This is a genomic window from Paramaledivibacter caminithermalis DSM 15212, from assembly GCF_900142245.1.
Lineage (GTDB): Bacteria > Bacillota > Clostridia > Peptostreptococcales > Caminicellaceae > Paramaledivibacter > Paramaledivibacter caminithermalis.
On record NZ_FRAG01000020.1, the window covers coordinates 1 to 57,671 of the forward strand.

Sequence of the window (57,671 nt, forward strand, 5' to 3'; positions counted from 1 at the left end):
AATCTGGAAGAAAGACTACTTTTAGAATGAGTAGTAGTTATCCTTATAAAGACAAATTTCAAATAATTATGAAAAACATTGATAATATTACTTTTGCATAATTTATAAAATCAAATTTGAAAACCTTAAAGCAATAACCAAGGGATTAGTTTGCTCTTTTTTAGGTTACAACATAAGATTTTGAGTTGGTATCTTATTAAAATTATAATCTTTGGTTCTATTGTTAATGAAACCAGAACTTCAGATATAAGATTTTACCTTTTAACATTAATTTTCATCATAATTCATTGAGTTATGAATAATTCAGGTAAATTTTAATATATTTTTTTGTTTGTATAATTTTCTCTTATTTGAACTTTACCATCATAATGACTATAATTTGAAAACCCATGAAACTTTTTACGTCTCATGGGTTGAATCATTCCATTCATTCCTTTAAGCTAACCTTACTCTCCAAGATACGCTTTTTGAACCTCATCATTATTAAGAAGTTCCATACCTTTACCTTCAAGGACTATAGAACCAGTTTCAAGTACATATCCATAATGAGCTACCTCTAAAGCTGCCTTTGCATTTTGTTCTATTAATAATATAGTAACTCCTTCTTTATGAATTTCACTTATTATTTCAAATATTTCCTTTACAATTAATGGTGCTAATCCTAATGATGGTTCATCCATCATTAATAGCTTAGGCTTTGTCATAAGTGCTCTTCCTACTGCAAGCATTTGCTGTTCTCCTCCAGACATTGTTCCTGCCTTTTGCCATATTCTCTCCTTTAATCTTGGAAAAAGTTCATAAACCCACTTCATGTCTTTTTTAACTGCATTTTTATCCTTCCTAATGTAAGCACCTAGAATTAGGTTTTCTTCAACGGTAAGATTTGGAAAAACTCTTCTTCCTTCTGGCACCATGACTAGTCCATCAGAAACAATATCCTTCGTTTTTCTATTTGTAATATCCTTATCATTATATATTATTTTTCCACTAGAGCTTTTTACTAACCCTATTGTACTTCTAAGGGTTGTACTTTTTCCTGCTCCATTAGCACCTATCAAAGTAACTATTTTATTTTCAGGTACGTCTATATTTATTCCCTTTAAAGCATGGATTCCACCATAGTGTACATTTAAGTCTCTAATTTTTAACATTATTCCACCCCTAAATAAGCTTCTATAACCTTAGGATTATTTTGTATCTCAACAGGTGTTCCTTCTGCTATCATTATGCCATAATCAAGTACATAAATTCTTTCACATACTCCCATAACAACTTGCATATGATGTTCGATCATTAATATTGTAAGATTAAACTTATCTCTAATTTTTCTGATAAACTCCATAAGTTCCATAGATTCCTGAGGATTCATACCTGCTGCAGGTTCATCTAATATGAGGAGTTTAGGGTCTGTTGCAAGAGCCCTAGCTATTTCTAATCTTCTTTGCTTTCCGTATGGTAATGAGGAGGATTTTTCATGCATAACTTCCTCAAGCCCTACGTCCTTTAATAGTGAAATAGATTTCTCCTTAATTTTCTTTTCTTTTTTTCTATAGTCTGGAGTTTTTATTACTGCAGAAAATAAATTTGAATCTAATCTCATATGATTTGCAATCAAAACATTATCCAGCACCGAAAGCTCCTTAAATAATCTTATATTTTGAAAGGTTCTGGCAATACCTAGCTTAGTTATTTCATGGGTTTTTATCCCTGTTATATCTTTATCCTCAAAAAATATTCTCCCTTCTGTTGGAACATAAACCCCTGTTATCATATTAAAGCATGTGGTCTTTCCTGCACCATTAGGTCCTATTAATCCTATAATTTCATTTTTATCTATCTTCATATCTAATTTGGAAACAGCTGTAATTCCACCAAATCGCATGGTTATTTTATCTGTCTTTAGAATAGTCACATTTTCACTTCCTTTGATTAAGGTTATTCATTATTTATGACTTTTATTTTTATAATTGGGATATATAGATTTCCCATAGTAAAACTTAATTTATATATACATCAAAATTCACATAGTTTTTTTATTTGTATAAATTAATTACTGGAATATCTATATAAAATAAACTAATAAACCTAAATTTTAAGGTTTTTGAAGGAATAAAAATATAGCAAATCTATTATATTTTTTGTATTTTCTTTTTTCTATTTATTATCCAGTCCCAGTTAAATTCATTTGTACCCATAAGACCTCTTTGATAAAAAAGTATAACTATCATAAGTAATGCTGAAAATACAACCATACGCATTCCTGGTATACCCTTTACAATATATCCGCCTATTTGCATATCTGCATCTAGTATTCTTAGTGCTTCCATAGATATAGTAACAACTATGGCGGAAATTACACTACCTGTAATACTTCCTATACCGCCAAGCACAACTATAAGAACTATATTAAAGGTTAATAAAAACCTAAACATAAGCGGATCTATAGTACCCATTAAATGTCCTAGTAATGCTCCTCCAATGCCTGCAAAAAATGAACCTATAACAAAGGCAATCATCTTATGTTTAAAAAGATTTATTCCCATAGCTTCAGCAGCTATTTCATCCTCTCTTATAGCCTTAAATGCCTTACCATAACTACTATTTATAAGAAGAACCATAAATATAATAGTAAACAGTGCAATTCCCCATGTCCATATTACTATCTCCCAAGATTGTCCTGTTATTCCTATTGTAGGTAAACCCTTGATACCTAGTGGCCCATTTGTAATTCTTTGAGTGTTTGTAAACACAACCCTTATTATCTCACTAAACCCTAATGTAGCAATGGCTAAATAGTCATCCCTGAGTCTAAGTACAGGAGCTCCTATTAAAGCTCCTGCTATTGCAGCCATAATACCACCTATTATTAATGCCGTTGGAAATGGAAGCTGTACATTTTTCAGCCATGGAACTATGGGTTCTAAGAAAAAATTCATTTCCTTTGTTTCAGGAGACATAGTAAGAAGTGCACATGTATAAGCTCCTACTGCCATAAATCCTGCATGCCCTAAAGAAAATAATCCAACAAATCCATTTATAAGATTAAGACTTAGAGCTAATATTACATAAATACCACATAAATTAAAAATTCTCATCTTATATGATCCAAGAGTTATATTCAGTACAAGTAAAAGTAATATAAATCCTATAATCGAAATTAGGGTTAAAATATTATTTTTTTTCATATTCTACACCTTCTCCACTGTATTTTGTCCCATTAAACCAGAAGGTTTAACTAGTAGTATTATTATTAAAAGGACAAATGCAAAGGCATCTCTATATCCTGATAATGCAGGTGAGAGTGCAACTATCATTATTTCACCTAATCCTAATATAAATCCTCCTATAACAGCTCCTCGGATATTACCTATTCCTCCAACTACGGCAGCTATAAAGCATTTAAGTCCTGGCATAAGTCCCATAAGAGGTATTAACTGCGGATACTTCAATCCCCACATTATACCACCAATTGCTGCAAGGGCTGATCCTGTTCCAAATGTAAAGGCTATTATAGAGTTTACATCTATTCCCATAAGCCTAGCTGCTTCATAATCCTTTGAAACCGCTCTCATTGCCATTCCTACCTTTGTATGATTAACTATATAATTTAATAAACATAGTGCTATTGCAGTTATAACAGGAATTATTAACGAAACACTTACAATAGAAACCCCACCAATATTTAATATCTTTGAAAAAATAGGTTCTATTGGAAAGGCTTTTGGACGACCTCCAAATATTACTATAGCTAGATTCTCAATAAGAAAGGATGCACCTATTGCAGATATCATTACCGATATTCTTGGAGAATTTCTAAGGGGTCTGTAGGCACATTTTTCTAAAATAATACCGAATATACAGGTTAGAATAATTGCTATTAGAAATGATGCCCACCATGGAAGCATAAATGATGTCATAGCATAAAAGGCTATATAAGTTCCTAACATAAAAACATCGCCATGGGCAAAATTTATTAGTCTTAAAATTCCATATACCATCGTATAGCCTATGGCTAAAAGTGCATATAAACTGCCAAGAGAAATCCCATTGACTAAATGCTGTAACATAATACTAAAGCTCATATTATTTCCCCCATATCATATTTATACTACAATATTTATTATTTTTGTTTAAATATTCCATTATTAATTAACAACAATGTAGACTCCCCTATGGGAAGTCTACATATTTATTTTTAAAACTAAAATCTATATTTCATAATATTTATTTTTTCACTGGTTCCACAGTTGTAAGATAAGTAAATTTTCCATCCTTAACTGTCTTGATTACTGCCGATTTAATAGCATCACCATTTTCATCAAGAGTAACTACACCAGCTGCTCCTGGAAAATCCTTAGTTTTAGCAAGAGCATCTCTTATAGCTGTAGGATCAGTACTATTAGCCTTCTTGATTGCATCAATAGCTAATAAATATGCATCAAATGCTAAGGCAGTAACTGCTGCAGGCTCTTTATTATACTTTTGCTTATAAGCATCTAAAAATTTTGTAGTATTATCAGTAAGCTTAGCATTAGCATCAAAGAATGTTGAGAATACAACTCCTTCTGCTGCTTCTCCAGCAATTTCTATGAATTCTGGAGTTTCCCATGTATCTCCACCAAGTATTGGAAGATCAAGTCCTAGCTCTTTTGCTTGCTTTGTAACAAGTGCTGATTCAGTAAAGTTACCTGGTGCAAATATAGCCTCTGCTCCTGATTCCTTAATACTTGTTAGCTGAGCAGTAAAGTCTTGGTCTCCTGTATTATAGAAAGCCTTATATACTACTGAATTTTCATCACCTGTTAATTCTTTAAATGTATCTTCAAAGAATTTAGCTAACCCAACTGCGTAATCATTTGTTTTTTCAATAATGAAAGCCACTTTTTTTGCTCCAACTTCATTATACGCATAGTTTGCCATAACATTTCCTTGAAATGGGTCTATAAAGCATACTCTAAAGTAATAATCATTTCCTTTTGTAACCAATGGATTTGTACATGAAGTTCCAATTGCAGCTACTTTTCTATCTGATTTCTTAATAACTTCACCAGCTGAAATTGAAAAACCACTTCCCCAACTACCTATTATAAGGGATACTTTTTCTTGATCTATTAGCTTTGTTGCAGCATTGGCAGCTTCAACCTTATCAGATTTATTATCTACAAAAACCAACTTAACTTTTTTCCCTAAAACCTCAGGATATAATTCATTTGCTAATTCAAGACCTTCTTTCTCTAAAGCCCCACCTGCTGCATTTGCACCTGTTAGAGGTTCAAATACACCAATCTTAATAACATCCTCCTGTTGTGATGCATTAGCTTCGTCTGTAGGCGCATCCGCTTTTTGAACACAGCCAGCCGTAAATACTATAACAAGCATTACTACAACTAAAAAAAGTGATAATTTTCTCATTTTACTAATTCCCCCTCATTAAATTTAAAAATAATTTTTAAAAACAAATACAAACTCCCTTTAAAACGTCCTTGAAAAAATTAAAGCTTTAAATATGTTTTTATACTTTAAAGCTTTAGTTATATAAATATTTTAATTTTATGTAACAATTTTGTCAACAGGAATGTATTTATTTCATATACAAATGTTTTTATTAATAAAACATCTCTATTTTCATTTAGATATTATCATTTCATATAGAATAGGCTTTTTTAAAATTTTTTCTATAGTTTTCATACCATATACAGGTATATTTTCATCATTAATGCAATCAACTACAATTTTGAATTTTCTGTATTTAATAATTATCATATTAAACTCATATTCTACAAACAATAATACTTGTATATTATTGATATTTAATATATTATAAACATTAATATATAGGAATTTAAGTAAAGACTTTAATTTATACATGTCAAAAACACCAAGAAACGTTGCGTATTTATATCTGTATAAATTAAGTTTTTCTATGTAAATCCTATATTATTATTAAATAACTTATATTTTTTGATGGAGGTATAACAATGAAAAGAGTTTTTTCTGGTGTTCAACCAACATCTCAAATCCATATAGGAAATTATATAGGTGCTATCAAAAGGTTTGTTGAGTTGCAAAATGATATGGATTGTTTCTTTTGTATAGTAGATTTACATTCAATTACTATTCCTAAAAATCCTAAAGAATTATATGAGAACTCATTACAGCTTGCAGCACTTTATATGGCCGTTGGTTTAGACCCAACTAAAGTTACTTTATTTCTTCAATCCCATGTTCCTGCTCATTCTGAACTTGCGTGGCTTTTACAATGTAATACATATATTGGGGAATTAAATAGAATGACTCAGTTTAAGGAAAAAAGCCAAGGTAAGGAAATTGTTACTACTGGTTTATATACTTATCCTGTACTTATGGCAGCTGATATATTACTTTATGATACAAATTATGTACCAGTTGGCAATGATCAAAAACAACATCTCGAATTATGCCGAGATATTGCCATAAGATTTAATAAAAAATATGGAGATACTTTTGTAATACCAGAACCTTTAATTGCTAAATTTGGAGCAAGGATAATGTCCCTTGATGATGCTAAAAAAAAGATGAGTAAAAGTAATGAAAATAAACATAGCAAGATAAACCTTCTTGACTCCCCTTCTAAAATCAAAAAAAGCATTATGAAGGCAGTTACAGATAGTGAAAGCGAAGTAAGATATGATGAAGAAAATAAACCTGGAGTTAGTAATCTAATGACTATTTATAATATCCTTGGTGGATTATCTTTAGAAGATATTGAAAATAAATATAAAGGAATGGGTTATGGTGCCTTTAAAAAGGATTTAGTAGAAGTTGTTGTATCTGCTTTAGAACCTATTCAAATAAGATATGAAGAAATCTTAAAATCTGGTGAAGTAGAAAAAGTTCTTAAAGAAGGAGCTGAAAGAGCACAGGAAGTATCTAATAAGGTTCTAGATAGAGTAAAGAGAAAAATGGGCTTTATAATGTTTTAAAAATAATATATTAAAATTGGGATAAAAAATGAAAAAATCTTCCATTTAATTAATCAATGGAAGATTTTTTATAATTCATTTAATTTTTTTAATTCACTTCTAAATTTATTAATAATTCTTTTTTCCATTCTTGAAACTGTCATTTGAGAAACTCCTAAATCTGCTGCCACCTCAACTTGAGTCTTATCATTTAAAAATCTACTGTGAACTATCTTAATTTCGACCTCATTAAGTTTTTTCATGCAATTTTGTAAAAAGTCTCTATTTTCAACAGAAAGAAAGTTTTTATCATCTTCACCTATAATATCTTTAAGCTGAACTTCTTTATCGTCGCTACTATTCTCATAACTTACATCAAGGGATTTAGGTGTATATACATAACCAGCTTCCATAGCTTCTAAAACTTCTTCTTCTGTGACTTTTAAATAATCAGCTATATCCTTTACCTTAGGTACCCTTTGTAAACTTTGTTGAAGTTTTAATTTAACATCATTAACCTTTTTTGATAACTCTTGAATTCTTCTTGGAACCCTTATAGCCCATCCCTTATCTCTAAAATATTTTTTTATTTCTCCTATTATGGTTGGTGTTGCAAAGCTTGAAAACTCAAAACCCCTATCTATATCAAATCTCTCTATAGCATAAATCAATCCTAGGGACGCAACTTGATAAATATCTTCATAATCAATTCCTTTATTCACATATTTTTTTGATAGAATCTCTGGAATATATAGGTATCTATTAGCAAGTTCATTTCTAATTTTTATATCTTTTGTATCTCTATATATACTAAATAGTTCTTTATTATCTAATTCATCTAAAGCTTTTACATTATATTCTTTGGCATTATTTATAGCACTTGCCATATATTATCATCCCCTTAATTATATGCTTTATCTTTTTCATTTAAGAATTTTATCATCCTTATAAAAGTTCCTTTTCCTGGGGAAGATTTAACTTCGACATTATCCATTAAAGATTTAATTATAAATATTCCAAGTCCACTTTCCTTTGGGTTACAAATATCTGGATGGGGATATTTATCTACATTAAAGCCCTTACCTTCATCTTCTATTTCTATAATAAATTTTTCTTCACTTATAATGAATTCTACTTTAAAAATATTACTATCGCATCCATGTAAAACAGCATTATTACAAGCCTCTCCTACTGCAACCTTTATATCCTCTATGTCTTCAATATTAAAACCTATTTTATTTGCTATAACTGATGAAGTCATTCTTACAATACTTACATACTCTGGTTTACTAGGTAACGACATGCATATATTTTCTTTTTTTGAATCTTCGCTCTTATTTGCACATTTAGTAGTCATAGAAATATTTCACCTTCCTAACTATAGATATGAATCTCTAATACTTGATATCATATTTAAAGAAAACCTTAATATTTTCTTTAAGTTTAAAATTAATTACAGGGATAGAACTATTTAAACATTACTTAATGATGAAAATTTTATCTAAACCAGTAATTTTAAAAAGCTTAGATATATTTGGCTTTGGATTAATAATAATGATATCCTTATCAATACTTTTTAATCTTTTTAGTATACCTATTAAAACCCCTAGTCCAGTACTATCTATATAATCTAATTCTTTACAATCTAATTTTATATCAATTTCTTTTTCCTCTAACAATTTTATTAATATCTCTTTTAAACTATTTGCAGTAGAGATATCTATTTCACCTATCAACTTAACTTCCCACAGATTTTTTTCACTATCAAAAGCCTTATTAATATTTAATGACACAAAAAAACCTCCTCATAACACTATTTTAAATTTACCCAATCTATTTCTTTATAAACATTTCCTTTGCTTTTCTTTAAATAATAATAACATAAAATCATATTTTATCAAAATATTTAACTTTAATGATATGGTTATTTAAATAGCTATTTCCATATTAGGTTTATTATAAAAATTTAATTATTTTCATATCTTTTTTACCATTATTTACTGTATAATTTAATTATATTAATTTTCTGAATTATTTTTTATATAGGATTTACATAGTAAAATTTAATTTATACATGTACAAATACGCAGGATTTCTGAGCGTTTTTATGATAAATTAAAGTCTTTAATTAAATTCCTATAGTAACGATTATTTAATAAAGCAACTTTTTTAAAAGGAGGATATATATGTATAAATTTTATAAAAATTGGAAATTGGTATTTTTGTTTACACTCTTAATTCTTTTTTTATTGTACTTCGGAGTAGTTTGCAAAGCTGAATTAGAATTGCCTTCAAATGAATGGAGTAGAGCTTTATCAATATCTAAATTTAAAGTTGAAAAAATACATGATCTTATGTCTAATAATATATTTCCAATACCAATTCCATATAATAATTCTTTCATTACTTTATGGTATGAGGATAATACAATTAAATATTCTATAACTGATATTAACGGAACAGTTGCTTTAAAGAATAAATTAAGCTTATCTGTAAAGCCTGTGAAAAAAATTAGAGGTTTACTTAATGATGATATTATTTCCTTATACATCCTAGAAGATAAAAAATTGAAAAAATATGATTTTAACTTTAAGACTAAACAAATTATATCAAGTAGAACTATTGCACATACTATTAAAGACTTCATTGTACATGAGGATTTACTCATTTATTCTGATTATAATTCTTTAAACTTAATGGATAAAACAAATTATGTAAAGCGTATAAATGATATGGATGTTGATAGGTTCGAAGCAATAAAAGATACAAATGCTCCTTTGTATCATATAGCTTTATATGAGAAAACTAAAACTGGTGAGAATTTCCTTAATTATATAACCTATGATTTAAATAGTAAAAATTTAAGCAAATATAAACTAACATCTATTGCAAGCTCCGTTAAACAATCTTTAGAACGTGTTGATATTGGCATTGTTAATGATGAAATTAATATATTAGCATCTGTAATAGATAATAGATTTGGAAATAGTTCTTTATACAACTTTAAATTTAAGAAAAATAATATTTCAAGTTTGTCTAAAAATATATTAAATATAAAAGCATCAAATCCATTTCCTAAAATATTAAAATCTAAAAAAGATGAACTCACTTTTTTAGCATCGGTAAATATAACTAAGGGTAAGGATACTGAAACTGTTAACATCATTAAATATACTATAAATCAAAATAATAATATTAAAAGCAAAAAATTATTAACTAAAACAAACTCAATATCATTAAATCCTTATTATTTTAATTTACATGACAATGACTATTTAGTATGGACAGATATTAACGGAAAGAATAAGAATATTTTTTTGTCTAGTAACAATAATAATATAATTGCAGCAACAAAAAAAATAAAAATCAGTGAAATATTTGATATTTTCATGTCTACTACTACCAGTTTAATACCTAGTATTTTTATGTCTTTAATATCCATCATGAATATTTTTGTGCCAATTATATTGTTTATTTTCTTAGTTTCAGTTATAAAAATTCAATTGATTGAAAGTTATTCTACTAATATGTTTATTATCATTTTTATTCTGCATTCAATTTTAAAGATAATTTATTCCAATAAATTATTTTTAAATAACCATGATCTTCATATATTCTTACCTATATTCCTAAAAAACCCTTTGTTTTTATATTCTTTATTAATCCTATTGACTTTAATTTCTTTATATTGTCTTAAAATATTCTTGGAAAATAGTAATTATAAAAGACATCTAGTCAAAACATATTGCTTTTTTGCTTTTATAGATCTTTCTATATATACCTTTTTAACCATTCCTTATATATATTCATATCTACTCTTTACATATAAAATAAGTATAAACTAATATCAAAAAATACAAGTGAGGTATACAGGAGTATACCTCACTTTTTCTTTAATCTCATTCTTCTATATCATCAGATACCTTTGCTATAGAAGCTAAACTATCATTTTCCTTAATCCGCATTAATCTAACTCCCCTAGTATTTCTACCAAATCTTGATATACCTTTAACTTCTAATCTTATTACTATGCCTGAAGTATTTATAAGCATCACTTCGTCATTATCGCTAACTACTTTAGCACCTACCAATTTTCCTGTTTTTTCACTTATATTGTAGGTTTTTATACCTTTTCCACCCCTTGATTGAATTCTATATTCTTCTAAAGAGGTTCTCTTTCCATAGCCATTTTCACTAACTACTAATAAATCAGTACCTTCTTCTATTAACCCCATATCTACAACATAATCATTTTTATCAAGGTTTATGGCTTTAACCCCCATTGCACTTCTTCCCATATTTCTGACATCATTTTCATTAAATCTAATTGACATACCCTCTACTGTTACTAGAATTAATTCTCTTTTCCCATCGGTTAATTTAACACTTATAAGCTCATCTTCATCCTTTAAACTTATAGCAATTAATCCTGTTTTTCTTAATGTATCAAACTGTGATAATTCACTTTTCTTTATCATTCCTTTTTTAGTAGCCATAACTAAATAACCATCTTCTGTAAATTCTTTAATAGGAATTACAGCTGTAATTTTTTCATTAGGTTCTAGATACAATATGTTAACTATATTAGTACCCTTTGCCTGTCTTTTTGCCTCAGGTATTTCGTAGGCTTTTATTTTATGAACCTTTCCGTGATTGGTAAAAAATAATATATAGTTATGGGTAGATGTAGTAAATATAGTTTCAACAAAGTCTTCTTCTCTTGTAGAAAGTCCCGATATCCCTTTGCCACCCCTTTTTTGGCTTGTATAGGTTGTAGCAGGAACTCTCTTAATATACCCCATGTGAGTTAAAGTTATAAATACTTCTTCTTCATCTATTAAATCTTCTATATCAATTTCATCTTCCTTAGCAGATATTTTGGTTCTTCTTTTATCATTATATTTTTCTTTTATTTCTATTAATTCTTCTTTTATTATATTCATTAAAAGTCTTTCATTGGCAAGTATTTCCCTAAGTCTAGTTATTGTTTTAATTAATTCTTCATATTCTTCCTCTATTTTTTCCCTTTCAAGACCCGTTAGCTTTTGAAGTCTCATGTCCAATATGGCCTGAGCTTGTATATCCGTAAGGTTAAAGTTCTTCATTAACCCTTCCTTAGCTTCTGCTACATTTTTAGAACTTCTTATTAAGTTTATAATAGCATCTATATTATCTAGTGCTATTTTTAATCCTTCTAAGATATGGGCTCTAGCTTCAGCCTTATTTAAATCAAATTGTGTTCTTCTAGTTACTACTTCTTTTTGATGATCTAAATAGTACCTTAACATTTCATAAAGGTTTAAAACCTTAGGTTGTCCATCTACAAGGGCAATCATGATAATACTAAAGGTAGTTTGCATCTGAGAATGCTTATATAATTTATTTAATACTACATTGGCATTAGTATCCTTTTTAAGTTCTATAACTATTCTAATACCATTTCTATCACTTTCATCTCTAATATCAGTTATTCCTTCTATTTTTTTATTTCTAACAAGATTAGCAATTCCTTCAATCATTTTTGCTTTATTTACTTGATAAGGGATTTCTTTAACTATAATGGCACTTTTTCCTTTGCCTATATCCTCGATTTCAACATTTGACCTTACGGTTACTCTACCCTTGCCTTTTCTATAGGCCTCCTTTATAGCCTCCTTACCCATTATAATAGCACCAGTAGGAAAATCAGGACCTTTTATAGTTTTAATTATATCTTCAATATCAGTATCAGGGTCATCAATCATTTTAACAGCCCCATCTATAATTTCTCCTAAGTTATGTGGTGGTATAGATGTTGCCATACCTACTGCTATACCACTTGAACCATTAACAAGAAGATTAGGATACCTACTAGGAAGTACTGTAGGCTCCTTCAAGGTTTCATCAAAGTTAGGTATATAATCTACAGTCTCTTTATCTATATCTCTAAGCATCTCTACAGAAAGCTTAGTAAGCTTTGCTTCTGTATACCTCATTGCAGCAGCTCCATCACCATCAATAGAACCGAAGTTACCATGTCCATTTACAAGCATATATCTCGTGGAAAAATCTTGAGCAAGTCTTACCATAGCATCATATACTGCAGTATCTCCATGGGGATGATACTTACCTAAAACATCCCCAACAATACGTGCTGACTTTCTATGGGGTTTATCTGGAGATAATCCTAATTCATTCATTGCATATAGAATTCTTCGATGAACAGGTTTAAGTCCATCCCTTACATCAGGAAGGGCTCTTCCTACTATTACACTCATAGCATAATCTATATAGGATTTTTTCATTTCATCAGCTATATCTATATGAATAATATTTTGTTTATTTTCTTCCACTTTCAACCCTCCCTTTATATATCTAAATTACTTACATATTTTGCATTTGCTTCTATAAATTCTCTACGTGGTGCAACCTTATCTCCCATTAATGTTGTAAATATTTCATCAGCTAAAATTGCATCATCTATATTTACTCTGATTATGGTCCTCTTTTCAGGATCCATAGTTGTTTCCCAAAGCTGTTCAGGATTCATCTCTCCAAGTCCCTTATATCTTTGAAGTGATATTCCTTTTCTTCCTATTTTATTTAATAGTTCATTTAATTCCTTATCTGAATAAACATAATATTCAGCTTTTCCTTTTTTTATCTTATAAAGAGGCGGCTGTGCTATATATACATAACCTTCCTCTATAAGTGGTCTCATATATCTAAAAAAGAAGGTTAAAAGTAAAGTTCTGATATGAGCACCATCAACATCTGCATCGGTCATTATAACTACTTTATGATATCTTAATTTACTTATATCAAATTCATCGCCTATACCACATCCAAAGGCCGTTATCATAGCCCTTATTTCATTGTAATTTAATATTTTAGCTAGATTTGCCTTTTCAACATTCATTATCTTACCTCTTAACGGTAATATAGCTTGAATATTCCTGTTCCTTCCTTGCTTTGCAGAACCTCCTGCAGAATCACCCTCTACAAGAAATACTTCACATTTAGCTGGATCCCTTTCTGAACAATCTGCTAGTTTACCTGGAAGTGTTAAATTATCTAAAGCACCTTTTCTCCTTGTAAGCTCTCTAGCTTTTCTAGCCGCTTCTCTAGCCTTGGCTGACCTAATACATTTATCAATAATGATCTTTGCATCTGAAGGATTTTCTTCTAAAAAGGCCCCAATAGTCTCTGAAGATATTGCTTCAGCAATACCCCTTATTTCACTGTTTCCAAGCTTTGTTTTAGTCTGTCCTTCAAATTGAGGCTCTGATAGCTTAACAGAAATTACTGCTGTTATCCCTTCCCTTATATCTTCACCCTGAAGATTACTATCCTTTTCTTTTAAATGACCATTTTTTCTTGCATAATCATTAACAACCCTTGTAAGGGCACTTTTAAAACCACTTAGGTGAGTACCACCCTCATGAGTATTGATGTTGTTTGCAAAGGTAAATATATTTTCTGAGTATCCATTTGTGTATTGAAGGGCTATTTCTACTACAGCCCCATCCTTGTGTCCTTCGTTATACAAAATATTTTTATGGATAGAATCTCTATTTTTATTTAAATGTTTTACAAACTCCTTAATTCCACCTTCATAACAAAACTGTGATATTTTTTCTTTCTCTGGTCTTTTATCTTCTAAAATTATTCTTATTCCTTTATTTAGAAAAGCAAGTTCTCTAAGCCTATGCTCTAGTGTTTTAAATTCAAATACTGTACTCTCAAATATTTCTTTATCAGGCTTAAATATACTCTTTGTTCCTGTTTCATCTGATTCACCTATAACCTCAAGCTTAGTTACAGTTTTACCTCTTTCATATCTTTGTTTATATATTTTTCCATCTCTCTTGACTTCTACTTCAAACCACTCAGATAAAGCATTTACAACGGATGCTCCAACACCATGAAGTCCACCAGAAACCTTATAGCCTCCGCCTCCAAACTTTCCACCAGCATGGAGTACTGTATGAATAACTTCTACTGCTGGTTTATTCATTTTAGGATGAAGATCAACTGGCATTCCTCTACCATCATCGGATACACTAATCGAATTATCTTCGTTTATAATAACTTTAATATTCTTGCAATAACCTGCCAAAGCTTCATCTATACTATTATCAACTATTTCTTCTACTAAATGATGTAGTCCCTTTGGTCCAGTACTGCCTATATACATTCCAGGCCTTTTCCTTACAGGTTCTAACCCTTCGAGGACCTGAATTTGTTCGGCTGTATATTGCCCATTAATTTTTTCAGCCATTTGTTTCCCTCCTGACTATATGTAGGATTTACATAGTAAAACTTAATTCATACATATACAGATACCTAGTGTTTCTAGGCGTTCTGGACGTGTATAAATCAAAGTCTTTACTTAAAATCCCTATAAAGTTAAAAATTTCTTTATTTTTCACGATATTTAATAACATTACCTTTAGATATCTTAAAAATACTTCCTTCCTTAACAAGAGGAGCCATCAGCTCAGGTATTTCTGTAATGGTTATAAAAGTTTGAACATTTTTTAAACTCTTTATTAAGAATTTTTGCCTATTTATATCTAATTCAGACATTACATCATCAAGTAAAAGAATAGGATATTCTCCAATTTCACCTTTGATTATCTCTATTTCAGATAATTTAAGGGATAATGCAGCTGTTCTTTGCTGACCTTGTGACCCAAATATTCTTATATCAGCATCATCAATATAGATACCCAAATCATCTTTATGGGGACCTATAGTTGTAAAACCTCTTTTTATATCATTCTCAATTTTTGCTTGTAACTTTGTCTTAAAGCTTTCATAAATTTCATCATATGTGGCTTTATTATTTACTTTTATATTACTTAAATATTTTACTTCTAAATTTTCTCTGCCCTCTGTAATTTTTCTATGCATCAATCTACTTAGCACATTGAGTCTATTTATAAACTCTATTCGCTTTAAAATAACCTCACAGCCATACTCTATTAGTTTCTCATTCCAAATATCAATAGTATTTAATAGCTTTCTATTATATGATATATTCTTTAAAAGATTATTCCTTTGGAATAAAACTTTATTATATGACATTATATTATAGTAATATTTCTTATTTATATGAGAAATCTCTCTATCTATAAATCTTCTTCTTTCAGATGGACCTCCCTTTATAAGCCTCAAATCCTCTGGTGAAAAAATTACTAAACTTATATTTCCAAGTAATTCTGACAGCTTAGTTAAGCTTATTCCATTAGTTTTTATTTCTTTATTTTTATTATTCCATAATCTTAACTCTATTGAAAACTCACTATATCTCTTTTTACCTTGGATTTTGACATAGGCCATATCATTGCTTGTCTTTATAAGCTCTTTATCCTTATTGGTTCTAAAGGATTTTCCAAAGCCAGTTAGATATATGGATTCAATTATATTTGTTTTTCCTTGAGCATTATTGCCAATGAATATATTTAATTTATCATTAAGCATTATATCTAAGCTACTATAGTTTCTAAAGTTAATTAACTTCAATTTGTTAATAAACACTTGTTGCACCCCAGTTTTAAGACTCAATTATTTTCATTCTTTATTTTAATTTTAATACCATTCACTTCAACAATATCTCTATTTCTTATTTTCTTTCCTCTCTGGGTCACTATTTCTCCGTTAACCTTAACCAATCCTTGTTTTATTAGTATTTTTGCTTCCCCACCCGTTCCTGCTATATTTGCATATTTCAGTAGTTGGTCCATTCTTATATATTCAGTTTCAATAAAAATTTCCTTCAAATCTTTACCTCCTCAATATATATTTCCAATTATTTAAAAGACCTTCTCTTATTTAGATTGTTACCATTTCACCAATATTTATTTTACATCAAATAATAGTTTTTGTAATTAAATATATCACACTATTTATAATTTTGAACTAACAAAATTCAAGTCCTCCTTTATTAAGAGGACTTTTAGTATATTTTGTACTTTCTTATTGCTTTGATAGTCTAACTGGTAAAACTAAATAGATATAATTTTCATTATCTGTAGGTTTTATAACACATGGACTTACGCTTGTAGTAAATTCTAAGAATATCTCTTCACTATCTATGACCTTTAAAGCATCTAATAAATATTTTGAGTTAAAACCTATATCCAAGTCTTCGCCTTCTAATTCAATATTAACTTCTTCATTTACACTTCCTATGTCTACATTGGAACTAACATTCATAATATCATCCTTAATAGAAAATTTTATAGCATTATTTTTTCCTTCTTTAGCAAGTAATGAAGCTCTTTCTATACTATCTAATAGTTCTTTAGTTTTTACCTTAACCTTTGATTTATACTCTTTAGGTATAATTTGATTATAATTTATGAATTCTCCTTCAAGCAATCTAGAAATAATTCTTGTTTTATCAATTGTAAATAATATATGTTTATCTGTAAAGGATATGAAAATATTACCTTCTGTTTCATTACCTAAAATTCTATTTACTTCATTTAAGGTTTTACTTGGAACAACTGCTTTATTACCAATATCAATATTTAAATACGCCTTTCTTAGGGCTAATCTATAGCCATCTATTGCAACCATTAATATATTCCTATTTTTTATTTCTATTAATGAACCTGTTAATATAGGTCTTGTTTCATCTTGAGATGTAGCGAATATTGTTTGTCTAATCATATTTTTAAATAAATCTTGGCTTATTATATAGGTATTTTCTTCTTTTACATATGGTAATTCAGGAAATTCAACAGCTGATTGTCCGACAAGTTTAAAATCTGAATTTTCACATCTGATGAAAACATTATTTTGATCATCAACTTCGATTTCTATGTCAGCATCAGGTAGTTTTCTTATAATATCTCCAAATATCTTTGATGATATTACTATAGAACCTTCTTGTACTATCTTTGTTTCAATATAATTTTCTATGCCTATATCTAAATCATTACCAACAAGTTTAAGCTTATTGTTTTTTGCTTCTAACAAAATTCCCTTCAGTATAGGTAAAGTTGTTTTTGTAGATACAGCTTTTTGTACTATATTTACTGCTGTAGATAATTGTTTTTGAGAACATATTATTTTCATTGTGGAAAACCTCCTTTGTCGAGGAAATATATAAATATTATTAAAGAAGTTAGTAATAGTAGTAGGAGCTGTTAGTTTGTGGAAAAGCCCTTTTAATTAAGATATTTTAATTTATAGAGCTGTTTAAAGAATGTTGATAAAAAAGGTATTAAAATAAAAATATCCACAGAAAAACTTATATCACATTTTATTTAATTTATCAACAAGTTATACAGCTGTTTTGAACAAAAATCTGTTGATTAAATTTTAGAAAAAGAAATGCTTTCTAAATTATTCACCTTGAATTTCCTTTATAATATTATCTATTGTATTTTTAAAATCATTATTTGAATTTATGTCTTTACTTATCTTATCGTAGGCATGAATTACAGTGGTATGATCACGACCGCCAAATTCTTCGCCTATTTTGGGTAGAGATAAATCTGTAAGTTCTCTACATAAATACATAGCTATTTGTCGTGGATAAGTTATAGCCCTTGTCCTTCTTTTAGAGTTTAAATCTTCAACTTTTATGTTATAATGTTTGGCAATAATATCTTTAATATATGATACGTTGATCTGTTTAGGTTTTGAGGATGAAAAAATATCTTTAAGAGCCTCATTTGCTAAGTCAATTGAAACTTCTCTATTAGTTAAGGAAGAATAAGCAGATATTCTTATAAGTGCACCTTCTAGCTCTCTAATATTTGATTTAATCTTTTTAGCTATAAAATGAAGAACTTCATTATCTATGTTTATATTTTCTAATTCTGCTTTTTTACTAAGAATAGCTATTCTTGTCTCAAAATCAGGTGGCTGAATGTCTGTGATTAGACCCCATTCAAATCTAGATCTAAGCCTATCCTCTAGTGTTGGTATTTCCTTTGGAGGCCTATCGCTAGATATAATTAATTGTTTATTAGCTTCATATAGGGCATTAAATGTATGGAAAAATTCCTCCTGAGTTCTTTCTTTACCAGCAATAAATTGAATATCGTCTATTAAAAGAACGTCCATAGTTCTGTATTTGTTCCTAAATTCTTCATTTTTGTCGTCTTTTATAGAATTAATCAACTCATTAGTAAATTTTTCTGATGTAACATAAACTACCTTTGTATTTGGGTTTTGACTCAATATATAATGACCTATTGCGTGCATTAAATGGGTTTTTCCTAGACCAACTCCTCCATATATAAATAACGGATTATATGCTTTAGCGGGAGTTTCAGCTACAGCTAAAGAAGCAGCATGGGCAAACCTATTACTATTTCCAATTACGAAAGTATCAAAAACATATTTAGGATTAAGGTTGGGTGCTTCAAAAAAATTATTTTCCTTTGTATCATTGTTTTGAGTTAAGTTATTAAAGTAGTCACTGCCAGGGATTACAAACTCTATTGTAAAGTCTTGAGAAGTTGCTTGCTTAATTGCGTTAGCTATAAGGGTCATGTATCTGGTTTCTAATATTCCTTTATTAAAATCATTGGGAACTCCTAATATAATGATTTTTCCCTTAATGCCGATAGGTTCTAAAGACCTTAACCATGTATTATAGCTAACCTCAGAAAGCTCAGTTTTAATTATTTTTAAAGTTGCATCCCAGATTTCATGAACATCGAAACTCATGTAAAAATCCTCCTAATTTATTGGAATTAAGCTTTAAGAAAAGTTTATTCAAAGCTTTTCAAGGTTGCCTTGTTAAAAAAAGTGATGAAAATATTGTTTGTTTTTGATTACGCAAATTTCTTAATTGCTTGTAAAATTTAAGTGAGTTAAAAATAAATCCACAAATAATCCACAAAAAATGTTGATAATATAGATATTAATATAAAAATTTTTAATAAATGAACAATTAACATTTATATTAATTATTTTGTGGAAAAAAAATTTTAGAAAATAAAATACTCATATAACTAACAATATAAACAAATTTAAAATTAAGAATTTAACAAGATAAATTAATTAATTTAGAAGGTTTATGTTGATAAAGTTAATGTTATGCACAAGGTTATCCACAAAATGTGAATAAGTCACAATCTTTTATTTGATTATCCACTTATCAACAGTTTATACCTAATAATATCAAATATATAAATTTTGTTCAATGGGAATGATAAAATTATCCACAATAAAAATTTTTTGTTGATTTTTTTTCCACATTAAAGGAATATTTTATAGAATATTTGAATGTTTTTATTAGTAGGTAATAAATATTAAGAATTATAGAATTTTATGATTTAGATGTTAAAATTGGGGAAAAATCATAATATTAGCTTAGTATTCAAAAATATACAAAATTAAAGTTTAGAGTTTAGTGTATGTATAGGATTTATATAGTAAAATTTGATTTGTACATGTACAAATATGTAGAACTTTTTGGCATTTTTAGAATGTATAACATTTATAAATTAAAGTCTTTACTTAAATTCCGATAAGCTCTTTTTATTCATTTATCTGTTTAAATTTAATAAACTCCTTGACATGAACTACTTATAACGATATAATTATTTAGCGGACTTTTAAATTATGAGTATAACTCTTTTATATAAATGTATACGCAGCTTACGTAGCTTTCGAAGGAGGTGTTGAAATTGAAAATGACTTATCAACCTAAAAAGAGGCAAAGAAAAAAGGAACATGGTTTTAGAAAAAGAATGAAAACTAAGTCTGGTAGAAATGTATTAAAAAGACGAAGAAGAAAAGGTAGAAAAAGACTGACTGCTTAAGGCCGCTGATAGTGGTCTTTTTCTGTAATTAAGGAGGTTTATGGAGGAACCTAATGACAGAAATAAAAAGAATAAAAAAAAATGAAGATTTTAAAAGAGTATATAAAAGAGGGAAGTCTATTCCCGATAAATATATTGTTATCTATTTTTTGAAAAGAGATAATAGTGTTACACGGGTTGGATTTACTGCTAGTAAAAAGGTTGGAAAAAGTGTAATAAGAAATAGAGCTAGAAGACTTATGAAGGAAAGCTTTAGAAACAATAATGACAATATAAAAAATGGATATGATATAGTTTTCATTGCTAGAGTGTCTATAAAAGATGCTAGTTACAAGGATGTTGAGAAGTCTATTATAAGAGCTATGAAAAAAGCTAGAATATACAAAAATTAGCAAAGTTTTATTTTTAAGCAATATTTTAAAATAATAGAGAAAAATGTTTTGTTAAGTCTTTTTATGAAGTAAAGTACAATCGAAAGTACATGGAAGCATAATATTTAAGATTTATTTATAGAAGAAAGGTGTTATTGTGAAAAGAGTTTTAATAGCTTTAATAAATGGATACAGAAAGTTTATATCACCTTTAAAAAAACCAAGCTGTAGGTTTTACCCTACATGTTCACAATATGCACTTGAAGCTATTGATAAATATGGAGTTTTAAAAGGGGTAAGATTAAGTTTGATTAGAATATTAAAGTGTCATCCCTTTCATCCAGGAGGACATGACCCTTTGAAATGATATATTTAAATAAGATTGAAAATTAGTATAGGAACGATAGGGGGTAAAGTGTTGATTGCAAAAACGTTAGGTTCATTATTATATTTTATCTATAATATAGTGAATAATTATGCTATAGCTATAGTAGTATTTACAATAATAGTTAAGGTATTGTTACTACCTCTTACCTTGAATCAAATAAAGCAAACAAAGGATATGCAAAAAATTCAACCAGAATTAAAGAAACTGCAGGATAAGTATAAAAATGATAAAGAAACTCTTAACATAAAGATGATGGAGCTTTATAAAGAACATAAGATAAATCCTTTGGGTGGATGTTTACCATTGCTCATACAAATGCCTATTCTTTTTGGTTTGTTTGGAGCCCTTAGAAACCCTGTTGAATACGTTTTCAAAGGGGATGCAGCCCTTGCCAGTGTAGCAACCGATGCTCCGTTTTTATGGTTACAAAATCTAGTTAATCCAGATGTCTTTATGATTGGAAGCGTTACTGTACCAGGAATATTGCCGATTATAGCTGCAGCTACAACTTATTTTTCGATGAATACCATGAACACTGCTAATCAAGCAGAACAACCTCAGGCTATGAAAACTATGAATTTAATTTTACCACTAATGATTTTATGGTGGGGTAAAAGTTTTCCAGCAGGATTGACTCTATACTGGGTTATAAGCAATTTATTCCAGATGGCTCAGCAGCTATTATTACCTAAGGGCGATATGCTTAAGGAGGAGTAAAAATAGTATGAAGTTTGTGGAAAAGACGGATAAGACTATTGCAGAAGCAATAAGTAGTGCATTAAGAGAATTGAATACCACTAGAGATAATGTTGAGGTAGAGGTTTTAGAAGAACCAAGTAAAGGTTTGTTCGGATTATTTGGAAATAAGCTTGCTAAGGTTAGAGTAATTGTAAAAAATGATCCAGTAAAAAAAGCAACTGAATTTTTAGAAAAAGTTTTAGACTCCATGAAAGTTCCTGCAGTTCTTGAAACAGAGCTAGTAAATAACAATCTTTATGTAGAAATAATTGGTAAAGATGTAGGGATATTAATTGGTCGCAGAGGACAAACTCTTGATTCTTTACAATACCTTGTTAGTCTAGTAGTTAACAGCGGAGATGAAGATTATGTGCGTGTAATATTAGATACTGAGAACTATAGGAAAAAAAGAGAACAAACATTGATAAAGCTTGCTAATAAATTAGCCTATAAAGTAAAGAAATATAAGAAAAGTATAACATTAGATCCAATGAATCCATATGAAAGAAGAATTATTCATTCAGCACTTCAAAATAATCCTTACGTAGGAACGAAAAGCCAAGGAGAAGAACCAAATAGAAAAGTTGTTATATTTTTAAAATAAAGATAAAAGACTTTAATGTTTTTATCTATATAGGATTTACATAGTAAAACTTAATTTATACATGTACAAATATGCAATGTTTCTGAGCATTTTGGACATGTATAAATTAAAGTGTTTACTTAAATTTCTATAGACATTTGTCAATTATATCTAAAACCCAGTTTAAATACTGGGTTTTGTTAATGTTTTATGTTAAAATTGGAATAATAAAAATAAATGAGGAACATGCTCTAAAGAATATATTAAGTTTAAGAATTTAGTTTAGAACTTTTTATTAAAAAATATAATATATTCAAAGATTATGAGGTGATTTTATGATAGATGATACTATAGCTGCAATTGCCACAGCACCTGGAGAAGCAGGGATAAGTATAATTAGGATTAGTGGCTCAAAAGCAATAGATATTTTAGATAGTATTTTTAAAACTAAGAAAGAAGCTAGTATAAGAGATTTTTCACAAAGAAGGCTTGTATATGGGCATATAGTAGATAGGGAAAAAAATAAAATTCTAGACGAAGTTTTAGCAGTATATATGAAAGCTCCCTATACCTATACAAAGGAAGATACAGTTGAAATTAATTGCCATGGTGGAATAGTTCCCACAAGGAATATATTGGAGCTTGTTTTAAGAAAAGGTGCAAGAATGGCTGATCCTGGGGAATTTACAAAAAGAGCTTTTTTAAATGGAAGAATAGACTTAGCTCAAGCAGAAGCTGTAATAGACCTTATAAAGGCTAAAACTAATAAGGGATTTGATGTAGCTCTAAGTCAGCTAGAAGGAAGTATATCAAGAAATATTAAAGATATAAGAGATATCATACTTCAAACCTTAGCCCATTTACATGTAAGCATAGACTATACAGAAGAAGATATTGAAGAGATAACCTATCCTCAATTATTATCAAATATGGAAATAGTTAAGGAAAAAATAAAGAGACTTCTTGATACTTCAGAGACTGGTAAAATTATTAGAGAAGGATTGAATACTGTAATTATAGGTAAGCCTAACGTAGGGAAATCATCATTATTAAATGCTCTTTTGAAAGAGTCTAGAGCTATTGTTACAGATATTCCAGGGACAACAAGGGACGTTATAGAGGAAAATCTTAGTATAAGGGGAATACCATTGAAAATTGTTGATACAGCTGGTATTCGAGATACAGATGATATAGTTGAACGTATGGGAGTGGAAAGAAGTAAAGAGTTTTTCAATAAAGCTGATTTAGTTATTTTAGTATTAGATGCTTCTGAGGATTTAACTAAGGAAGATAATGAAATAATTGAGCTTATAAATGATAGAAGAGCAATAGTTCTTCTTAATAAAACAGATCTACCCCAAAGGGTTAAAAAAGAGGATCTTCAAAAATTATTGCCTAATAAGAAAATAATACAAATTTCAATTTTGCAAGAAAAAGGTTTAAATGAAATTGAAGAAGAGATCGTAAAAATGGTATATGGAGGACATATTAAAGAAATGGATATTTCTTTTGTTACTAATGTAAGACATAAAAATTCACTTGAAAGGGCTGCAAAGAGTATAGAAGAAGGCTTAGAAGCTGTAAAGCAGGAGCTTCCATATGATCTAATTGAAGTAGATATTAAGGATTGCTATGATGCTTTAGGTGAAATAACTGGAGATACTGTTGATGATAACATTATTGATAAAATATTTGCTAATTTCTGTTTAGGAAAATAGGAATTTTGAAATTCATGGAGGTTAAATTTATGACTGAAAGATTTGAAGCGGGAAGATATGATGTCATAGTTGTTGGGGCTGGACATGCTGGTTCAGAGGCTGCATTGGCTGCTGCAAGAATGGGAGAAAAAACTTTAATATTATCCATCAACCTTGATTCTATAGCAATGATGCCCTGTAATCCATCTATCGGAGGAACAGGAAAGGGTCATCTTGTAAGAGAAATTGATGCTTTAGGTGGTGAGATGGGGTTAAATATTGATAAAGCCTTTATTCAAAGCAGAATGTTAAATACAGCCAAGGGTCCAGCTGTACACTCTTTAAGAGCTCAAGCAGACAAACATTTATATCATACTGAAATGAAAAAGGTGTTAGAGAATGAACCAAATTTAGATGTAAAACAGGGTGAAGTTATTGAAGTAATAATTGAAGATAATAAAGCAAAAGGTGTGGTTTTAAGGGCTGGAGCTATATATTATAGTAAGGCTGTTATATTAGCTACAGGTACATACTTAGGAGGAAAAATATTTATTGGGCAATCCAGCTTTGAAAGTGGACCTAATGGTTTAGCACCATCATTAAAACTTACAGAGAGTCTAAAAAAAGCCGATATTAAACTTAAAAGGTTTAAAACAGGAACACCAGCAAGAATAGATAAAAAGAGTATTGATTTTAGTAAAATGGAAAAGCAGCCAGGAGATGAAGAAATAGTACCCTTTTCATTTATGAATGATGAACTAAAAAAGGAACAAGTACCTTGTTGGCTTACATATACAAATGGAGAAACCCATAGAATTATATATAAAAATCTTCATAGATCTGCTATGTATAGTGGAAAGATTGAGGGAACAGGACCAAGGTATTGTCCATCCATAGAAGATAAGATTGTTAGATTTGCTGATAAAAATAGACATCAATTATTTATAGAACCAGAAGGATTAAATACGAATGAAATGTATGTACAGGGGATGTCAACAAGCTTGCCTGAAGATGTTCAAATATCTTTTTTAAGTACTATACCTGGACTTGAAGAAGTTAAGATTATGAGACCAGCCTACGCAATAGAATATGATTGTATAGATCCTACTGAATTAAAATTATCCTTAGAATTTAAAGAGATTGAGAACTTATTTTCTGCAGGTCAATTTAATGGTTCATCGGGTTATGAAGAAGCTGCTGCACAGGGACTTATGGCTGGAATAAATGCAGTATTAAAGATTAGAGGGGAAGGACCCTTTATATTAGATAGATCTGAGGCATACATAGGTGTATTAATTGATGATCTCGTTACGAAAGGAACAAATGAACCCTATAGGATGATGACTTCTAGAGCTGAATACAGGTTGATACTTAGACAAGATAACGCTGATCTTAGGTTAACTGAAAAGGGATATAAAATTGGATTGGTAACAAAAGATAGATATGAAAGGTATATCAATAGAAAGTTACAGATTGAAAAAGAAATGGAAAGATTAAAAAAAACATATATCAAACCAAGTGAAGCTAATGTTTTTTTAGAGAAATATAATAGTTCAAAGATTAATAGCAGTATATCTTTATATGATCTTATTAAGAGACCTGAGCTTGATTATGATATTTTAAAGGATATAGATATTAACAGGCCTGATATAAGAAGAGATGTTCAAAAACAATGTAATATACAAATAAAATATGAAGGATATATAAGTAAACAATTAAAACAAATTGATCAATTTAAGAAGCTAGAGAATAAAAAATTACCTACTCATTTAGACTATGGGAAAATAGAAGGTTTAAGATTAGAAGCTAGACAAAAGCTTAATGAAATAAAACCTCTTTCTGTTGGTCAAGCTTCAAGAATATCAGGTGTTTCTCCAGCAGATATTTCGGTACTATTAGTATATTTAGAGCAACAGAGAAGAAGGAAGGGAAGTATGGATGAATAGTAAAGATATATTGAAAAAAGGTGGTAAAGAAATAGATATAGATATAGATGACAGAATGATTGAGAAATTTACTATATATAAGGATTTATTAATTGAATGGAATAAAAAAATAAACTTGACGGGTATAACTGAAGACAATGAGATCATGATAAAGCATTTTTTAGATTCTTTAACATGCTTTATGACTGGTATTATTAAGCATGGATCAAAGATAATTGATGTAGGTACAGGAGCAGGCTTTCCAGGAATTCCTTTAAAAATTTACTATGAGGATTTAAACATTACTTTATTAGATTCCTTAAATAAAAGGATTAAATATCTGGAATCAGTTTGTGATAGTACTAATTTAAAAAATGTTGAATTACTACATGGCAGAGCTGAGGATTATGGGAAAAAAGAAGAATATAGGGAAAAATATGATGTGGCAGTTGCTAGAGCTGTTGCTGATTTAAGCATCTTAAGTGAATATTGCCTTCCATTTGTAAAGGTTAATGGATATTTTATAGCTCAAAAAGGTCCAAAAGCTTATGAAGAAGTTTTAAAATCAGAAAAAGCAGTTAGTATTCTTGGAGGCGAAATAGTTGACACATTTGATGTTAAGTTGCCCTTTACTGAAATTAAACATTCTTTAGTGCTTATAAAAAAAATCAAAAAAACTCCCCCAAAATATCCTAGAAAAGCTGGTATTCCTACTAAAAAGCCAATAATATAGATTTCCAATAGTAAAACTTAATTTATACATATCAAAATACCCAGAGCTTTTGAGGATTTTTGATGTGTCTAAATTAATTGTTTTACTGGAATATCTATAGATAGGAATTGTAACAAAATAAAGTTAAAAGGAAATAACCACTTCAAATTTTAAATTTAGATAAAAAAATAAGAAGGAAGTATAGTATTTATGACGAATATTTAGTTAGGAAGTATTAATATAAGGGGACGTGGATAATGGAAAATGTGAGTTTGAAAAATAAAATTACTTATTTATCTATTGATGATATCAAGCCAAATCCTCATCAGCCAAGAAAAATATTCTCTGATGAAAGTCTAGAGGAACTTTCGTCTTCAATAAAAGCCTATGGTGTTATTCAACCAATTAGTGTAAGAAAGAAGAAAGATGATACATTTGAACTAGTTGCTGGTGAAAGAAGATTAAAGGCTTCAAAATTAGCGGGATTAGATGTGATTCCAGTTATAGTTGTTGATATGAATGATGAGGATTCTGCTGTAATTGCTTTGATAGAAAATCTTCAAAGAGAAGATTTAAATTTTATTGAAGAGGCTCAAGGATATCATAGATTGATAAGTGAGTATGGACTTACCCAGCAGGAATTAGCTGAGAAAGTAGGAAAAAACCAATCTACTATAGCTAATAAGCTGAGGATTTTAAAGTTATCTGATGAAATAAAAAATCTACTAATAGAACATAAATTGACTGAAAGACATGGAAGAGCATTATTAAAATTACCTAATGAAAAAGTTAGAAAAGAGATATTAGAAATAGTAATTAAAAAAGGTATGAATGTTAAGAAGACTGAAAAGTTAATAAAAGATACCCTTGAAGAATTAAATAAACCTGCTGAACCAGAAAAAAGACAATCTATAAAAAGTGCTTTAAATTTCAGGATTTATTTAAATACTCTAAAGAATGCCTATAAAGCAATAAGAGATACGGGTCTAGATGCTGAGTATAAACAGGCTGATAAGGGAGATTATATAGAAGTTGTTGTAAAAATACCTAAGAAGAAATAAGAGGTCGTAGAAAAAACTATGACCTTTTTAAATTTATAAGGTAAATTTCAATAATTATGCTATATAAATCATAAAAAATATATTTATATTATATTTTATCTAATAGAGTAAGTATACCGATGATTATAAAAGCACTACCTGCTGCAAACTGAAGATAGCTAGGTGGTATTAATTTTGTTATATATGTACTGGCTAGAACACCTATTAATGCACTAAGAACAAGGGCTAAGGATGCACCTATAAAAACTCCCCAAATAGATTTTGTTTGTGTGGCTAGTAACATTGTTTGGAGCTGTGTTTTATCTCCTAATTCGGCAATAAAAACTATCCAAAATGAAGTAAATATTATTTTCCACATTAATGTTCCTCCCGAAGTTATAATAAGTATCGATTTATACTCTCCATATTTATATCATATTATTATAAAATCCCATTATGTTAAATTTTATTATAAAAAAATGAATTTAAAGGATTTTAAAGTACAAAATGTAGTAGAGTAAGTCAAGAAAGTTATCTGTGTATTATATTTGAAAATTATTAGTTTTAATTATGCAAATTTCTCAATGAAGAATATGTTTAAATTTTTAATAACACATAATAAATCAATTTATTTTTTTAAAAATATATGAATTTAAAGAAGGAATAGTCTATAAAAGAGAAGAAAATATATTATTAAATACTAAAGGTTATGTAAAAAAGTAGGTTCTGATATTATTTATTTTTTTTATACATAAAATACTAATAAAGTTAACAGTGTTTTAGGTATATTAAGAATTTAATACTTTTATAACCTTAAAGGGGAGTGATTAAAGTGGGAAAAGTAATGGCCTTATTTAATCAAAAAGGTGGAGTAGGTAAAACAACTACCAATGTAAACTTAAGTGCTTGTATTGCAATGAAAGGTAAAAAGGTACTTATAATTGATATAGACCCTCAAGGTAATACTACTAGTGGATTCGGCATAGACAAAAATAGTACGGAATATAATATTTACGATGCATTAATGAATAATGATGATATAAAAAAATGTATTATTAGCACTGGTTTTAAAAATATTGATATTATACCTTCAAATGTGCAATTGGCTGGAGCGGAGATAGAGCTTACTAACATGTCTCAAAGAGAATTTAGATTTAAAAATATGATAAAAAAAATAAGAGATGAATATGACTATATTTTTGTTGATTGTCCTCCTTCTTTGGGACTTTTAACTATTAATTCTTTGACAGGTGTTGATAGTGTTATAATACCTATTCAATGTGAGTATTATGCATTGGAAGGTGTAAGTCAACTAATGAATACAATACAATTAGTAAGAAAAAATTTAAATCCAACACTAGAAATTCAAGGAGTAGTTTTAAGTATGTTTGATGGAAGAACTAATCTTTCCATACAAGTAGTTGAAGAAGTAAAGAAATATTTTAAAGGAAAAGTTTATAGAACAATTATACCTAGAAACGTAAGATTAGCTGAAGCACCTAGCCATGGTATGCCCGTGATAGATTATGACCCGAAATCAAAGGGTGCAGAAGCATACAGTGAACTTGCTGACGAATTTTTAGAATTAGAAGAGGATGTGATTTAATTGGCAAAAGCTAAAAGGGGATTAGGCAAGGGTTTGGATGCTCTTATTCCTCAAAATTTTGGAGATAATATATTAGATAAAGAAAAAAAGTCTAAAGAGAGTATTAGGATAATAAATATAGATGATATAAAGCCGAATATGAATCAACCAAGAAAATATTTTAATAAAGAAAAAATCAAATCCTTAGAAGAATCAATATTAAATCATGGAATAATTCAACCTATCATTGTTAGAAAACTTGAAAATGGATATGAAATTGTTGCTGGTGAGAGAAGATGGCGTGCAGCTAAAAATAGTGATTTAAAAGAGATTCCTTGTATAATAAAGGAATTAGATGATGAAAAATTAATGGAGTTATCATTGATTGAAAACTTACAAAGGGAAGATTTAAATGAAATTGAAGAGGCTTTGGCATATAAAAGGTTGAATGAAGAGTTTGGAATGACTCAAGATAAAATAGGAAAAATAGTAGGAAAAAGTAGACCTTATATTGCAAATATCCTTAGACTTCTTAATTTAGATAATGAAATTAAGGAAATGATAATTGAAGGAAAAATTTCTGGAGGACATGGAAGAGCGCTTTTAAGAATTGAAAATACTAAACTTCAAAGAAAAATCGCTTTTAAAATTATTTCAGAAAATTTAACTGTAAGAGAAACAGAAAAGCTTGTTTCTGGATTAATTAATAAAAATAAAGAAGCCAAGAAAAAGAATAATAAAAAAAGGGATAGCAGTATTATTTATATAGAGGAAAGCTTAAAAGAGATACTTGGTACTAAGGTTAACATCATTAATGGCAAGAAAAAAGGAAAGATTGAAATAGAATATTATAGTGCTGAAGATCTAGAGCGAATCATTGAATTCCTAAAGAAGTAAATGTTTCACATGAAACACTTAATAATGTTTTAAAATATAGTGGGAATTGATTTAAGAGAAGGCATACATTTTTATTAAGAAATTTGTTATGCTAGCTTCTATTGAGAGCATTGAAAGTTAGTATAGATATTCCAGTAAAAAAGTTAATTTGTAAACATCAAAAATCCTCAAAAGCTCTATATGTATAAATTAACCTATTGTGCTAGTTTATATCACTAGAGTTTTAATATTTACTTTTCGCTCATGTAATAAACCTGTTTTTTTATATTGTTTTGAAGGTGAAAACAGGTTTATAAAAATCACTCAAATGAAATATTAAAGCTCTCTAAGGTATTTTATAAACAAAAAATTTAATTAACTAGCACAGGAAGTTAAATTAAGTTTTACTATTGGAAATCTATATAGGAAAGGGTTTTTATATGGAAAAAAAATTCTATCAAGTAGATGCGTTTACTAATATACCCTTTGGAGGAAATCCAGCAGGTGTTGTATTAGATGCTGATGATTTAGATGAAAATCAGATGTTCAATATAGCAAAAGAAATGGCTCTTTCTGAAACAGCATTCGTGAAAAAGGCGAAGGGAAAAGAGTATGATTATGAAATAAGATTTTTCACCCCATGGAAAGAAATAGAGCTATGTGGGCATGCAACTATTGCAGCTTTTTTTGTTCTAGCAAATAAGGGTTTAATAGAATCAAATAGTAGTAAAGTATTAGTAAAACAAAAGACTTTAGCAGGGATATTGCCTATAGAAATTTATTTTAAAGGAAATCAAGTACAAAGAATTATTATGACACAAAAAAAACCAAAACATATTTCTACTGTGGATAACATCCATGAAATAGCAAATATTATGGGAATTAGTAATAGTGACATTGGAATAAAAGGTTTTAAGGTATTACCTATGTCCTATACAACAGGGCTTATTGATATAATACTTCCTGTAAAAAATATAGATATATTAAAAAATATAAATCCCGATTTTGAAAAATTAAAGGAGTATAATAGGAATACTAATACTATTGGAGTACATGCATTTACTATAAAAGATTATGATAAAAGAGTAATTTCATGTAGGAATTTTGCTCCTGCTGTTGGTATAAATGAAGAAGCTGCTACAGGGACATCTAATGGAGCGTTATGTGCTTATTTAATAAACAATGGTATAATAGGAATTGATGAAAGGGTAGATATTGTTTGTGAGCAAGGTTATTTTATGAAAAGACCTAGTCAGATATATGTTGAAGCAATACGAGATGAGAATGATTTAGTCATAAAAGTTGGAGGAAAAGCTGTTATAGTTATGGAAGGAAGGATATTTTTTTAGAAGGAAAAACATTAAATTATATATTAAACAGCATGGTAATAAAGAAAGAAGATATATACGATTAAATTAACCTATTGTGCTAGTTTATATCACTAGAGTTTTAATATTTACTTTTCGCTCATGTAATAAACCTGTTTTTTTATATTGTTTTGAAGGTAAAAAACAGGTTCATACAAATCACTCAAATGAAATATTAAAACTCTCTAAGGTATTTTATAAGCAAAAAATTTAATTAATTAGCACAAGAAGTTAATTTAATAATTTTATAATTTAGAAGGAAGTGGTTTAATGATCTATTTAGATAATGCGGCTACATCTTTTCCAAAACCTAAGGAAGTTTATGAAGCGGTAGATAAATGCCTGAGAGAATATGGTGCTAATCCAGGAAGATCAGGTCATAAATTAGCCTTAAAAGCAGGAAGAATTATATATGAAACTCGTGAATTGATCTGTCAGCTTTTCAATATAGACAATCCAATGCAGATAATTTTCACATATAATGCGACAGATTCTTTAAATCTTGCTATAAAAGGTATACTTAGTAAGGGTGATCATGTTATAACTTCAGGAATGGAGCATAACTCCGTAATAAGACCAATAAAAGCTTTAGAGGAAATAGGTGTAGAGAATACAATTGTAGAATGTGATGATGAAGGTATAATAAAAGTTGATAAACTAAAAAGTGCTATTAAGAAAAATACTAAGCTGATAGCTATAACCCATGCTTCAAATGTTACTGGTTCCTTGATGCCAATAGAAAAAATCAGTAAAATAGCTAAGGAAAATAGTATACTTCTATTAGTTGATGCTGCACAAACAGCAGGAGTATATAATATAGATGTTAAAAAGATGAACATTGATTTATTGGCTTTTCCAGGACATAAAGGACTTATGGGCCCTCAAGGAACAGGAGCTCTTTATATTAGAGAAGGAATTAAGCTTAGACATATGAAAGAAGGAGGAACAGGAAGTAAATCTGAATCTTTATTGCAGCCTGAAATAATTCCTGATAGATATGAAAGCGGTACTCCAAATACTCCAGGTATTGCAGGTTTAGGAGCGGGTATAAAATATATTTTAAATATAGGTATAGATAATATAAGGAAACATGAGGAAGAACTTACTGAATACATGATAAATGGCTTAGAAAAGATTAATGAAGTTATAATATATGGACCAAAGGATATCAAAAGAAAAGCCTCAGTAATTTCAATAAATATTGGAGATTTAGATTCATCTGAAGTGAGTTATATATTGGATCAGGCCTTTAATATTGCAGTGAGATCAGGTTTGCATTGTGCACCACTGGCACATAAAACATTAGGAACATTTGAACAAGGTACAATTCGCTTTAGTATAGGCTATTTTAATACAAAACAAGATATAGATAGAGCTTTAGAGGCTATTAAAAAAATTTGTGAAGAAATGGAATAAGGGAGTAGCATTGTCATGACAAAGGCGCCTGACGACGCATTTTAGCTGCAAGTTATATGTTCCAAGTTGCAAGTACTAGGGTCTTTCTATTAAGTTTTAAAAGAAAGCAATTTGCATCAATATTTTACTGGTGATAGGTTCAATTTTCCTTCTAGACCTCTATTTTAATTTACTTCAACCATGCAAATTTTTTGCAAGAAAAGTTTGAGGTCCTTAGGAATGAAAAAGTTTCATGTGAAACATCTAAAAATTTAATAAACAATCTTAAATATCCATAAATGTAATAAGGAAGAAAGCAAGAATATTTTTTGTTTTAGATAAACCTTGGATATAATTCTAATGATATGAGTAGAAAAGAAAATTAGCTACAAAAAACATCAGAGAAATTAAATGAGGAAATTGTATATGCAAATATTATTCTTAATTTAGTTATATAAATTGCAATAAACCATTTACATTTTGTTTTCTCAAAAGCATTGGCTATTTGAGAAAACAAAATGTAGGTTTATTAATGCATTATATATATTTAGAATAAAATATCTCGATGGTATAGTCTTAGGGGATTTAAAACTATATGTATCAGATAGTTTTTTGCAAAAGGTAATTATGCAATTTGCTCAAATAAGTGAGGGGACCATGAAGAAATATCTGTTTATAGTAAATCCTATTGCTGGCAAGGGTAGGACGCTAGAATTAATTCCTAAAATAAAGGAAAGTTTTGATAGAGATAAAATAGATTACGATATAAGAATAACTCATGCAAGAGGTGAAGGAGAAAAAATAGCTAGAGATGCAGTAGAGAAAGGATATACCCATATAATTTCTGTTGGAGGAGATGGGACTGCCTACGAGGTTATAAATGGTATTGGTAGTTCTAAAGCAATTCTTGGTATATTACCATCTGGAACAGGAAATGATTTTGTAAGGATGATTAAAAAATCTAAAGACTATGATGAAATATTAAAAACCTTAAAGATTTCAAAGACAAAAAAAATAGATATTGGAAAAGCAAATAACAGATATTATTTAAATTGTTCAAGTGTCGGTATTGATGCTGAGATAGTTAAAGAAACAGAAAAAATTAAAAAGTATATTTCTGGACCATCAGCATATTTTTTGGGCGTTTTTAAAACTTTATTAAAATATAAGAATAAAGAAGTGGATATTTTTATAGATGGGAAAAAAATAAGAAGAAATATTGAACTAGTAGCAGTAAGTAATGGTAAATATTATGGAGGAGGCATGAAAATAAACCCTACAGCTGATTTTGAAGATGGGCTTTTGGATATTTGTCTAGTTAATAAAATGAATAAGCTAAAATTTGCATTGCTTTTTTCTACGGTTTTTAAAGGTAAACATATAAAATTTAAAGAGGTTGAAGTTTTTAGAGGAAAAGAAGTAAAGATATTAGGTGATGAGTCATTGTTATTGAACGCTGATGGAGATATAATTGGTACTACTCCTGTTGAGATTAAAGTGGAGAAAGCATGTATAGAATTTATTGTTCCATAAAATAAGCATTAACATAAGACAAATAGGCTCTAAATAGATTTATTTTATAAAAGTTAATGAATAATTAAGGCACCTCTTAGGAAAAATATGTATAGGAGGTGTTTTGTAATGAAGAAAACTATAGCAGTAAATAATATACCGAATGATATCAAAGATAGTCTTATAAAAAGAGGATATAGCATAGTTGATGATTCATATGATGGGTATGTTGATGCTATATTATATAATAGCGATAATGGTTCTTTAAGTTATTTAAACATGTTTGATAATGTTATTGACATGAATAATGGAGCTTTTATAGTAGATGTAAGAAATAAAACTCTAGATGAAATCGAAAATATAATTAAAAATAGAAGCTATACCTCAATATTTTAGACAAGAGCAGCTAACTTAGATTAAACTGCTCTTTTTTTGCATCAATTTCTCTTATAAATTTCCAAAGTCCTAAATATATTGCACTGGAAATTGTTTCTGCCATATTCATTACTAGGCTTAATCTTGTATTTTGAAGAACAATATATTCCATAAAACCTCCTAGATTAACTATACCAGTTATATGCATATCTCCAACTAAAGGAAGATTTTTTTTTACTCCAGCTCCAGGTTTTATGGGTCCATGAGATACGGTTAAATATCCTACTCTATCGACTTTACCAAGACATGCATCAATTGCAATAATAAATGGTTTTTTGTGGGATGAATAGATTTTTTTAATATTTTCTTCTAAGTTTTTAGCATGGACAGGATCATTTAGGGTACCATAAACGTAAACATTCTTGAATCTACTTAGTACTTTTTGCATTTTATATCCAGTTAATGGACCTAAGGAATCTCCTGTGGATCTATCTGTACCTATACAAAGAATTATTATTTCATCATGCTCATTAGTATAAGAATTTTTAAGATGAGATAGAAACATATTGGAAAAATATGAAGTAGCTAATGGACTATTTATGTTTATGGTACTATTTGAGTTATTAGATGTCACATTCAATATAATGCACCTTCCTTAATTTGTATTATGCAAGGAATTAATTTTTTTGGATTATACAATTAACTTATCTACAAAAAGTTTTCCCCTTCATAAAAAAAAAATACGTATAAATTAAAGTCTTTACTTAAAACCCTATAGATATTCAAGTAAAACAGTTAATTTATACATATCAAAAATCCCCGAAAGTTTTGGATATTTTGATATGTATAAATTAAGTTTTACTATGTAAATCTTATATAATTGATGATTTACATAATTTATAGTAATATTAAACAAAGACTATAGGGGGGATATTATTGCCTGTAAAAGATTTATTATTAAAAAATGAAGAGATCAATAAGGCTTGGGAGCTATTTATCATAAAAGGAAAATTAAAAAAAGAAGTTTTAAGAGATTTTGTTGCTGAGTCATGGATAAGAAGCAAAAACTATGGTGTAAATCCATTTACAGAAAAAGTCAAAATAGATTTAGATGAAGAAGAAATAGAGGAAAAATATGAAGAATTTATGCCCTTATTAAAAATAGCTAAACCCTTTATGAATAGTTTGCACAAGATTGTAGGACATTCTGGACTACTCGTTAGATTAACTGATAAAGATGGATATGTTCTTGAATGTATTGGTGATAACTATTTAGTCCCTAAATTTGAGATATTAAATATTAATAAGGGATGCAATGTAAAGGAGGAAGTAATAGGAACAAATGCAATAGGAACTGCTTTGTATACAGGAAAGCCTATACAAATCATTGGGTCAGAACATTTTTGTAAACAATATCATAACTGGAGTTCTTCTGCTTGCCCAATAAGGAATGATAAAGGAGAGATATTGGGAATATTAAGTATGACAGGTCCTTACCAAAAAGTTCATTCACATACGTTAGGAATGGTAGTGGCATCGGCAGAAGCAATAGAAAATCAATTAAAGTTAGATCTTATTAATAAGCAATTAGAGATTGCTAATAAGCATTTTTATGCAATAATGGAATCTATATCTGAGGGGTTAATTTGCATAAACAAGGAAGGAATAATAACAGATACTAATTTATTTGCAAGAAAGCTTCTAGCATTAAATGAAAAAGATTTAATTGGAAAGAATATAGATTTCATATTAAGTGAAGGTTATAGGGATAGAATAGTAAGGGCAATAAGAAGAGGAAGAAAATATGAAGAAGAAGAGATATATTTTAAGCTAAAAAGAAATAAAAAGTTATCGTGTATTGCAACCATAACACCAATAAATGACCCTGAAACAAATAATCTCGAAGGAGTAGTTATAACATTTAAAGAGGCTAAGGTGATTCATAGTTTAGTAAATAAAATAGTTGGAGCTAAAGCGAGATTCAAATTCAGTGATATTCTTGGTAATAGTCATAGCATAAAGGAAGCAGTGAATTTAGCAAAAAAATGTGCAAAGCATGATACTACTGTTTTACTTCAAGGTGAAAGTGGTACGGGAAAAGAATTGTTTGCACAATCTATACACAATGCCAGTTCAAGGAGAAATAAGCCATTTATATTTCTAAATTGTGGAGCTATACCAAGGGAGCTTGTAGCCAGTGAATTATTTGGATATGTTGAAGGAGCATTTACTGGAGCTAAAAGGGGAGGCCATCCAGGAAAATTTGAACTAGCTGATGGAGGAACAATATTTTTAGATGAGATAGGAGATATGCCTTTAGATGCTCAAACTAATCTTTTAAGAGTTCTAGAAACTAGAGAAGTAGTTAGAGTAGGAGGACATGAAGTAATTCCAGTAGATGTTAGAGTAATAGCGGCAACCCATAAAGATTTAGAAAAGGAAGTTGAACTTGGAAATTTTAGGCAAGATCTTTACTATAGATTAAATGTAATGCCTATAAAAATACCTGCACTTAGAGAAAGAAAAGAAGATATACGACTTTTTAGTGAGTATTTTATAAAAAAATATTCTGATAAAATGGGTAAAGACGTAAAAGGTATAAATGAAAGCTTCTTTAGAGGCTTAATGGGCTATAATTGGCCTGGAAATGTGAGAGAATTACAAAATGTTATGCAGCAAATAATAAATATACTAGAAAATGATGAGATCCTTAGTTATAAGAACCTACCTAATTATATGAAAACAAATAATATGACAAAATCTTTAGATTTAGGCAATAAACTTTTTTCTTTAAAAGAGGTTGAAAGAATTACGATTGAGAAAACTATTAAGGAGGTTGGTGGAAATATCGCTTTAGCGTCTAGATATTTAGGCATAAGTAGGAGTTCTTTGTATAGGAAAATATATAAATATGGATTAGAACATGTGCTAAAATAGGACATATGTATCAAATTGATACATATAGAGGCTAGCTGATTTTGGTAAAGTGTATCAAAATAGAACATTTTTATGATAAAGGGGATTGTTATTTAAAAACAATTCCTTATTTTATTTAAAAGAAATAACTGAAATCCAGTAGGATCAAGGAATAAAGCACTTAGAAAAAAGTTGGCATAAAACTTGCATGTATACATGTGTAGAAGTATATAATTTAAATATATATTTAATAGACACAACTTTAAGGCTTAAGTGAATTTCAAATAAATTATTAATTTATCAAAATCATATAAGTATCTAGTTATAAAATTTATCTGAACTTTTGGAGGTAGTTATGAAAAGAGACATTATATCTATTAAAGCATTAGTTTTATATATGATATTTTGGATTATTTTAGCAGAAAAAATAGATTTTCAAGTTTTATTAATAGGTTTGCTAATTAATATAATGATATATTTATTCAACAAAAATGGAGAAAGTAGCTGTCACATAGGAAAACGTTACCAATTAATTAAAAGGTGGAAATTGTTTATTTGTTATATACTTTTGCTTATGAAGGAAATAGTCATAGCAAGTATTGATGTAGCTAGTATAGTTTTAAGTAGGGAGTTAAACATTAGTCCAAGGATTATAAAATTTAAAACAAGGTTAAAAGGAGATTTATTAAAAACAATTTTAGCAAACTCTATAACTTTAACTCCAGGAACATTAACTATAGAAGTTAAAAATGATGAATTTACTGTACATTGTATTACAAAGAATCAAATAACAGGTGTAAAAAATTCTAAGTTTGAAGAATTACTTTTGAAGATAGAGGAGCAGTGATGATGGTAGAAAAACTTCTAATTTTTTCTTCAGTTTTTTTAAGCTTAACTATATTATTATGTACTATTAGAGCAATAAAGGGACCTAATCCAGCTGATAGATTGATTGCAATAAATGTTATAGGTACAAAAACTGTTGTACTCATATCTATTATTTCTTTTATACTTAAGGAATCATATTTTTTGGATGTGGTGCTAGTATATGCTCTTATTAGTTTTATCGCTTCTATTATAATATCAAATAGTATAGAAACCAATAGGAGGGAGAGACAGTGAAAACTATATTTATATGGATTGCTCTATCAGGAGGATTGTTTTTTCTATTGGTTGGAACGATAGGTATATTAAGATTTCCAGATTTATATACTAGGGCCCATAGTGCAGCAAAGTGTGATACATTAGGGGCAGTTCTTTGTTTATTTGCATTGATGCTTTATAATGGATTAAATTTTTCGAGTTTTAAGCTATTATTAATTATAGTTTTTTTATGGATCACGGCACCTACGGCAACGCATTTAATTGCAAAAGCTTATCATAAAGGAAAAATTAGAGAAAATCAAATGGAGTGAGGAAGAAATGAACATATTTAGCATAATTATGCTTATATTTTTAATTGGATGCTCTATAGCAGTATCAGCCACAAAGAACTTACTTGGAGCTGTAATAGTATTTATGGCATACAGTCTTGTTATGGCAATTTTATGGCAGCAGCTTAATGCCCCAGACCTTGCTATAACTGAAGCGGCAGTTGGTGCAGGTATAACGACCCTTTTATTTGTTCTTGCGTTAAGAAGAATTAGGGGTGAGAAATAAATGAAAAAAATAGCTGCAATCACGTTAACTGTAATTATAATAATAATTTTACTTATGGGAGTAAATGAACTTCCTGCATTTGGTAAAGAAGATAATCCAGCAAATAATTATGTTGCTCACAGATATATAGAAAATGTAGTAGAAGATACAGGGGCCTTAAATATAGTTACTGGTATTATTTTAGACTATAGAGCATTTGATACCTTTGGAGAAGCTACTGTATTATTTACAGGTATCATAGCTGCTCTTATTGTACTAAAAAAAGCTTGAGTTTTGACATGTATGAAGGATTTAAGCCTGTTAGTTGTGAGCTTCTAGCATACTAAATAGTGCAAATCCATAACAATATAAAAGCTACAATAGGTGGAGGTTTAAATGAATACTATAGTTTTAATAGAAATAGGCAAGATTCTAATACCCATTATACAGATATTTGGTATCTATGTTATTTTTTTTGGACATCTATCACCTGGGGGTGGTTTTGCAGGTGGAACTATTATTGGAACAAGTTTAATTTTATATAGAATAATATTCGGTAATAAGAAGGCAGCAAAAAAATTAGGATTTAAAAGGCTTATGAGATTAACCTGTGGCTCCCTTATATTTTATGGAGTTCTAAAGGGGTACAGCTTTATAACAGGAGGCGCCCATATACATGCTCCTCAAATTTCATTAGGTAGTCCTGGAAGTATATTATCAGGGGGATATATTCTTCCCTTAAATATTGCAGTTGGAATAGTGGTAGCTATTACTATATATTTTTTATTTTGCTTGTTTTATGAAGGAGAAATATAGCTATGGAAAAATTATTAACTAATTATTATGAAACAGCTTCTATTATATTGTTTGGAGTAGGCTTTGTTACATTATTACTTCATAGTAATCTTATTAAGAAAATCATTGGTATGAATATAATGGATACAGCAATATTTCTTTTCTTTATTTCTAAGGGATATATATATGGAAAGGAAGCACCTATAATAAGAGGAGTTCATAAGGGGATACAGGGATATATCAATCCAGTACCTACTGCATTAATGCTTACGGGAATAGTAGTAGCTGTAAGCATAACAGCCTTTGCATTAGCCTTAACAATCAAACTTTATGAGAAATATGGTACAGTAGAGCTTGATGAAATTATGAGAATAAGGGGTGAATAGAATGGATGTAGCTAAAAATTTTCCTCTAGTGATTATATTGATTTTGTTTATAGGTGCATTTATTATGCCTTTACTTAAAAATAAGATATATAATAAAGCCTTTAGCTTAATGACCATAGGTATTTCATCAGTATTATCACTTATAACATTAGTATATGTAAATAGATATGGTACATTTTTATATAGGGTGGGTCATTGGGACTCACCATGGGGAATAGAACTAAGCATAGGTATTTTAGAAGCTATAATGTCATTACTATTAACCTCTGTTGCTTTCGTAATATCATGGTATTCAGTCTATACTATTGAAAAGGAAATAAAGGATAATAAGGTCTGCTTTTATTATACTCTTATAAATATACTAGTTGGAGCTTTGCTTGGTATAGTATATACAAATGATTTATTTAATGCTTTTGTTTTTATAGAAGTAAGTGCTATAGCAGCTTGTGGCATAATAGTAGTAAAAGACAAAAAAGAAAATATAAAGGCTACTCTTAAATATTTGATATTAAGTAGTGTAGGTTCTGGTTTAGTATTAATGGGAATAGCTTTTATTTATTCAATAACTGGTAATCTAAATATGACATTTATTAATAAGGAACTTTCACAGACCTTTATGGCGTATGAGAATAGTATATTGATTTCTTTAGGACTTTTTACAATTGGGTTAGGAATAAAAAGTGCAATGTATCCACTTCATGTATGGCTTCCTGATGCCCATTCAAATGCTCCTTCTACTTCAAGTGCCATGCTCTCAGCTCTTGTTCTTAAGGCTTATGTAATTTTCTATATAAAGATTTTATATAGAATGTTTGGAGAAGAGATAATCAGTCAGTTTCCTATATTATTATTTATGGTCTTAATACTTGGTAGTTTAGGTATGATAATGGGCTCTATCTTAGCCATACTTCAGAAGGACATAAAGAGAGTCATTGCATATTCAAGTGTAGCTCAAATGGGGTATATATTTTTTGGTATAGGACTTGGTAATACTATTGGTCTTGTATCTACATTTTTTCATATATTGAATCATGCTATTATAAAATCTGCATTATTTTTAACTGTCGGATCAATGATAGAAAAAACTGGACAGAAAAAGCTTTTTGCTTTGAAGGGTATAGGTAAGGAAATGCCTATAACACTTGGATTATTCACTGTAAGTGCTCTTTCCATGGTAGGTATACCTATTCTTCCAGGATTTATTAGCAAGTTCAACTTTGCAATAGGTAGTATTAAAGGTGGGAAAAGTATTTTTGTAGTTGTAATACTAATAAGTAGTTTGTTGAATGCTTTATATTATTTTCCGATAGTTATTAATGGATATTTTGGTGAAGAAAATTTAGAAGGTAAGGTATTCAAATCAAAGGAAAAAACAATAAAAGAGCTGATGCCCATATTAGTTTTAATTATAGCTGCATTAATCCTAGGAGCGTCATCTAATAAAATAATAGAAATGATTAGTAATGGAGTAGAAGTATTTTAGAAATCTTAAGCATACGGAGGTAAAAGATTTGAAAAATTCTTTGATACTTTTTCCTATTTTATTTCCGCAAATAGCGGCATTGATAATGGGAATTATAAAATTTAAAAATAATAAAAGAAGAAATATATATATTGGAACTGTTATAGTATTAAATCTTGTGTTTATAATTGCTCTATTATCTACTAATCAGTCTATGGATTTTCACTTGATAAAAATAAATAATCTTCTTGATATATATTTTAGAATAGATAAGCTTGGTATATTGTTTGTTTTATTAGCATCTATACTATGGATATTTACAGCCTTCTATTCCTTTGTCTATATGCCTCATGAAGGAAAGGAAAAGAGATTCTTTTTATACTTCATGTTAACATTAGGAGTTACTGTAGGGATTGCATTTTCAGGAAATTTATTTACTCTATATATTTTTTATGAATATCTAACTTTAGCAACCTTTCCACTTGTAATTCATAGTGGTAGTAAGGAAGCATTAAGGGTTGGAAGAAAGTATCTAATTTATTCCTTTGGAGGAGCGACACTAGCTCTTTTGGGTATTATTCTAATTTTCACTTTAACTAATAGTGTAACATTCATGGAGTTTGGGATACTACAAGGTTTAACCTTAGATAACAAAGATTTACTATTGATAATATACATGATAATGTTTATTGGCTTTGGAGTAAAAGCTGCATTAGTTCCTCTACATTCTTGGCTTCCTGCGGCAATGGTTGCACCAACTCCAGTAAGCTCTCTATTACATGCTGTAGCAGTTGTAAAATCTGGCATATTTGCACTTATAAGAGTAAGCTATTTTATATTTGGATCAGAAGTTCTTTATGAAATACGTGGAAATTATTATATAAGTATACTGGTTGTACTGACAATATTAATGGGTTCATTACTTGCCCTTCATCAAGACAACTTAAAAAAGAGACTTGCATATTCTACAGTAAGTCAGCTTGGATATATACTTCTTGGAATTGTGTTGTTAAATGAAGAGTCGCTTACTGGGGGGCTTTTACATCTTGTTAATCATGCAGTAATAAAAATAACCTTGTTTTTCTGTGTTGGAGCAATATATTTTATGACAGAAAAAAAATATATAAATGAGATAAAGGGAATAGGTAAAGAAATGCCAATAACAATGGGATGCTTTGCTATATCAGCAATTTCTTTAGTTGGGATACCTCCTACAAATGGTTTTGTAAGTAAATGGTATTTAGCATTAGGAGGGCTTGAAGAGAACAAGATTTTGTTTGCAGTCATTTTATTGGTAAGTGCAATGCTTACAGCAGGATATCTACTTCCAATAGTAATAACAGCATTTTTCCCCGGCGAAGAGAAAAAAATAATAAAAAAGGAACCACCTTTGTCTATGCTTATACCGATAGTAACATTAACAGCAATTGTTGTAACTTTAGGGCTTTTTCCAAACATAGTATTACACTTGATTGAAGATATTGTTAAAGGAATAGTTTAAAGGTTATGAAGAAAATGAGGGGAGATGTAAAATGATATATAAAAATACTATTATAGCTATTCTGCTTTTACCTATGCTTGGTTCCCTTATAGGTTGGTTAATAGGTAGAAAAAGTGAAGCATATAGAGATACATTCAATATTTTATTAACAGGAGCAGAGTTCTTAATAATAAATTTAATTTTTAAAAGAATAGCTACAGGTCCAGTGGAATTATTTATTCCAGATATCATGGGTATAGGTTTATCTTTAAAGTTAGATATATTTAGATATATATTTATATGGGTAACATCCCTCATATGGTTTTTAACTACTATATATTCAACTCAATACCTTATAAGGTATAAAAATAGAAATAGATATTATGCATTCTTCATGCTTACTTTGGGAAGCACTATAGGAATATTTTTATCAGAGAATCTTATAAATCTTTTTACTTTTTTTGAAATAATGTCATTCACTTCATATGCATTGGTAATACATGATGAAGATGAATATGCCCATGAGGCTGGAAGATCATATATTTCCATGGCAATAATAGGAGGATTAATTCTCCTCATGGGGCTGTTCCTTTTATATGATTATCTTGGGACTGTAGATATACGCCCATTATCCATGGCAATGAAGGATTTAGGTAATATTAAGTATTTAATATCTGCTTTATTGATAATAGGATTTGGTGTGAAAGCTAGTATAGTACCACTACATGTATGGCTTCCAAAGGCACATCCCGCAGCACCTACACCAGCAAGTGCTATTTTATCTGGAATACTTGTTAAAACAGGGATTTTTGGAATCATAGTAGTTGTTTCAATAATGATGAATGGGGATATGGTTCTTTCAACTGTTATATTAATAATAGGTTTTATAAATATGTTTCTTGGCGGTTTTTTAGCTATGTTCCAAAGAAATATTAAAAGAATACTTGCCTATAGCAGTATGAGTCAGATAGGGTATATACTTATGGGAATCGGGCTTATAGGGCTTTTAAAGGAGCATAATGCTATAGCAGTATATGCAACACTATATCATATATTTAATCATGCACTGTTTAAGGTATTGTTATTTCTTTGTGCAGGAGTAATCTATATGATACTTCATGAGCTTAGTATTAATGCTATAAGAGGCTTTGGGAAACACAAGAATATACTTAAAATATTATTTCTAATAGGTTTGTTTGCCATAATAGGTATGCCTGGATTTAATGGTTTCATTAGTAAAACTCTTTTACATGAAGCTTTAGCTGAGGCACATCATATGTACCATAATATGTGGTTTAATGTAGCTGAAGTTATATTTACCATAAGCAGCAGCTTCACTGTAGCATATTTATTAAAAATATTTGTTGCAGTATTTATGGAAAAAAGCGATAAATATAAAGGACAATATAAGCATCATTTAAAGAAAAGAGCAATGATTCCAATGGTTGCTCTGAGTGTAGTTATAATATATATAGGACTTAGACCTAATATAATCCTTAAGGTACTTGAAGGTACTATGGTGCTATTTAATGCACACGAGCATATTGAGCCTCACTTTTATAATATCCATAATATTAAAAGTTCAATGATTACAATAGGCTTTGGATTTATCATATTTATTGGGTTTATAAGTAGATATTTAAGAAAAGAAGAAAATGGAGAACCAGTGTATGTTAACCCTTCCTTGAAATGGTTTAGCTTAGAGAGACATTTATATATACCTGTAGCAAGATTTTTATACAGATCAAGTTCTATGATATTTAAAGTGATTGATAGAGGAATAATTAATCTTGTAATGTATGTATCTAATTCACTTAAAGCTTTAAGTGGAATTAAAGTAAAAAAACCTAGCAAAGCTATAGAAAATCTAAAAATAAAGAAGCCTAATGTATTAGTAAGAAAAAATAATAAAAATGAATTTACAACATTTTCAGATATTTTAGAGATTCTGAGATTTAATCTTAACAGCTTGATGTATGGGGTATTCATATTGGCTATAATGATTATAGTTGTTTTAGGAATTTTAGTTTTTTAGGTTAATCATACTGTACAATAAAATGAGTTCACCTTAGTATAGGAGGACTCTTTTTTATAAATGAATATTGTGATTATTCATATTGCAAAATATGAATATACATAAGATTAGAATTGATATTTTATAAGTAGTAGCCTTGTAATTATTTGAATAATAGATATTGTCTGAATTATACTTTGTGTTGTTTTTGTAGTAATTATTATTATATATATTACTTAAATCAGTTTTATCATATATATTAGATTTATCTTTTACATCATGTTCATCATAGGGTTCATTATAGAAATTAAGTAAATAATCTAGATCAAGCTTGTGATTATTATTTGATTCAAGGAATTTATCAAATACACTAGGTTTGTCTACTATATCAGTCTTATTGCTATAGGATTTATTCTTATTAATTTTTGAAGATTCCTTTTCTATCAGCAGAAGATTCTTTTCTTTTACTGTAGGTGTAGTAGAGTCTATGTCTGAAGCTTCCGTGTTCTTTTTTTCACAAAGGTATTTACTATTATTGGGACTAAGTTTTTGTTTAGTATTAAAATATGGGTTAATGTATACTTGTTTATTTTTTAGTATTTGAATTTCAAGTACGATAGACATATTACTATCTAAATGAGTGATCTCTCTTATAGTTAAAGGTTTTATAAAATCCCCTTTATTATCTATATATACATATTTACAGTTTTCAGTAATTTTGCTACTGATTAATTCACAGAATGGTTGCTTATCAAAGTTTTCATCAAATACTTTATTGAAATCTAATGTATCAGATAATATTTTGTTTTTTTCTGAAGGTTTAACATTAGCTTTATTATTATTATTTACTATTTGTGAAGCTTTGGATTTATCAAGTATAACAGTTGTTGTACATTTAAATGGTATATCTATTTTATAGTATCTTAAGTTTTTATATGCTTTTGAAGCATAATATATTTTTTTGCGAATAAAGCCATTTAGGAAAAGAACACTGGATTCTTTCAAAAATTTGCATGAGGTTAAAACAATGTTATTTTTAATGCTATTAATACTAATAGCATTTTCAGGGAGTTCGATCAAATGATTGATAGATAATTCAACCATAAGTGTTGCTAGTAATACAGGTATGTCTGATATTACACCTGATGAAATAGAATTTATAGTAATAGGCTTATTTGGGAAGGTATTTAGGACTTTAGTAGTTTCTTTTATTAAATTATCTGTATAATTTTTATTGATAGAGGTCAATTATATTCATCTCCCTATTAAAATAATAATATTTTATTATAGGATCTTCACATTTTACCATCTAATACATAATATGAAAATAACAAGAATTAGTTCAGAAAAAGTATCTAGATAAAATCTAGATACTTTTAAAGAGATAGGATTATGATATTAGCAAATTCTAACTTGACGTTTTTGTAAAATCTTGAGTGTAAGGTAAATCACCATTTTTTCTTCAATTTTGTCAAATTCTTTTTCTTCAAATGGAGAAGGTTCGCAAATAGGTTCACGGTTTATATATTCATCAAACTCAACTATTTTACTATTGATTAATTCACAATAAGGAATTTCATTGAAATATTCTGTGCTTATTTGATTAAATTCTGAAAGGTCGCCTGACAATAACCTTTCTTTTTCAGGAAATTGACTTGGTAATTTTTCTGTATTGAAATATTCGAATTCAGAATTTGTATTAAATATAACATCTGCTGGTTCAGTTCCATTGAAGGTTACAGGAGTTGTACATTCAAAAGGAATATCAACTGTACAGTGTCTTAGGTCACCACAAACGCTTTTATAATTTGAACAATGTTTTGTAGAATAGTCTATGTTTTTACGAACAAAGCCCTTGATGAATAACATATTGGTATTTTGCAAAAGTCTGCATTGGACAATCTTGAGTCTTTTTTTAATATTTTTAATTTCTAAAGCTGGTTCAGGGAGTTTAATAAATGAGCTTATATTAATTTGTACATTAAGCTCTGCTAAAACAACAGGAATTTTTGCTACTACATCTTGAATAGCATCTATGTCAACAGTGTTATTTGTACATCCCTCTAAAGTTTTTCCAAAAACCTTTGCACAACGATGTTCTATGCAATCAGTATTTTGATCTTGACATGAAACGTCTACGTTTACAGTAGTAACGCTGCCAACAGTTTCATCAGCCATAAAAATCTACTCCTTTAATATTTTAATTTTAGGAATAGTAGATAATTAGAGTTTTTCCTATTCCCAATAACATCATATTCAATTGTCCTAGTTATGTTACCATAGCTTTTTAAATTAATAATAAAATTAAATTAATTTGTTGTGCTAGTTTCTGTCGCAATGATTTTAATATTTCATTTTTGCTCATGTAATAAATCTGTTTTTTATATTATCTTAATATGAAAATAGATTTATAATTTCTTATGTATCATAAAAATCACTTAAATCAAATATTAAAACTCCTAAGGTAGTATAAAAACATGTAATTTTTTTAGTATTTTTTATAAAAATACGTATAAAAAAAAGGAAAATTCCAAATTGTATTGAAAAATATTTTTAAGTTATTTTTTAAAATTTACCTATGCGAAGCATAAAAGACATGGTATTATAGCTAATAGTTAAATTTTTATAAAAGCAGTATAAATGAGGTGTTTGATTATGAAACGTATTGTGATGACAGGTGGAGGTACAGCGGGACATGTAACTCCAAATATTGCTCTTATTCCTAGATTAAAAAAATTAGGATATGATATTCATTATATAGGAACTGAAAAAGGTATTGAAAGAAAGTTAATAGAAAAAGAAGGTATACCCTACCATATTGTTAATGCTGGGAAGCTTAGAAGGTATTTAGATATAAAGAATTTGACGGATACTTTTAGAATTACTCAAGGTTTTATGCAGTCTCTAGCAATAATTAATAGATTAAAACCAAGTATTGTTTTTAGCAAAGGAGGTTTTGTATCATCTCCTGTTGTTTGGGCAGCGTGGATGAATAGGATTCCTATAGTAATACATGAATCAGATTATACTCCAGGATTGGCAAATAAAATCGCTATTCCCTTTGCCAAAAAGATATGCTATACCTTTCCTGAAACAGAAAACTACATTTCAAAGGAAAAAGGTATTTTGACAGGTATTCCTGTTCGTGAGAGCCTTTTTTCAGGAGAAAAAAGAAAGGGCACAGAAATTTGTAATTTTGATGATGAAAAGCCTAGTATCCTTATTATAGGAGGAAGCTTAGGATCAGAAGTAATAAATAAAAGCATCAGGGCAAATATTAAAGCAATCCTTAAGGAGTTTCAAGTTTGTCATATCTGTGGAAGGGGAAATGTGGATAAAAATTATCAAGGTATAAAGGGATATGAGCAATTTGAATATGTCAGTGAAGAACTTTCACATTTATTTGCCATGGCTGATTTAATCATTTCAAGAGCAGGAGCAACGGTTCTTTACGAAATATTGGCCCTTAGAAAACCTAATATATTGATACCTTTATCAAAAAAAGCTAGTCGTGGTGATCAAATATTAAATGCTAAATCATTTGAAAAACAAGGTTTAAGCTATGTCATTATGGAGGAAGAGCTAGGCAAGAAATCTATTTTAGAAGCAATAGAAAAGGTGTACAGCAATAGAAAAAATTATATTCATGCTATGAATTCTAATAAAGCTGGTAACGGAATTGATGAAGTGATAAAGGTTATAATACAATGCAGCAAATAGAGACTAATAGGATTATTTATAATTGAGTATGATTAGAAGATTGTAGATTGTTGATAATTTGAAAAAATGTGTATAAAACACAGAGAATAAGCATGTTATCCACAGAAAAACAATAAGTTTCAAATCACCATCAGACGGTTTTGGATATATTAGGAGTGATAATAGATATGTACAATTTCATTATAAGTGTTGACAGATTTATCATAGAGTTCGTTCAAAAATATATGCATAATTCATTTTTAGATAAAATTATGCCCTTTATTACTTCATTAGGCAATATAGGGCTAGTATGGATTATCATATCTATAATTATGTTAATTAGTAAGAAATACAGAAAAGCAGGAATTTTAGGCATATATTCTTTAATCATAAGTGCAGTTTTAGGAGAACTATTATTAAAGAATATTATTGGCAGATCAAGACCCTTTATGGAAATTACCAGCATTAAATTATTAATCCCTAAGCCTATCTCATATTCTTTTCCATCGGGTCATACTGCATCTTCCTTTGCAGCAGTGGCCGCATTTATAAAAGTTATTGATAATAAGATAGTGATAATTCCATTAGCACTATTAGGTATTTTAATAGCTTTTTCGAGGATTTACTTATTAGTTCATTATCCTTCAGATATTTTAGGTGGAATCGTACTTGGATTGATATCTGCTAAGCTAGCTAGTATTTATCTAATATTTAGAGAAAAGAAAAGTGTGGCTTTTAATAAAAAATAACTAATATAGCCCGCCAAGCTAGTTTCTGTTGCGAGAGTTTTAATATTTCATTGACTAGCTTGGAGGATTAATATAGGTAGTTAATTACCCAAATATATAAATAAAGGTATTAAGTTTATATTTATAGAATAAAATTCTATAAAAAGTAAAGCCCTATCATAACAAAGCAATTCTATAGCGTTGGCTTTGGAGGGCTGCTTAGGAGAGATTGCATTGAAAAAATATAGATTAAAAGATGGTAAGATTATGATAGTAAGAGAAGGAAATGGAAAAGATGCCGACAGGGTATTGCAGTATATTAAAAGGGTTGCTTGTGAAAGTGATAATTTAACCTTTGGTGAGGGAGAATTTAATACTACACTGGAGGAGGAAGTAAGATTTATAGAAGAATGTAGAAAAAGTAAAAACAGTTTATTTTTGATTGCTGAATATCGAGGGGAAATAATAAGCTGCTTAACATTTTCTGGAGGGAATCGTTCAAGAATAAAGCATTATGGCGAGTTTGGCATAACTGTATTAAAAAAATATTGGGGACTAGGAGTTGGAAAAACTTTAATAAATTGCTTAATTAAATGGGCAAAGGACTCTGGTATAATTAGAAAGATTAACTTAAAGGTAAAGGCAGATAATACAAAAGCTATAGCATTGTATACCAAGCTGGGCTTTGTAAAGGAAGGAGCTATTTCAAGATTCTTCTATCATAAAGGTGAATTCCATGATGTTTATGTCATGGGACTTGAGATTGATTAAAATATCAGAATCAAATGAATTTAATCATCAAAGTTGGATTTATAAAGGATAGAAAGATTCATTGGATAAAAATAAAAAATAAGAGAAAAACAATATAAGATAAGGAGATATTATGACAAGAGAAAGAAAGATAAAGTTAAGCTTAAGTCCAATAATAAAAGTCTTAGGAGCGCTTTCTATAATTGGTTTTATTATGATAGCTTTTAGAATACTTAATCAAAAAAGTATAAGATTTGCCTTTCTTATATGGAATCTTTTTTTAGCATGGATACCATTACTTCTATCTTTAGCAATGAATTATATAGATAGAATTCAAAAATATAGTACTAAAAAAACAATATACTTATTGGCTTTAGGATTCTGTTGGCTCATATTCTTTCCAAATGCCCCCTATATAGTAACCGATATAATTCATTTGAGTAATTACAATTATTATTCTATATATAATGATGCATATAGCTTTAGTTCAAGCTTTATAATGTGGTATGATTTTATTCTTGTCATGCTTTTTGTATTTACTGGATATATATTGGGTCACATTTCTTTATATAGTGTACACAAGATAATAGAAGAAAAATCTACAAAAGTAATGGGCTGGATATTTGTATTTGTTGTTTCTATATTGAGTGGATTTGCCATATATTTAGGAAGATTCCTTCGTCTCAATAGCTGGGAAATTATATCTAGTCCAGTTAACTTGTTTAAAAGAATATTAGAAAGTATAAATATATTATCAATGAAATTCACATTTATGTTTGGTTTTTTTATATTTTTAATGTATATTGCAATATACAATTTAAGCTTTTTAGAAAAGGAGTGAAGATAAAGAAGGATACCATTATTTATTACTGAAGCTTTATTATGTATAATATAGATATTCCAGTAAAACAATTAATTTATACACATCAAAAATCCCCAAAAGCTTTGGATATTTTGATATGCATAAATTAAGTTTTACTATTGGAAATCTATAATATAGAAATATTTTATTTACTATATAGAACCCACAAAAGATTTTTCAGTTTAAATTTTGTGCGCTTCTGTTACATTAATGTTTATCGCGAAAATTTAATTCGTTTCATGTAAAATCATTTTCGCGATTTATATAGCATAACGAGTTACATATATAAAAATTAAGTACAATAATAGGAGAGATAAAATGGCAAAACTTGAACTTATAGCTACTTCTACATTTGGAATAGAGTCAATTGTTGCTAGAGAGTTAAAGGAATTAGGATATGATAATGTTGCAGTGGAAAATGGGAAAGTAACATTTATTGGAAACGAGGAATCTATATGTGAGACTAATCTATGGCTTAGATGCGCTGATAGAGTGTATCTGAAGGTGGGAGAGTTTAAGGCTACAAGCTTTGAAGAGCTCTTTCAGCAGGTAAAGGCTTTACCTTGGGAAAATTATCTTCCAGTAGATGCTAGGTTTCCTGTTAATGCAAAATCTGTGAAATCACAGCTCTTTAGTCTATCGGATATCCAAGCCATATCAAAAAAGGCTATAGTTGAAAAAATGAAGGAAATTTATTTTAAGGACTGGTTTGAGGAAACAGGAGCTGAATATCCCATAATGGTATCTAGTTTAAAGGATAAAGTAACAGTATCAATAGATACAAGTGGAGCTGGGCTTCATAAGAGGGGATATAGAGAAGCTCAAGGTGAAGCACCACTAAAGGAGACTTTAGCGGCAGCCATGATAAAGATAAGTAGATGGAGATCAGATAGAACACTTATTGATCCTTTATGTGGATCAGGAACTATTGCTATAGAAGCTGCTATGATTGGAAGAAATATAGCACCAGGATTAAATAGAAGCTTTATATCGGAAAAATGGGATTTTATATCTGAGGATTTGTGGAAAAAAACTAAAAAGGAAGCCTATAAAGCCATAGAATATGACAAGGATTTAGATATCTATGGATATGATATAGACGGAAGAGTGGCAAAGATAGCCATGGAAAATTCAATCGAAGCAGGGGTAGACGATTGTATTCACTTTCAAAAAAGACCTGTAAGTCAGCTAAGCTCAAAGAAGAAGTACGGATACATAATATGCAATCCACCCTATGGAGAAAGACTAAGTGAAAAAAAGGAAGTAGAGAAGCTTTACAAAGAGATGGGAAGGGTTTTTTCAGGTCTGGATACATGGTCTTACTATATACTTACCTCCCATGAAGGATTCCAAGAAGCCTTTGGGAAAAAAGCCAATAAGAACAGAAAGCTTTATAATGGCCGTATCAAATGCTATTATTATCAATATTTTGGACCTAGACCGCCTAGGAGGAATGAGTAATAAATATTTGATTTTTTGTTGATTATCAGTAAATTAAAATACTAATTTGTAATGGGAAATAGGTCTTTATTTAGAATCTGTTTCCCATTTTTATGCATTGATAATGCAAAAATAAACAATAAATGGAAATAAAAGGTTGACAATACTATATATATATATAATATATGTAAGATTTCTGATCAGACAATTAATAAAATAATTATCGATAATTGTTTAATAGTTTTTTCTAATAAGCTTAGAATTTGTATGAATTCTTATTTAACGTATTTAAACTACAATTAAAATGTTTAGGGGGGAAACCAAAAATGAAAAAAATAATTAGTTTAATTTTAGTATTAACTATGGCTATTAGTGTGTGTTATATTAGTTATGCAGATAGTAAACATATAAAGATTTCTAAAGAAGAGCTAGCTTCGATGCCTAGAGCAAAAAGAGAAGTTTTAGAAAAAGCTTTTAATAACGGAAAAAGACTTTTAAGAATAGAAAAAAGAGTTGTTGAACTAAAAAAAGATGCTAATGGGCGTTTGGTACCAATAGATCCAAAAGAGGAGATTAAGACACAAAATATAAAAGATTCTCTAATTTCCGCAAAAAGTATAAGTGAAAATTCATTAACTTTAGAATTATATGTTCTTGATAATACTAGAGAAGGTTCATCATATCCTGTAGATTATAGTTTTATGGGCTGGTTTGAATGGAATGGACAAGATCCAGCACCAGGAGAATATGATTTTGCTGGTATTACTTGGGATGGAGGATTAGCTTTATACAAAGGAGATCAAGTAGCTTATGATTGGATAGATAGAGAAACAACTTCTGGAGAAGAAGACATGAAAACTAGTAGAGGATATGTAGCTAAATACAAATATTATAATGGAGTAAGTCCTCTTAAATGTGGTTGGGTATTTGCAGATGTAAGACAAAATCAAAAACAAAACTTACAGGGAAATGTCAAATTCACATATTTTCATACTTATAGTAGCTTGAATTATTCAGTAAGCATTTCTAATCCTCCATCATTAGATATTAAGCCAGACTATAAAAATTGGGATAAATTTTCTTATACAACATTCTGGTATTAACTTTATAAAATTTAAAGCTAAGTCTTAGACAATATTGTCTAAGACTTAGCTTTAAATTCACATAATAAGGATTACTGATAGTATTAAATCCTAATTTTTTAAGGAGTAAATAAATACTTGAGGAAATTGCATAATACATTTAAAGAATTTTTCAATACAAAATGTAGTAGAGAGAGTCAAGAAAGCTATCTGCATATTGTATTTCAAAATTATTAGTGTTAATTATGCAAGTTTCTCACTTGATAAAAGTTAGGGCAAATTCTTTTTGTATATAGAATGATTTTGTAGATTTGCAAGTAAAATTTATATTTTAAAACAAAGTAGAATAAAGCGTTTTAAGTTAAGCTAAATGTTATAAAAAAATATTGAAAGAGGTGCTTTATGAAAAGAGCTATTTTTTTAATTATATTTATTCTATTTTTTATATTAATTATGATAATAAGTTTTAATGATATGCCACCTGATGTCAAAGTATTAGTTAATATAGATAATGTTTCTCAAAAACAATATAATAACATAAAAAGGAACTTTCAATATACTAAGGAAAATCTAAAAAAACTTTATATTAATGTAAATATAAGGGATAACTTTTTTATATATAAAACCACTATAGATATTCCTGAAACCATTGAACTTTATAAAGATAGTAATAATAAAGTAATAGAGGGTGGGGGATATACAAATAGAAAAGTAAGTTTTAATAAAACCGAGATTGAAAGATATATTATATATGACTCAAGCAATTTATCTAAAACAGATTTAAGAAACATCTTAAAATCATATAAAATAAATATAACATGGAAAACTTTAACTAATAAAAATAGAGAAAAACAACTTTCTATAGGAGAATTTTTAGAGTAAAACAAAAGATTAAGTTCAGGGCATACCTAGAGATATAGTTAATGTCAATATGTATTTCAAGATAGATTTTTAAATGCAAGGGAGTGGTTTATATGACATTGGCATTTTTTAGACTTTTAGTTGTTCTTTTAGCCATCGGAGCTTATAGCCTATTGGATAAGAATAAATATAGTTTTTGGAAAAGATTAAATATCTTTTATTTCGTACTTTTATTTTTAGTTCCAGTAGAATATATAAGAATAACAAATTTAAATAGGATGGGGATTTCATTTATAAGCGAATTTTTATTTTCGGTTATATTAATAACATTATCCCTCAACCTATTTATTATATCATGGCTTATGTGTCAGTATGATAAAAATAAGATGAAATAGGTACTCAATAAACCCAATATACTACTTCTGGACATCTTCTTTTATTCTAAATCAGATTTATTATATTTTGGTACAGTTCTGTGAAACTCCTCAGAATAATTCAAGCCTGACCCCTTTTTCTCCACTAGGTGACAGTGACAGTTTTACTTAGTACCACTTCTATTTATAGGCTTCAGGAACCATTCTGTCTGAGTATGCATTTAATATTTCATTTTTTGGATATCTCTTAATATTTATATCTAGTTCTTTTACCAAAAGTTTGAAGTATTCATCTTTATCCTCAAGGATACTTATATTAACCCTTGAAAATATTGTATTTACTTGTGATAATTCATTAACAACATTTTTTATTAACTGTTCATTTATTTCCTCAGTTTCTATATCATCAATATAATTAAACATATATCCTAATAGGTCGCCAATAGCAAGTTCATTATTTTTCTTTTCTTGATGGGAAATAAATCTAGCAGCCATCAAGCAATTTTGCTTAATTTCTGTTAAAGAAATCAAAGTAGCATATAAATTATCTGAATGATTTAATCGTTCTATATCTATATTAATCTCATTAATTGCTGAACCTATTAATTGGTAGTAATTTTTACTATATTTACTTGATGTTGTAAAATAAAAACACGATATAAAAATTATTAAAAATACAACTATTATAATTAATATTTTGTTATATTTCATAGGAATCCGTCCTCGTATAATATATTTAGATGACATATTCAATAGCATTACCAGTAAAAATATAGAATGAAACTGTTGAATATTCATCCATTCACTACCTTCTTATTTTAATTATTAATATCTATACTATGTAAAAACAGTATAACATATTTTTAGAGAATGTTAAATGATAGAATTTTTGCATAAAAAAGGTCAAACTTAAAATATTCCCTTATCTAATATAAAATTGATTTTGGTGCAAAAAGTCCAAAATTTAGTTTTTTATACAAAATAACCGCTCAAACTTGTATAATTGTTAAGTTTTTAATGTTCAACTTTGATATTTTGCAAGAATACAAGTAAACGGTTCCAAAAAAAATGTTCATAAATGACTTTTTACATTAGAATCAAAATTATAATACATAATATACAAATTAAAGAAAAATAAGGAGCAAAAAAAATGGCAAGAAAATCAAGAATAGATTAAAAGGGAGCAGTCAGGGTGTCTATACTAGAGGAGAAGATGATAACTTAGTAGAATTAGAATTTGTTTTGGCAACGTTTTCAGATGATTTTAGAAATGGAATAAAGAAATACCATGAATTCATGGATATAAACAAAAGAATAACAAATTTAAATAGGATGGGGACTTCATTTATAAGCGAATTTTTATTTTCGGTTATATTAATAACGTTATCCCTCAACCTATTTATTATATCATGGCTTATGTGTCAGTATGATAAAAATAAGATGGAATAGATACTCAATTAACCCAATATACTATTTCTGGACATCTTCTTTTATTCTAAATCGGATTTATTATATTTTGGTACAGTTCTGTGAAATTCTTCATATATATCTTGTCTCAATTTTTCGTCACTAAATATATCAAATCCTGTTAAAGCTAGGGCTTTGGCTCCTTTTATCATTTGAATATGTGCATCATCAGTTATGGCTGCCTTAGTAAAATCAATTGAGTGACTAATAGTACCTGGCTCTGCTATTTTTAAATATGAATGTATAGATGGTACTATGAGACTAACATTTCCTATATCCGATGAGCCATATTTCATATTTGGTTTTGGATAATTCATAACTTCACCAAATTGTGCTATATTTTCCTTAAGTTTTTCGGCTATAATTTTGTTTGGATACCTCTCTGTATAAATAAGGGTTTTACTAATATCAGCCTTTACCCCCATAAGTTTTTCTATAGT

58 protein-coding genes (1 of these 58 running past the window's edge) are annotated in these 57,671 nt (G+C 28.8%); 37 read left to right on the forward strand and 21 right to left on the reverse strand.

The window, feature by feature from the left end; translation table 11 throughout:
- Positions 1-446 precede the first annotated feature (446 nt).
- The 6 genes from BUB36_RS09250 to BUB36_RS09275 all read right to left on the reverse strand — a co-directional run bounded on the left by BUB36_RS09250 (position 447) and on the right by BUB36_RS09275 (position 5,868).
- Positions 447-1,151: an ABC transporter ATP-binding protein gene (locus tag BUB36_RS09250; protein ID WP_073149266.1), complete on the reverse strand. Its 705-nt coding sequence runs from the start codon at positions 1,149-1,151 to the stop codon at positions 447-449.
- Positions 1,151-1,912, reverse strand: a complete 762-nt coding sequence (locus BUB36_RS09255) for an ABC transporter ATP-binding protein (RefSeq protein WP_242655748.1) — start codon at positions 1,910-1,912, stop codon at positions 1,151-1,153. Before BUB36_RS09255 ends, BUB36_RS09250 begins: the two co-directional genes overlap by 1 nt.
- 217 nt (positions 1,913-2,129) lie before the next feature.
- Positions 2,130-3,185: a branched-chain amino acid ABC transporter permease gene (locus BUB36_RS19250; protein ID WP_073149268.1), complete on the reverse strand. Its 1,056-nt coding sequence runs from the start codon at positions 3,183-3,185 to the stop codon at positions 2,130-2,132.
- A gap of 3 nt (positions 3,186-3,188) precedes the next feature.
- Positions 3,189-4,082: a branched-chain amino acid ABC transporter permease gene (locus BUB36_RS19255; RefSeq protein WP_073149270.1), complete on the reverse strand. Its 894-nt coding sequence runs from the start codon at positions 4,080-4,082 to the stop codon at positions 3,189-3,191.
- Positions 4,083-4,224: 142 nt separating this feature from the next.
- Positions 4,225-5,412, reverse strand: coding sequence for an ABC transporter substrate-binding protein (locus BUB36_RS09270; protein ID WP_073149272.1), 1,188 nt, complete (start codon positions 5,410-5,412; stop codon positions 4,225-4,227).
- Positions 5,413-5,625: 213 nt separating this feature from the next.
- Positions 5,626-5,868 (reverse strand): hypothetical protein, encoded by a 243-nt coding sequence (locus tag BUB36_RS09275; protein ID WP_073149274.1) that lies wholly within the window; start codon positions 5,866-5,868, stop codon positions 5,626-5,628.
- A gap of 110 nt (positions 5,869-5,978) precedes the next feature.
- Here BUB36_RS09275 and trpS point away from each other — a divergent pair, with 110 nt between their 5' ends.
- Positions 5,979-6,962: a tryptophan--tRNA ligase gene (gene trpS / locus BUB36_RS09280; RefSeq protein ID WP_073149276.1), complete on the forward strand. Its 984-nt coding sequence runs from the start codon at positions 5,979-5,981 to the stop codon at positions 6,960-6,962.
- A gap of 68 nt (positions 6,963-7,030) precedes the next feature.
- Here the strand turns inward: trpS and BUB36_RS09285 are convergent, their stop codons facing one another.
- The 3 genes from BUB36_RS09285 to BUB36_RS09295 form a co-directional block, all read right to left on the reverse strand.
- Positions 7,031-7,828: a SigB/SigF/SigG family RNA polymerase sigma factor gene (locus tag BUB36_RS09285; protein WP_073149278.1), complete on the reverse strand. Its 798-nt coding sequence runs from the start codon at positions 7,826-7,828 to the stop codon at positions 7,031-7,033.
- Positions 7,829-7,842: 14 nt separating this feature from the next.
- On the reverse strand, positions 7,843-8,298 hold the full coding sequence (locus BUB36_RS09290; RefSeq protein WP_073149280.1) for an ATP-binding protein: 456 nt from the start codon (positions 8,296-8,298) through the stop codon (positions 7,843-7,845).
- A gap of 121 nt (positions 8,299-8,419) precedes the next feature.
- A complete protein-coding gene (locus BUB36_RS09295) occupies positions 8,420-8,734 on the reverse strand; it encodes an STAS domain-containing protein (protein WP_073149282.1) in 315 nt (104 codons plus the stop codon).
- A gap of 393 nt (positions 8,735-9,127) precedes the next feature.
- Between BUB36_RS09295 and BUB36_RS09300 the strand changes: the two genes are divergently transcribed.
- On the forward strand, positions 9,128-10,786 hold the full coding sequence (locus tag BUB36_RS09300) for a hypothetical protein (protein WP_073149284.1): 1,659 nt from the start codon (positions 9,128-9,130) through the stop codon (positions 10,784-10,786).
- A gap of 54 nt (positions 10,787-10,840) precedes the next feature.
- Here the strand turns inward: BUB36_RS09300 and gyrA are convergent, their stop codons facing one another.
- From gyrA to dnaA, 6 genes are all read right to left on the reverse strand, one after another.
- Entirely contained in the window at positions 10,841-13,273 is a 2,433-nt protein-coding gene (gene gyrA / locus BUB36_RS09305; protein WP_073149286.1) for a DNA gyrase subunit A, read from the reverse strand.
- A 14-nt stretch (positions 13,274-13,287) separates the two neighbouring features.
- Positions 13,288-15,201, reverse strand: coding sequence for a DNA topoisomerase (ATP-hydrolyzing) subunit B (gene gyrB, locus BUB36_RS09310; RefSeq protein ID WP_073149288.1), 1,914 nt, complete (start codon positions 15,199-15,201; stop codon positions 13,288-13,290).
- 140 nt (positions 15,202-15,341) lie between these two features.
- Positions 15,342-16,463: a DNA replication/repair protein RecF gene (recF, locus tag BUB36_RS09315; RefSeq protein WP_073149290.1), complete on the reverse strand. Its 1,122-nt coding sequence runs from the start codon at positions 16,461-16,463 to the stop codon at positions 15,342-15,344.
- Between the two features lie 23 nt (positions 16,464-16,486).
- Entirely contained in the window at positions 16,487-16,705 is a 219-nt protein-coding gene (locus BUB36_RS09320; RefSeq protein WP_073149292.1) for an RNA-binding S4 domain-containing protein, read from the reverse strand.
- 196 nt (positions 16,706-16,901) lie between these two features.
- On the reverse strand, positions 16,902-18,008 hold the full coding sequence (dnaN, locus tag BUB36_RS09325) for a DNA polymerase III subunit beta (protein ID WP_073149294.1): 1,107 nt from the start codon (positions 18,006-18,008) through the stop codon (positions 16,902-16,904).
- Between the two features lie 270 nt (positions 18,009-18,278).
- Positions 18,279-19,613, reverse strand: coding sequence for a chromosomal replication initiator protein DnaA (gene dnaA / locus BUB36_RS09330; protein WP_073149296.1), 1,335 nt, complete (start codon positions 19,611-19,613; stop codon positions 18,279-18,281).
- Positions 19,614-20,578: 965 nt separating this feature from the next.
- Here dnaA and rpmH point away from each other — a divergent pair.
- From rpmH to noc, 9 genes are all read left to right on the forward strand, one after another.
- Positions 20,579-20,713, forward strand: a complete 135-nt coding sequence (gene rpmH, locus BUB36_RS09335; RefSeq protein ID WP_073149298.1) for a 50S ribosomal protein L34 — start codon at positions 20,579-20,581, stop codon at positions 20,711-20,713.
- 53 nt (positions 20,714-20,766) lie between these two features.
- Positions 20,767-21,105 (forward strand): ribonuclease P protein component, encoded by a 339-nt coding sequence (gene rnpA / locus BUB36_RS09340; RefSeq protein ID WP_073149300.1) that lies wholly within the window; start codon positions 20,767-20,769, stop codon positions 21,103-21,105.
- 136 nt (positions 21,106-21,241) lie between these two features.
- Entirely contained in the window at positions 21,242-21,451 is a 210-nt protein-coding gene (gene yidD, locus BUB36_RS09345) for a membrane protein insertion efficiency factor YidD (protein ID WP_408633775.1), read from the forward strand.
- Between the two features lie 51 nt (positions 21,452-21,502).
- Positions 21,503-22,189: a YidC/Oxa1 family membrane protein insertase gene (locus tag BUB36_RS09350; RefSeq protein WP_242655749.1), complete on the forward strand. Its 687-nt coding sequence runs from the start codon at positions 21,503-21,505 to the stop codon at positions 22,187-22,189.
- Positions 22,190-22,196: 7 nt separating this feature from the next.
- Positions 22,197-22,814, forward strand: a complete 618-nt coding sequence (jag, locus tag BUB36_RS09355; RefSeq protein WP_073149304.1) for an RNA-binding cell elongation regulator Jag/EloR — start codon at positions 22,197-22,199, stop codon at positions 22,812-22,814.
- A gap of 314 nt (positions 22,815-23,128) precedes the next feature.
- Complete coding sequence (gene mnmE / locus BUB36_RS09360; protein ID WP_073149306.1) at positions 23,129-24,511, forward strand: tRNA uridine-5-carboxymethylaminomethyl(34) synthesis GTPase MnmE; 1,383 nt, start codon at positions 23,129-23,131, stop codon at positions 24,509-24,511.
- 29 nt (positions 24,512-24,540) lie between these two features.
- Positions 24,541-26,436 carry a tRNA uridine-5-carboxymethylaminomethyl(34) synthesis enzyme MnmG gene (gene mnmG / locus BUB36_RS09365; protein ID WP_073149308.1) on the forward strand — a complete coding sequence of 632 codons (1,896 nt, stop codon included), beginning with the start codon at positions 24,541-24,543 and terminating at the stop codon, positions 26,434-26,436.
- Complete coding sequence (rsmG, locus tag BUB36_RS09370) at positions 26,429-27,148, forward strand: 16S rRNA (guanine(527)-N(7))-methyltransferase RsmG (RefSeq protein ID WP_073149310.1); 720 nt, start codon at positions 26,429-26,431, stop codon at positions 27,146-27,148. The genes mnmG and rsmG overlap by 8 nt, the downstream gene beginning before the upstream one ends.
- Before the next feature lie 236 nt (positions 27,149-27,384).
- Positions 27,385-28,188, forward strand: coding sequence for a nucleoid occlusion protein (noc, locus tag BUB36_RS09375; protein ID WP_073149312.1), 804 nt, complete (start codon positions 27,385-27,387; stop codon positions 28,186-28,188).
- Positions 28,189-28,276: 88 nt separating this feature from the next.
- Here the strand turns inward: noc and BUB36_RS09380 are convergent, their stop codons facing one another.
- Entirely contained in the window at positions 28,277-28,546 is a 270-nt protein-coding gene (locus tag BUB36_RS09380) for a TMEM165/GDT1 family protein (protein ID WP_073149314.1), read from the reverse strand.
- Between the two features lie 453 nt (positions 28,547-28,999).
- On the opposite strand from BUB36_RS09380, the gene BUB36_RS09385 reads away from it, so the two are divergent.
- The 6 genes from BUB36_RS09385 (at position 29,000) to BUB36_RS09410 (ending at position 35,298) form a co-directional block, all read left to right on the forward strand.
- Complete coding sequence (locus tag BUB36_RS09385) at positions 29,000-29,773, forward strand: ParA family protein (protein ID WP_073149316.1); 774 nt, start codon at positions 29,000-29,002, stop codon at positions 29,771-29,773.
- A complete protein-coding gene (locus BUB36_RS09390) occupies positions 29,774-30,649 on the forward strand; it encodes a ParB/RepB/Spo0J family partition protein (RefSeq protein ID WP_073149318.1) in 876 nt (291 codons plus the stop codon). It abuts the gene before it with no gap.
- 419 nt (positions 30,650-31,068) lie between these two features.
- The gene (locus tag BUB36_RS09395) at positions 31,069-31,977 is read left to right on the forward strand and encodes a PhzF family phenazine biosynthesis protein (RefSeq protein ID WP_073149381.1); all 909 of its coding nucleotides are present in this window, start codon (positions 31,069-31,071) and stop codon (positions 31,975-31,977) included.
- Between the two features lie 288 nt (positions 31,978-32,265).
- Positions 32,266-33,411, forward strand: a complete 1,146-nt coding sequence (locus BUB36_RS09400; RefSeq protein ID WP_073149320.1) for an aminotransferase class V-fold PLP-dependent enzyme — start codon at positions 32,266-32,268, stop codon at positions 33,409-33,411.
- Between the two features lie 636 nt (positions 33,412-34,047).
- Complete coding sequence (locus BUB36_RS09405; RefSeq protein ID WP_073149383.1) at positions 34,048-34,923, forward strand: diacylglycerol/lipid kinase family protein; 876 nt, start codon at positions 34,048-34,050, stop codon at positions 34,921-34,923.
- A gap of 108 nt (positions 34,924-35,031) precedes the next feature.
- Positions 35,032-35,298, forward strand: coding sequence for a YkuS family protein (locus BUB36_RS09410; protein WP_073149322.1), 267 nt, complete (start codon positions 35,032-35,034; stop codon positions 35,296-35,298).
- Positions 35,299-35,308: 10 nt separating this feature from the next.
- Here BUB36_RS09410 and yyaC read toward each other — a convergent pair whose 3' ends face one another.
- Complete coding sequence (yyaC, locus tag BUB36_RS09415; protein ID WP_106406496.1) at positions 35,309-35,911, reverse strand: spore protease YyaC; 603 nt, start codon at positions 35,909-35,911, stop codon at positions 35,309-35,311.
- 302 nt (positions 35,912-36,213) lie between these two features.
- Between yyaC and BUB36_RS09420 the strand changes: the two genes are divergently transcribed.
- The 11 genes from BUB36_RS09420 to BUB36_RS09470 all read left to right on the forward strand — a co-directional run bounded on the left by BUB36_RS09420 (position 36,214) and on the right by BUB36_RS09470 (position 45,989).
- Positions 36,214-38,214 carry a sigma-54-dependent Fis family transcriptional regulator gene (locus BUB36_RS09420; RefSeq protein WP_084111904.1) on the forward strand — a complete coding sequence of 667 codons (2,001 nt, stop codon included), beginning with the start codon at positions 36,214-36,216 and terminating at the stop codon, positions 38,212-38,214.
- Positions 38,215-38,548: 334 nt separating this feature from the next.
- A complete protein-coding gene (locus BUB36_RS09425) occupies positions 38,549-39,040 on the forward strand; it encodes a Na+/H+ antiporter subunit E (protein ID WP_073149326.1) in 492 nt (163 codons plus the stop codon).
- The gene (locus BUB36_RS09430; protein WP_084111906.1) at positions 39,040-39,315 is read left to right on the forward strand and encodes a monovalent cation/H+ antiporter complex subunit F; all 276 of its coding nucleotides are present in this window, start codon (positions 39,040-39,042) and stop codon (positions 39,313-39,315) included. Before BUB36_RS09425 ends, BUB36_RS09430 begins: the two co-directional genes overlap by 1 nt.
- Complete coding sequence (gene mnhG, locus BUB36_RS09435) at positions 39,312-39,608, forward strand: monovalent cation/H(+) antiporter subunit G (protein ID WP_242655750.1); 297 nt, start codon at positions 39,312-39,314, stop codon at positions 39,606-39,608. The genes BUB36_RS09430 and mnhG overlap by 4 nt, the downstream gene beginning before the upstream one ends.
- A gap of 7 nt (positions 39,609-39,615) precedes the next feature.
- Complete coding sequence (locus BUB36_RS09440; RefSeq protein WP_207550790.1) at positions 39,616-39,852, forward strand: hydrogenase subunit MbhD domain-containing protein; 237 nt, start codon at positions 39,616-39,618, stop codon at positions 39,850-39,852.
- The gene (mbhE, locus tag BUB36_RS09445; protein ID WP_073149331.1) at positions 39,853-40,122 is read left to right on the forward strand and encodes a hydrogen gas-evolving membrane-bound hydrogenase subunit E; all 270 of its coding nucleotides are present in this window, start codon (positions 39,853-39,855) and stop codon (positions 40,120-40,122) included.
- A gap of 105 nt (positions 40,123-40,227) precedes the next feature.
- Positions 40,228-40,647, forward strand: a complete 420-nt coding sequence (locus BUB36_RS09450) for an MnhB domain-containing protein (RefSeq protein WP_073149332.1) — start codon at positions 40,228-40,230, stop codon at positions 40,645-40,647.
- A 2-nt stretch (positions 40,648-40,649) separates the two neighbouring features.
- Positions 40,650-41,012 carry a sodium:proton antiporter gene (locus BUB36_RS09455; protein WP_073149335.1) on the forward strand — a complete coding sequence of 121 codons (363 nt, stop codon included), beginning with the start codon at positions 40,650-40,652 and terminating at the stop codon, positions 41,010-41,012.
- A gap of 1 nt (position 41,013) precedes the next feature.
- Positions 41,014-42,495, forward strand: a complete 1,482-nt coding sequence (locus BUB36_RS09460) for a complex I subunit 5 family protein (protein ID WP_073149337.1) — start codon at positions 41,014-41,016, stop codon at positions 42,493-42,495.
- Positions 42,496-42,523: 28 nt separating this feature from the next.
- On the forward strand, positions 42,524-43,975 hold the full coding sequence (locus tag BUB36_RS09465) for a monovalent cation/H+ antiporter subunit D family protein (protein ID WP_073149339.1): 1,452 nt from the start codon (positions 42,524-42,526) through the stop codon (positions 43,973-43,975).
- Between the two features lie 31 nt (positions 43,976-44,006).
- Positions 44,007-45,989, forward strand: coding sequence for a complex I subunit 5 family protein (locus tag BUB36_RS09470; protein WP_073149341.1), 1,983 nt, complete (start codon positions 44,007-44,009; stop codon positions 45,987-45,989).
- 54 nt (positions 45,990-46,043) lie between these two features.
- Here BUB36_RS09470 and BUB36_RS09475 read toward each other — a convergent pair whose 3' ends face one another.
- Together BUB36_RS09475 and BUB36_RS09480 are read right to left on the reverse strand one after the other, a co-directional pair.
- On the reverse strand, positions 46,044-47,216 hold the full coding sequence (locus tag BUB36_RS09475; protein WP_073149343.1) for a hypothetical protein: 1,173 nt from the start codon (positions 47,214-47,216) through the stop codon (positions 46,044-46,046).
- A gap of 150 nt (positions 47,217-47,366) precedes the next feature.
- Positions 47,367-48,146 (reverse strand): CsxC family protein, encoded by a 780-nt coding sequence (locus BUB36_RS09480; RefSeq protein WP_073149345.1) that lies wholly within the window; start codon positions 48,144-48,146, stop codon positions 47,367-47,369.
- A gap of 477 nt (positions 48,147-48,623) precedes the next feature.
- Between BUB36_RS09480 and BUB36_RS09485 the strand changes: the two genes are divergently transcribed.
- From BUB36_RS09485 to BUB36_RS09520, 8 genes are all read left to right on the forward strand, one after another.
- A complete protein-coding gene (locus BUB36_RS09485) occupies positions 48,624-49,688 on the forward strand; it encodes an undecaprenyldiphospho-muramoylpentapeptide beta-N-acetylglucosaminyltransferase (protein WP_073149347.1) in 1,065 nt (354 codons plus the stop codon).
- Between the two features lie 167 nt (positions 49,689-49,855).
- Positions 49,856-50,416 (forward strand): phosphatase PAP2 family protein, encoded by a 561-nt coding sequence (locus BUB36_RS09490; protein WP_073149349.1) that lies wholly within the window; start codon positions 49,856-49,858, stop codon positions 50,414-50,416.
- Positions 50,417-50,629: 213 nt separating this feature from the next.
- Positions 50,630-51,166, forward strand: a complete 537-nt coding sequence (locus tag BUB36_RS09495; protein WP_242655751.1) for a GNAT family N-acetyltransferase — start codon at positions 50,630-50,632, stop codon at positions 51,164-51,166.
- Between the two features lie 112 nt (positions 51,167-51,278).
- Positions 51,279-51,986 carry a DUF1361 domain-containing protein gene (locus tag BUB36_RS09500; RefSeq protein WP_073149351.1) on the forward strand — a complete coding sequence of 236 codons (708 nt, stop codon included), beginning with the start codon at positions 51,279-51,281 and terminating at the stop codon, positions 51,984-51,986.
- A gap of 339 nt (positions 51,987-52,325) precedes the next feature.
- Positions 52,326-53,468 (forward strand): THUMP domain-containing class I SAM-dependent RNA methyltransferase, encoded by a 1,143-nt coding sequence (locus BUB36_RS09505; protein ID WP_073149353.1) that lies wholly within the window; start codon positions 52,326-52,328, stop codon positions 53,466-53,468.
- Positions 53,469-53,773: 305 nt separating this feature from the next.
- The gene (locus BUB36_RS09510; protein ID WP_073149355.1) at positions 53,774-54,550 is read left to right on the forward strand and encodes a hypothetical protein; all 777 of its coding nucleotides are present in this window, start codon (positions 53,774-53,776) and stop codon (positions 54,548-54,550) included.
- 381 nt (positions 54,551-54,931) lie between these two features.
- A complete protein-coding gene (locus BUB36_RS09515) occupies positions 54,932-55,411 on the forward strand; it encodes a hypothetical protein (protein WP_073149357.1) in 480 nt (159 codons plus the stop codon).
- 92 nt (positions 55,412-55,503) lie between these two features.
- Positions 55,504-55,785: a hypothetical protein gene (locus BUB36_RS09520; protein WP_073149359.1), complete on the forward strand. Its 282-nt coding sequence runs from the start codon at positions 55,504-55,506 to the stop codon at positions 55,783-55,785.
- Between the two features lie 159 nt (positions 55,786-55,944).
- Here BUB36_RS09520 and BUB36_RS09525 read toward each other — a convergent pair whose 3' ends face one another.
- Complete coding sequence (locus tag BUB36_RS09525; protein ID WP_165613062.1) at positions 55,945-56,511, reverse strand: hypothetical protein; 567 nt, start codon at positions 56,509-56,511, stop codon at positions 55,945-55,947.
- Positions 56,512-57,006: 495 nt separating this feature from the next.
- Here BUB36_RS09525 and BUB36_RS09530 point away from each other — a divergent pair, with 495 nt between their 5' ends.
- Complete coding sequence (locus tag BUB36_RS09530; protein WP_073149363.1) at positions 57,007-57,213, forward strand: hypothetical protein; 207 nt, start codon at positions 57,007-57,009, stop codon at positions 57,211-57,213.
- A gap of 41 nt (positions 57,214-57,254) precedes the next feature.
- Here BUB36_RS09530 and BUB36_RS09535 read toward each other — a convergent pair whose 3' ends face one another.
- Positions 57,255-57,671 carry the 3' portion of an amidohydrolase gene (locus BUB36_RS09535; RefSeq protein WP_242655752.1) on the reverse strand. Its footprint extends 810 nt past the window's final position, so only the last 417 of its 1,227 coding nucleotides appear in the window; its start codon lies off the right edge, out of view; it ends in the stop codon at positions 57,255-57,257.

What these genes read in the sequence shown, in the direction of transcription:
- BUB36_RS09425 (WP_073149326.1), top strand. Translation starts at nt 38,549, where the DNA reads ATGAAAAGAGACATTATATCTATTAAAGCATTAGTTTTATATATGATA.
- BUB36_RS09395 (WP_073149381.1), top strand. Translation starts at nt 31,069, where the DNA reads ATGGAAAAAAAATTCTATCAAGTAGATGCGTTTACTAATATACCCTTT.
- BUB36_RS09400 (WP_073149320.1), top strand. Translation starts at nt 32,266, where the DNA reads ATGATCTATTTAGATAATGCGGCTACATCTTTTCCAAAACCTAAGGAA.
- BUB36_RS09285 (WP_073149278.1), bottom strand. Translation starts at nt 7,828, where the DNA reads ATGGCAAGTGCTATAAATAATGCCAAAGAATATAATGTAAAAGCTTTA.
- BUB36_RS09250 (WP_073149266.1), bottom strand. Translation starts at nt 1,151, where the DNA reads ATGTTAAAAATTAGAGACTTAAATGTACACTATGGTGGAATCCATGCT.
- BUB36_RS09410 (WP_073149322.1), top strand. Translation starts at nt 35,032, where the DNA reads ATGAAGAAAACTATAGCAGTAAATAATATACCGAATGATATCAAAGAT.
- BUB36_RS09505 (WP_073149353.1), top strand. Translation starts at nt 52,326, where the DNA reads ATGGCAAAACTTGAACTTATAGCTACTTCTACATTTGGAATAGAGTCA.
- BUB36_RS09450 (WP_073149332.1), top strand. Translation starts at nt 40,228, where the DNA reads ATGAATACTATAGTTTTAATAGAAATAGGCAAGATTCTAATACCCATT.
- mnmG (WP_073149308.1), top strand. Translation starts at nt 24,541, where the DNA reads ATGACTGAAAGATTTGAAGCGGGAAGATATGATGTCATAGTTGTTGGG.
- BUB36_RS19255 (WP_073149270.1), bottom strand. Translation starts at nt 4,082, where the DNA reads ATGAGCTTTAGTATTATGTTACAGCATTTAGTCAATGGGATTTCTCTT.
- noc (WP_073149312.1), top strand. Translation starts at nt 27,385, where the DNA reads ATGGAAAATGTGAGTTTGAAAAATAAAATTACTTATTTATCTATTGAT.
- BUB36_RS09300 (WP_073149284.1), top strand. Translation starts at nt 9,128, where the DNA reads ATGTATAAATTTTATAAAAATTGGAAATTGGTATTTTTGTTTACACTC.
- BUB36_RS09500 (WP_073149351.1), top strand. Translation starts at nt 51,279, where the DNA reads ATGACAAGAGAAAGAAAGATAAAGTTAAGCTTAAGTCCAATAATAAAA.
- BUB36_RS09380 (WP_073149314.1), bottom strand. Translation starts at nt 28,546, where the DNA reads ATGTGGAAAATAATATTTACTTCATTTTGGATAGTTTTTATTGCCGAA.
- BUB36_RS09290 (WP_073149280.1), bottom strand. Translation starts at nt 8,298, where the DNA reads ATGACTACTAAATGTGCAAATAAGAGCGAAGATTCAAAAAAAGAAAAT.
- BUB36_RS09275 (WP_073149274.1), bottom strand. Translation starts at nt 5,868, where the DNA reads ATGTATAAATTAAAGTCTTTACTTAAATTCCTATATATTAATGTTTAT.
- BUB36_RS09460 (WP_073149337.1), top strand. Translation starts at nt 41,014, where the DNA reads ATGGATGTAGCTAAAAATTTTCCTCTAGTGATTATATTGATTTTGTTT.
- BUB36_RS19250 (WP_073149268.1), bottom strand. Translation starts at nt 3,185, where the DNA reads ATGAAAAAAAATAATATTTTAACCCTAATTTCGATTATAGGATTTATA.
- BUB36_RS09430 (WP_084111906.1), top strand. Translation starts at nt 39,040, where the DNA reads ATGATGGTAGAAAAACTTCTAATTTTTTCTTCAGTTTTTTTAAGCTTA.
- BUB36_RS09520 (WP_073149359.1), top strand. Translation starts at nt 55,504, where the DNA reads ATGACATTGGCATTTTTTAGACTTTTAGTTGTTCTTTTAGCCATCGGA.
- BUB36_RS09270 (WP_073149272.1), bottom strand. Translation starts at nt 5,412, where the DNA reads ATGAGAAAATTATCACTTTTTTTAGTTGTAGTAATGCTTGTTATAGTA.
- rnpA (WP_073149300.1), top strand. Translation starts at nt 20,767, where the DNA reads ATGACAGAAATAAAAAGAATAAAAAAAAATGAAGATTTTAAAAGAGTA.
- BUB36_RS09510 (WP_073149355.1), top strand. Translation starts at nt 53,774, where the DNA reads ATGAAAAAAATAATTAGTTTAATTTTAGTATTAACTATGGCTATTAGT.
- gyrB (WP_073149288.1), bottom strand. Translation starts at nt 15,201, where the DNA reads ATGGCTGAAAAAATTAATGGGCAATATACAGCCGAACAAATTCAGGTC.
- jag (WP_073149304.1), top strand. Translation starts at nt 22,197, where the DNA reads ATGAAGTTTGTGGAAAAGACGGATAAGACTATTGCAGAAGCAATAAGT.
- BUB36_RS09455 (WP_073149335.1), top strand. Translation starts at nt 40,650, where the DNA reads ATGGAAAAATTATTAACTAATTATTATGAAACAGCTTCTATTATATTG.
- BUB36_RS09490 (WP_073149349.1), top strand. Translation starts at nt 49,856, where the DNA reads ATGTACAATTTCATTATAAGTGTTGACAGATTTATCATAGAGTTCGTT.
- mbhE (WP_073149331.1), top strand. Translation starts at nt 39,853, where the DNA reads ATGAAAAAAATAGCTGCAATCACGTTAACTGTAATTATAATAATAATT.
- BUB36_RS09440 (WP_207550790.1), top strand. Translation starts at nt 39,616, where the DNA reads ATGAACATATTTAGCATAATTATGCTTATATTTTTAATTGGATGCTCT.
- BUB36_RS09485 (WP_073149347.1), top strand. Translation starts at nt 48,624, where the DNA reads ATGAAACGTATTGTGATGACAGGTGGAGGTACAGCGGGACATGTAACT.
- dnaN (WP_073149294.1), bottom strand. Translation starts at nt 18,008, where the DNA reads ATGAAAATAATATGTTCTCAAAAACAATTATCTACAGCAGTAAATATA.
- BUB36_RS09480 (WP_073149345.1), bottom strand. Translation starts at nt 48,146, where the DNA reads ATGGCTGATGAAACTGTTGGCAGCGTTACTACTGTAAACGTAGACGTT.
- rsmG (WP_073149310.1), top strand. Translation starts at nt 26,429, where the DNA reads ATGAATAGTAAAGATATATTGAAAAAAGGTGGTAAAGAAATAGATATA.
- mnmE (WP_073149306.1), top strand. Translation starts at nt 23,129, where the DNA reads ATGATAGATGATACTATAGCTGCAATTGCCACAGCACCTGGAGAAGCA.
- trpS (WP_073149276.1), top strand. Translation starts at nt 5,979, where the DNA reads ATGAAAAGAGTTTTTTCTGGTGTTCAACCAACATCTCAAATCCATATA.
- BUB36_RS09470 (WP_073149341.1), top strand. Translation starts at nt 44,007, where the DNA reads ATGATATATAAAAATACTATTATAGCTATTCTGCTTTTACCTATGCTT.
- BUB36_RS09525 (WP_165613062.1), bottom strand. Translation starts at nt 56,511, where the DNA reads ATGTCATCTAAATATATTATACGAGGACGGATTCCTATGAAATATAAC.
- BUB36_RS09515 (WP_073149357.1), top strand. Translation starts at nt 54,932, where the DNA reads ATGAAAAGAGCTATTTTTTTAATTATATTTATTCTATTTTTTATATTA.
- dnaA (WP_073149296.1), bottom strand. Translation starts at nt 19,613, where the DNA reads ATGAGTTTCGATGTTCATGAAATCTGGGATGCAACTTTAAAAATAATT.
- BUB36_RS09405 (WP_073149383.1), top strand. Translation starts at nt 34,048, where the DNA reads ATGAAGAAATATCTGTTTATAGTAAATCCTATTGCTGGCAAGGGTAGG.